The sequence below is a fragment of the Microbacterium sp. AR7-10 genome, from assembly GCF_001878835.1.
In the GTDB taxonomy this organism is placed as follows: domain Bacteria; phylum Actinomycetota; class Actinomycetes; order Actinomycetales; family Microbacteriaceae; genus Microbacterium; species Microbacterium commune.
This window is the reverse complement of the sequence record NZ_MJIR01000045.1, coordinates 1-57,355: the sequence shown is the minus strand read 5'-3', so window position 1 is coordinate 57,355 and position 57,355 is coordinate 1. Positions and strand designations below refer to the sequence as shown.

54 protein-coding genes and 2 pseudogenes are annotated in these 57,355 nt (G+C 66.9%); 28 read left to right on the top strand and 28 right to left on the bottom strand.

The window, feature by feature from the left end; genetic code table 11:
• Positions 1-134 precede the first annotated feature (134 nt).
• The gene (locus tag BFN01_RS05965; protein ID WP_071642519.1) at positions 135-521 is read right to left on the bottom strand and encodes a DUF3040 domain-containing protein; all 387 of its coding nucleotides are present in this window, start codon (positions 519-521) and stop codon (positions 135-137) included.
• Positions 522-617: 96 nt separating this feature from the next.
• Here BFN01_RS05965 and BFN01_RS05960 point away from each other — a divergent pair, with 96 nt between their 5' ends.
• A complete protein-coding gene (locus tag BFN01_RS05960; protein WP_313478192.1) occupies positions 618-1,694 on the top strand; it encodes a polyprenyl synthetase family protein in 1,077 nt (358 codons plus the stop codon).
• Positions 1,695-1,762: 68 nt separating this feature from the next.
• Here BFN01_RS05960 and BFN01_RS05955 read toward each other — a convergent pair whose 3' ends face one another.
• Positions 1,763-2,107 (bottom strand): Rv2175c family DNA-binding protein, encoded by a 345-nt coding sequence (locus BFN01_RS05955; protein ID WP_071642517.1) that lies wholly within the window; start codon positions 2,105-2,107, stop codon positions 1,763-1,765.
• A 168-nt stretch (positions 2,108-2,275) separates the two neighbouring features.
• Here BFN01_RS05955 and BFN01_RS05950 point away from each other — a divergent pair, with 168 nt between their 5' ends.
• Entirely contained in the window at positions 2,276-3,472 is a 1,197-nt protein-coding gene (locus BFN01_RS05950; RefSeq protein ID WP_256221044.1) for a LysM peptidoglycan-binding domain-containing protein, read from the top strand.
• 82 nt (positions 3,473-3,554) lie between these two features.
• Positions 3,555-5,504 carry a Stk1 family PASTA domain-containing Ser/Thr kinase gene (gene pknB, locus BFN01_RS05945; protein WP_071642515.1) on the top strand — a complete coding sequence of 650 codons (1,950 nt, stop codon included), beginning with the start codon at positions 3,555-3,557 and terminating at the stop codon, positions 5,502-5,504.
• A 68-nt stretch (positions 5,505-5,572) separates the two neighbouring features.
• Here the strand turns inward: pknB and BFN01_RS05940 are convergent, their stop codons facing one another.
• Positions 5,573-6,910 carry a class II 3-deoxy-7-phosphoheptulonate synthase gene (locus BFN01_RS05940; protein ID WP_071642514.1) on the bottom strand — a complete coding sequence of 446 codons (1,338 nt, stop codon included), beginning with the start codon at positions 6,908-6,910 and terminating at the stop codon, positions 5,573-5,575.
• 71 nt (positions 6,911-6,981) lie between these two features.
• Positions 6,982-7,680 (bottom strand): 1-acyl-sn-glycerol-3-phosphate acyltransferase, encoded by a 699-nt coding sequence (locus BFN01_RS05935; protein ID WP_071642512.1) that lies wholly within the window; start codon positions 7,678-7,680, stop codon positions 6,982-6,984.
• A gap of 115 nt (positions 7,681-7,795) precedes the next feature.
• On the opposite strand from BFN01_RS05935, the gene BFN01_RS05930 reads away from it, so the two are divergent.
• On the top strand, positions 7,796-9,622 hold the full coding sequence (locus tag BFN01_RS05930; RefSeq protein WP_071642510.1) for a long-chain fatty acid--CoA ligase: 1,827 nt from the start codon (positions 7,796-7,798) through the stop codon (positions 9,620-9,622).
• Positions 9,623-9,715: 93 nt separating this feature from the next.
• On the opposite strand, the gene def is transcribed toward BFN01_RS05930, so the two are convergent.
• Together def and BFN01_RS14970 are read right to left on the bottom strand one after the other, a co-directional pair.
• On the bottom strand, positions 9,716-10,207 hold the full coding sequence (gene def / locus BFN01_RS05925) for a peptide deformylase (protein ID WP_071642508.1): 492 nt from the start codon (positions 10,205-10,207) through the stop codon (positions 9,716-9,718).
• A complete protein-coding gene (locus tag BFN01_RS14970; protein WP_256221043.1) occupies positions 10,207-12,111 on the bottom strand; it encodes a MinD/ParA family protein in 1,905 nt (634 codons plus the stop codon). The genes def and BFN01_RS14970 overlap by 1 nt, the downstream gene beginning before the upstream one ends.
• Before the next feature lie 140 nt (positions 12,112-12,251).
• Between BFN01_RS14970 and BFN01_RS05915 the strand changes: the two genes are divergently transcribed.
• On the top strand, positions 12,252-13,064 hold the full coding sequence (locus BFN01_RS05915; RefSeq protein WP_071642505.1) for a ParA family protein: 813 nt from the start codon (positions 12,252-12,254) through the stop codon (positions 13,062-13,064).
• An 82-nt stretch (positions 13,065-13,146) separates the two neighbouring features.
• On the opposite strand, the gene BFN01_RS05910 is transcribed toward BFN01_RS05915, so the two are convergent.
• The 3 genes from BFN01_RS05910 to BFN01_RS05900 form a co-directional block, all read right to left on the bottom strand.
• Positions 13,147-13,692 carry a MerR family transcriptional regulator gene (locus tag BFN01_RS05910; protein WP_071642503.1) on the bottom strand — a complete coding sequence of 182 codons (546 nt, stop codon included), beginning with the start codon at positions 13,690-13,692 and terminating at the stop codon, positions 13,147-13,149.
• A 100-nt stretch (positions 13,693-13,792) separates the two neighbouring features.
• Positions 13,793-14,482: a MerR family transcriptional regulator gene (locus BFN01_RS05905; protein ID WP_071642501.1), complete on the bottom strand. Its 690-nt coding sequence runs from the start codon at positions 14,480-14,482 to the stop codon at positions 13,793-13,795.
• Positions 14,482-14,964 (bottom strand): FHA domain-containing protein, encoded by a 483-nt coding sequence (locus BFN01_RS05900; protein ID WP_071642499.1) that lies wholly within the window; start codon positions 14,962-14,964, stop codon positions 14,482-14,484. Before BFN01_RS05900 ends, BFN01_RS05905 begins: the two co-directional genes overlap by 1 nt.
• A 132-nt stretch (positions 14,965-15,096) precedes the next feature.
• Between BFN01_RS05900 and lpdA the strand changes: the two genes are divergently transcribed.
• Complete coding sequence (lpdA, locus tag BFN01_RS05895) at positions 15,097-16,494, top strand: dihydrolipoyl dehydrogenase (protein WP_071642497.1); 1,398 nt, start codon at positions 15,097-15,099, stop codon at positions 16,492-16,494.
• Between the two features lie 69 nt (positions 16,495-16,563).
• Here the strand turns inward: lpdA and BFN01_RS05890 are convergent, their stop codons facing one another.
• The 6 genes and pseudogenes from BFN01_RS05890 to BFN01_RS05870 form a co-directional block, all read right to left on the bottom strand.
• Positions 16,564-16,989, bottom strand: a complete 426-nt coding sequence (locus BFN01_RS05890) for a methyltransferase domain-containing protein (protein WP_371260995.1) — start codon at positions 16,987-16,989, stop codon at positions 16,564-16,566.
• 27 nt (positions 16,990-17,016) lie between these two features.
• A pseudogene (locus BFN01_RS15770) lies at positions 17,017-17,297 on the bottom strand (hypothetical protein); the annotation flags it as partial.
• Entirely contained in the window at positions 17,287-18,450 is a 1,164-nt protein-coding gene (locus BFN01_RS05885) for a type III polyketide synthase (RefSeq protein ID WP_071642495.1), read from the bottom strand. The pseudogene BFN01_RS15770 and the gene BFN01_RS05885, both read right to left, overlap by 11 nt.
• A gap of 63 nt (positions 18,451-18,513) precedes the next feature.
• Positions 18,514-19,131: a CYTH domain-containing protein gene (locus BFN01_RS05880; protein WP_071642493.1), complete on the bottom strand. Its 618-nt coding sequence runs from the start codon at positions 19,129-19,131 to the stop codon at positions 18,514-18,516.
• Positions 19,132-19,146: 15 nt separating this feature from the next.
• On the bottom strand, positions 19,147-19,362 hold the full coding sequence (locus BFN01_RS05875) for a response regulator (RefSeq protein ID WP_071642491.1): 216 nt from the start codon (positions 19,360-19,362) through the stop codon (positions 19,147-19,149).
• Positions 19,363-19,405: 43 nt separating this feature from the next.
• A complete protein-coding gene (locus tag BFN01_RS05870) occupies positions 19,406-19,876 on the bottom strand; it encodes an A24 family peptidase (protein WP_071642489.1) in 471 nt (156 codons plus the stop codon).
• A gap of 164 nt (positions 19,877-20,040) precedes the next feature.
• On the opposite strand from BFN01_RS05870, the gene BFN01_RS05865 reads away from it, so the two are divergent.
• From BFN01_RS05865 to BFN01_RS05855, 3 genes are read left to right on the top strand one after another with little or no spacing between them, the layout of a single operon-like run.
• Positions 20,041-20,769 carry a hypothetical protein gene (locus tag BFN01_RS05865; RefSeq protein ID WP_071642487.1) on the top strand — a complete coding sequence of 243 codons (729 nt, stop codon included), beginning with the start codon at positions 20,041-20,043 and terminating at the stop codon, positions 20,767-20,769.
• Positions 20,766-22,337 (top strand): DNA polymerase Y family protein, encoded by a 1,572-nt coding sequence (locus tag BFN01_RS05860; protein ID WP_071642485.1) that lies wholly within the window; start codon positions 20,766-20,768, stop codon positions 22,335-22,337. Before BFN01_RS05865 ends, BFN01_RS05860 begins: the two co-directional genes overlap by 4 nt.
• Entirely contained in the window at positions 22,337-25,831 is a 3,495-nt protein-coding gene (locus BFN01_RS05855) for an error-prone DNA polymerase (protein WP_071642483.1), read from the top strand. The genes BFN01_RS05860 and BFN01_RS05855 overlap by 1 nt, the downstream gene beginning before the upstream one ends.
• 18 nt (positions 25,832-25,849) lie before the next feature.
• Here BFN01_RS05855 and BFN01_RS05850 read toward each other — a convergent pair whose 3' ends face one another.
• Positions 25,850-26,215, bottom strand: coding sequence for a hypothetical protein (locus BFN01_RS05850; protein WP_071642481.1), 366 nt, complete (start codon positions 26,213-26,215; stop codon positions 25,850-25,852).
• A gap of 77 nt (positions 26,216-26,292) precedes the next feature.
• Here BFN01_RS05850 and BFN01_RS05845 point away from each other — a divergent pair, with 77 nt between their 5' ends.
• The 7 genes and pseudogenes from BFN01_RS05845 (at position 26,293) to BFN01_RS05815 (ending at position 31,199) form a co-directional block, all read left to right on the top strand.
• Entirely contained in the window at positions 26,293-28,536 is a 2,244-nt protein-coding gene (locus BFN01_RS05845) for an MMPL family transporter (RefSeq protein ID WP_071642479.1), read from the top strand.
• The gene (locus BFN01_RS05840; RefSeq protein ID WP_071642476.1) at positions 28,533-28,964 is read left to right on the top strand and encodes a pyrimidine dimer DNA glycosylase/endonuclease V; all 432 of its coding nucleotides are present in this window, start codon (positions 28,533-28,535) and stop codon (positions 28,962-28,964) included. Before BFN01_RS05845 ends, BFN01_RS05840 begins: the two co-directional genes overlap by 4 nt.
• Positions 28,965-29,019: 55 nt before the next feature.
• Positions 29,020-29,445 carry a pyridoxamine 5'-phosphate oxidase family protein gene (locus tag BFN01_RS05835; RefSeq protein WP_071642474.1) on the top strand — a complete coding sequence of 142 codons (426 nt, stop codon included), beginning with the start codon at positions 29,020-29,022 and terminating at the stop codon, positions 29,443-29,445.
• 110 nt (positions 29,446-29,555) lie between these two features.
• Positions 29,556-29,816 carry a Rho termination factor N-terminal domain-containing protein gene (locus BFN01_RS05830; RefSeq protein WP_071642472.1) on the top strand — a complete coding sequence of 87 codons (261 nt, stop codon included), beginning with the start codon at positions 29,556-29,558 and terminating at the stop codon, positions 29,814-29,816.
• A gap of 42 nt (positions 29,817-29,858) precedes the next feature.
• A pseudogene (locus tag BFN01_RS15765) lies at positions 29,859-30,134 on the top strand (NAD(P)-binding domain-containing protein); the annotation flags it as partial.
• A gap of 627 nt (positions 30,135-30,761) precedes the next feature.
• The gene (locus BFN01_RS05820; protein ID WP_071642470.1) at positions 30,762-30,986 is read left to right on the top strand and encodes a hypothetical protein; all 225 of its coding nucleotides are present in this window, start codon (positions 30,762-30,764) and stop codon (positions 30,984-30,986) included.
• A gap of 6 nt (positions 30,987-30,992) precedes the next feature.
• Positions 30,993-31,199 carry a hypothetical protein gene (locus BFN01_RS05815; protein WP_071642468.1) on the top strand — a complete coding sequence of 69 codons (207 nt, stop codon included), beginning with the start codon at positions 30,993-30,995 and terminating at the stop codon, positions 31,197-31,199.
• A 379-nt stretch (positions 31,200-31,578) separates the two neighbouring features.
• Here the strand turns inward: BFN01_RS05815 and BFN01_RS05810 are convergent, their stop codons facing one another.
• On the bottom strand, positions 31,579-32,085 hold the full coding sequence (locus BFN01_RS05810) for a metallophosphoesterase (protein ID WP_071642466.1): 507 nt from the start codon (positions 32,083-32,085) through the stop codon (positions 31,579-31,581).
• Between the two features lie 239 nt (positions 32,086-32,324).
• Between BFN01_RS05810 and BFN01_RS05805 the strand changes: the two genes are divergently transcribed.
• Both BFN01_RS05805 and BFN01_RS05800 read left to right on the top strand, forming a co-directional pair.
• Complete coding sequence (locus BFN01_RS05805) at positions 32,325-33,314, top strand: TerC family protein (RefSeq protein ID WP_071642464.1); 990 nt, start codon at positions 32,325-32,327, stop codon at positions 33,312-33,314.
• Between the two features lie 62 nt (positions 33,315-33,376).
• A complete protein-coding gene (locus BFN01_RS05800; protein ID WP_177243811.1) occupies positions 33,377-34,621 on the top strand; it encodes a DUF2254 domain-containing protein in 1,245 nt (414 codons plus the stop codon).
• Positions 34,622-34,896: 275 nt separating this feature from the next.
• Here the strand turns inward: BFN01_RS05800 and BFN01_RS05795 are convergent, their stop codons facing one another.
• From BFN01_RS05795 to BFN01_RS05785, 3 genes are all read right to left on the bottom strand, one after another.
• Positions 34,897-35,391: a hypothetical protein gene (locus BFN01_RS05795; RefSeq protein WP_071642462.1), complete on the bottom strand. Its 495-nt coding sequence runs from the start codon at positions 35,389-35,391 to the stop codon at positions 34,897-34,899.
• Positions 35,388-35,876: a hypothetical protein gene (locus BFN01_RS05790; RefSeq protein WP_071642460.1), complete on the bottom strand. Its 489-nt coding sequence runs from the start codon at positions 35,874-35,876 to the stop codon at positions 35,388-35,390. The genes BFN01_RS05795 and BFN01_RS05790 overlap by 4 nt, the downstream gene beginning before the upstream one ends.
• Before the next feature lie 830 nt (positions 35,877-36,706).
• Entirely contained in the window at positions 36,707-37,894 is a 1,188-nt protein-coding gene (locus tag BFN01_RS05785) for a hypothetical protein (protein WP_143187173.1), read from the bottom strand.
• A gap of 610 nt (positions 37,895-38,504) precedes the next feature.
• On the opposite strand from BFN01_RS05785, the gene BFN01_RS05780 reads away from it, so the two are divergent.
• The 3 genes from BFN01_RS05780 (at position 38,505) to BFN01_RS05770 (ending at position 41,474) form a co-directional block, all read left to right on the top strand.
• Positions 38,505-39,842 (top strand): hypothetical protein, encoded by a 1,338-nt coding sequence (locus BFN01_RS05780; protein ID WP_143187172.1) that lies wholly within the window; start codon positions 38,505-38,507, stop codon positions 39,840-39,842.
• 177 nt (positions 39,843-40,019) lie between these two features.
• Positions 40,020-40,523: a hypothetical protein gene (locus tag BFN01_RS05775; protein WP_143187171.1), complete on the top strand. Its 504-nt coding sequence runs from the start codon at positions 40,020-40,022 to the stop codon at positions 40,521-40,523.
• A gap of 198 nt (positions 40,524-40,721) precedes the next feature.
• A complete protein-coding gene (locus BFN01_RS05770) occupies positions 40,722-41,474 on the top strand; it encodes a hypothetical protein (RefSeq protein WP_143187170.1) in 753 nt (250 codons plus the stop codon).
• Between the two features lies 1 nt (position 41,475).
• On the opposite strand, the gene BFN01_RS16005 is transcribed toward BFN01_RS05770, so the two are convergent.
• On the bottom strand, positions 41,476-42,048 hold the full coding sequence (locus tag BFN01_RS16005) for a GIY-YIG nuclease family protein (protein WP_071642573.1): 573 nt from the start codon (positions 42,046-42,048) through the stop codon (positions 41,476-41,478).
• Between the two features lie 169 nt (positions 42,049-42,217).
• Here BFN01_RS16005 and BFN01_RS15760 point away from each other — a divergent pair, with 169 nt between their 5' ends.
• Entirely contained in the window at positions 42,218-42,490 is a 273-nt protein-coding gene (locus BFN01_RS15760) for a hypothetical protein (RefSeq protein WP_071642449.1), read from the top strand.
• Between the two features lie 4 nt (positions 42,491-42,494).
• Positions 42,495-42,653 (top strand): hypothetical protein, encoded by a 159-nt coding sequence (locus tag BFN01_RS16000; RefSeq protein ID WP_371260993.1) that lies wholly within the window; start codon positions 42,495-42,497, stop codon positions 42,651-42,653.
• A 336-nt stretch (positions 42,654-42,989) separates the two neighbouring features.
• On the opposite strand, the gene BFN01_RS05755 is transcribed toward BFN01_RS16000, so the two are convergent.
• Both BFN01_RS05755 and BFN01_RS15160 read right to left on the bottom strand, forming a co-directional pair.
• Complete coding sequence (locus BFN01_RS05755; RefSeq protein ID WP_071642447.1) at positions 42,990-44,423, bottom strand: hypothetical protein; 1,434 nt, start codon at positions 44,421-44,423, stop codon at positions 42,990-42,992.
• A 399-nt stretch (positions 44,424-44,822) separates the two neighbouring features.
• Complete coding sequence (locus tag BFN01_RS15160) at positions 44,823-45,293, bottom strand: hypothetical protein (RefSeq protein WP_143187169.1); 471 nt, start codon at positions 45,291-45,293, stop codon at positions 44,823-44,825.
• An 807-nt stretch (positions 45,294-46,100) separates the two neighbouring features.
• Here BFN01_RS15160 and BFN01_RS05745 point away from each other — a divergent pair.
• On the top strand, positions 46,101-46,853 hold the full coding sequence (locus BFN01_RS05745) for a CFI-box-CTERM domain-containing protein (RefSeq protein WP_143187168.1): 753 nt from the start codon (positions 46,101-46,103) through the stop codon (positions 46,851-46,853).
• 258 nt (positions 46,854-47,111) lie between these two features.
• Here the strand turns inward: BFN01_RS05745 and BFN01_RS05735 are convergent, their stop codons facing one another.
• The 4 genes from BFN01_RS05735 to BFN01_RS05720 are packed head-to-tail and all read right to left on the bottom strand — an operon-like array spanning position 47,112 to position 53,846.
• Complete coding sequence (locus BFN01_RS05735) at positions 47,112-50,141, bottom strand: type I restriction endonuclease subunit R (protein WP_071642439.1); 3,030 nt, start codon at positions 50,139-50,141, stop codon at positions 47,112-47,114.
• The gene (locus tag BFN01_RS05730) at positions 50,138-51,028 is read right to left on the bottom strand and encodes a GIY-YIG nuclease family protein (RefSeq protein ID WP_071642437.1); all 891 of its coding nucleotides are present in this window, start codon (positions 51,026-51,028) and stop codon (positions 50,138-50,140) included. The genes BFN01_RS05735 and BFN01_RS05730 overlap by 4 nt, the downstream gene beginning before the upstream one ends.
• On the bottom strand, positions 51,025-52,284 hold the full coding sequence (locus BFN01_RS05725; RefSeq protein WP_071642435.1) for a restriction endonuclease subunit S: 1,260 nt from the start codon (positions 52,282-52,284) through the stop codon (positions 51,025-51,027). Before BFN01_RS05725 ends, BFN01_RS05730 begins: the two co-directional genes overlap by 4 nt.
• Positions 52,281-53,846 carry a type I restriction-modification system subunit M gene (locus tag BFN01_RS05720; RefSeq protein ID WP_071642433.1) on the bottom strand — a complete coding sequence of 522 codons (1,566 nt, stop codon included), beginning with the start codon at positions 53,844-53,846 and terminating at the stop codon, positions 52,281-52,283. Before BFN01_RS05720 ends, BFN01_RS05725 begins: the two co-directional genes overlap by 4 nt.
• A gap of 431 nt (positions 53,847-54,277) precedes the next feature.
• Between BFN01_RS05720 and BFN01_RS05715 the strand changes: the two genes are divergently transcribed.
• On the top strand, positions 54,278-54,661 hold the full coding sequence (locus BFN01_RS05715; RefSeq protein WP_071642431.1) for a hypothetical protein: 384 nt from the start codon (positions 54,278-54,280) through the stop codon (positions 54,659-54,661).
• 162 nt (positions 54,662-54,823) lie between these two features.
• On the opposite strand, the gene BFN01_RS15155 is transcribed toward BFN01_RS05715, so the two are convergent.
• The gene (locus tag BFN01_RS15155) at positions 54,824-55,288 is read right to left on the bottom strand and encodes a hypothetical protein (RefSeq protein ID WP_143187167.1); all 465 of its coding nucleotides are present in this window, start codon (positions 55,286-55,288) and stop codon (positions 54,824-54,826) included.
• Between the two features lie 257 nt (positions 55,289-55,545).
• On the opposite strand from BFN01_RS15155, the gene BFN01_RS05710 reads away from it, so the two are divergent.
• The 3 genes from BFN01_RS05710 to BFN01_RS05700 form a co-directional block, all read left to right on the top strand.
• A complete protein-coding gene (locus BFN01_RS05710; protein WP_071642429.1) occupies positions 55,546-55,884 on the top strand; it encodes a hypothetical protein in 339 nt (112 codons plus the stop codon).
• The gene (locus tag BFN01_RS05705; protein WP_071642427.1) at positions 55,881-56,801 is read left to right on the top strand and encodes a hypothetical protein; all 921 of its coding nucleotides are present in this window, start codon (positions 55,881-55,883) and stop codon (positions 56,799-56,801) included. The genes BFN01_RS05710 and BFN01_RS05705 overlap by 4 nt, the downstream gene beginning before the upstream one ends.
• Before the next feature lie 74 nt (positions 56,802-56,875).
• Positions 56,876-57,355: hypothetical protein (locus tag BFN01_RS05700; RefSeq protein WP_218161801.1), on the top strand; the 480-nt coding region annotated here is incomplete at its 3' end.

Genomic DNA, 57,355 nt, shown 5'->3' with positions numbered 1-57,355 from the left:
GAGCGGGTGGAGCGCGGTGGAGGCTGAGTGGAGGGGTCGGGGCGGGCGGTGGACCGGACGCCGTCACGAAGGCATGAAAAAACCCGGATGCTCGGCATCCGGGTCTCTCGGGGGGTCAGGGTCGACGGTGCGACTCAGCGGTCGTCCTGCCGCCGATCCCAGCGGTCGTTCATGCGATCCATGAACGAGGAGTCGCGCGGCTTCGCACTGCGAGTGCTCGTCGGCGCGGGGGCCTGCGCGGTGCGGCGCACCGGCGTGAACGCGAGGATCGCACCGCCCAGCATGGCGAGGAAGGCGACGACGCCGAGGATGATGCTGCCGACGACACCGAGCTGTTCACCTGCGGCGACTGCGGCGACGAGACCGCCGATGCCCGCGAGCAGCAGCAGAGCGCCGTAGACCAGATTCCGGTAGCTGAGAGCCCGGTCGCCGGACGGCGCGGTGACGACATCGGCATCGTGCTGGAGGAGATGGCGTTCCATCTCATCGAGCATGCGCTGCTCTTGTTCGGAAAGAGGCATGTCCAACCCCCTCGGTTCGGTCATCCCAGTCTACCCGCGCGCGACGCGGTCGGCTAGCCGAGCGGCGCCCGATTGTCTGCATCTAGGCTGGGAATCGTGTCTTCCTCCCTCGTCATCGACGCCGTCACAGCGAGACTCGACCGATTCGTGCAGAGCATCCGCTCGCAGAGCGCGGAGTACGGACCCGACGCCGAGCTGTTCCTGGACGCCGCCGTCGCCACGCTGCAGGGCGGAAAGCGTCTCCGCGCGCGCTTCGCGCATGCCGGCTGGCTCGCAGCCGCCGGCGAGAGCACGACGGCGGACCCCGCGCTGTGGGGTCTCGGCGCGGCGCTGGAGGTCTTCCAGTCCGCGGCCCTCGTGCACGATGACCTGATCGACAACTCCGACACGCGCCGTGGGCGCCCTGCCTCGCATCGCGCGCTGGAAGCCGCGCATCGCGAAGCCGGCTGGCACGGCGACGCCGAGACCTTCGGCCGCGCGACGGCGGTGCTGCTCGGCGACCTCCTCGTCGCCTGGAGCGACGATCTGCTCGAGGAGTGCCTCGCCGGGCATCCGCACGCCGCGCCCACCCGCGCCGAGTACGCCCGCATGCGGCGCGACGTCACCGTCGGCCAGATGCTGGACGTGACCGAGGAGTCGGCCTGGGGCGTCAACCCGCCGGCCTCGCTCATCGAACGGGCGCTGCGCGTGGCAGCGCTCAAGTCCGCGCGCTACAGCGTCGAGCAGCCGATCCTCCTCGGCGCGACCCTCGGCGGCGCGGACGGGCGGCTGCTCACGCAGCTGCGCGCGTTCGGGCATCCGGTCGGCATGGCCTTCCAGCTGCGGGACGACGTGCTCGGCGTCTTCGGCGATCCCGCCGTCACGGGCAAGCCCGCGGGCGACGATCTTCGCGAGGGCAAGCGCACCGCGCTCATCGCGATCGCGCGCGAGGCGCTGACTGCGGATGCCCGCGCTCATCTCGATGCGCGCATCGGCGATCCCGACCTCAGCGCCGACGAGGTCGCTCGTCTGCAGGAGCTGATCCACGAGACGGGCGCGGCAGCGCGCGTCGAGCAGATGATCTCCGACTACAGCGATGCGGCCGTGCGAGCGCTCCGCGACGCGGATCTGAACGAGACCGCGGCGCGGACGCTGCAGGGTCTGGCCGAGGCCGCGATCACCCGGTCTGCCTGAGCCGCTCCGGCAGCCCGGTCGGGCTGCACGCAGCCGTCATGCGGGCACGCCGCCGGATGGACGGGCCCTCAGGCGAGGGTTCGGGCCACGCGGCGGACCTCGCTCTTGTGCCCGGCGAGAAGCGCGGCGATCGGCGAGCGACCGAGCGTCTCCTCCTCCGCGAGCAGCCAGTCGATGATCTCGTCGTCCGAGAACGAGGCGTCCTGCAGTGCCATGATCGTGCCGCGCAGCGACGGCAGCGGCCGGCCCTCGACGACGAACACGGCGGGCACCGCGAACGAGCCGTGCCGACGCGAGCCGATCAGGTAGTGCTCGTCGAGCAGACGGCGGACGCGGCCAGGCGTCTCGTGAAGCGCCTCGGCGAGCTCGGGAATCGTCAGCCAGGCGGAGGGATCAGCAGCGTTCTCAGACACCCTCCCACTATCTCATCCGCAGCCGACCGCGGCGTCTCAGATCACATGAACCACGCGAGTCACACTGTTCCCATCTGTTGACATCCGTTTACATGCGTGTCAGCGTTTCTGTGGATCGAAGCGCCTCTGGGAACCGGGCGCACCTGGGGACCACGGGAGAGAGACGACATGAACATGACCAACCCGCGCACCGCGGCCGTGCGGATCGCGGCACCGGCCGTCGTCGTCGGCACCCTGGCGGCCGCCCTCACCGCCGCGCCCGCCGGCGCCGCGGAGGTCCGCTCCGCCGCGGCGGCGAGCCACGCGCCGAGCGTGCGCACCGTGCCGACCGCCGCCAGCGCACCGCGCACCGTCGTCCGCCCTGTCGTCGCGCGGCCGTCCGACTACACGATCCGACCGGGTGACACCGTCTCGTCGGTGGCCGCGAGACACGGTGTCGCCACAGCCGACCTGCTCGCCTGGAACGGCCTGGGCTGGCGATCGGTGATCTTCCCCGGCCAGAAGCTGCGCCTCTCCCCCGCATCAGCACCGTCGACCACCGCACCGCCGGCTGCCGCGCCGGCCGCCACGCACACGGTCGTGCCCGGAGACACCGTGTTCGCCATCGCGAAGCGATACGGCACGACGGTCTCGGCGATCATGTCGATCAACGGCATCGCCGGCTCGGCCATCATCACCCCGGGCCAGACGCTGCGCGTCGCCGCCGGCTCGACACCGGCCCCCGCGCCCGTCTCCGCCGTGGCGCCCGCCGCTCCGCCCGCTGCCGCGGCGCCCGCCTCGCACACCGTCGCCTCGGGCGACACCCTCTTCGCGATCGCCCGGAAGTACGCCACGAGCGTCTCTCACCTGCTGCAGGTGAACGGCCTCGGCGAGGGCAGCATCATCTACCCGGGACAGGCGCTTCGGCTCACCGCCCCGGCGCCGGCCGCGGCGGCGACGGCACCGCAGCGCTCGGCTGCGCTGGATGCCACCCAGACCGCGCATGCGGCGCACATCGTCCGCATCGGACGCGAGCTCGGCGTGCCCGATCGCGGCATCGCGATCGCGCTGGCCACGGCGATGGTCGAGTCGTCGATGCGCAACCTCGACCACGGCGACCGCGACTCCCTCGGCCTGTTCCAGCAGCGCCCGAGTCAGGGGTGGGGCACGACGGCGCAGGCGCTGGATGCCGACCGCAGCATCCGCGTGTTCTACGGCGGCGCCGCCGACCCCAACGGCTCCGCGACCCGGGGGCTGCTCGACATCCCGGGGTGGCAGGACATGCCGTTCACCGCTGCCGCCCAGGCCGTGCAGGTGTCGGCGTACCCGGATCGCTACCGAATGTGGGAGCGGCAGGCGAATCAGTGGCTCGCCGCGCTGCGATGACGCGCCCATCGTCACCGGATCGAAACCCGCCTGCGGTGCGCCGTTGCCTGTTCACCCAGCCTGTTCTTCATAGACTCGACCTGTGAACACTCCGCAGGCCGACCCGCTCATCGGGCGGCTTGTCGACGGCAGGTATCGTGTTCGCGCGCGGATCGCCCGTGGTGGCATGGCGACCGTCTACGTGGCCACCGACATGCGTCTCGAGCGGCGCATCGCGCTCAAGGTGATGCACGCGCATCTCAGCGACGACTCGGCGTTCCAGAGCCGTTTCATCCAAGAGGCCAGAGCCGCCGCGCGGCTGGCCGATCCGCACGTCGTGAACGTGTTCGACCAGGGTCAGGACGGCGAGCTCGCCTACCTGGTGATGGAGTACCTGCCCGGCATCACCCTGCGCGAGCTGATGCGCGAGCAGAAGCGGCTCACGATCACGCAGACGATCACCATCATGGACGCGATCCTCTCTGGTCTCGCCGCCGCCCACGCCGCCGGGATCGTGCACCGCGATGTGAAGCCCGAGAATGTCCTGCTGGCCGAGGACGGCCGCATCAAGATCGGCGACTTCGGACTGGCCAGGGCGACGACGGCGAACACGGCCACCGGCGCCCAGCTGCTCGGCACGATCGCCTACCTCGCCCCCGAGCTCGTGACCCGCGGCACGGCGGACGCGCGCAGCGACATCTACGCCCTCGGCATCATGCTGTACGAGATGCTCGTCGGCGAGCAGCCGTACAAGGGCGAGCAGCCGATGCAGATCGCCTTCCAGCACGCCACCGAGCAGGTACCGCGACCGAGCGCGCGCAACCCGTCGGTTCCCGAGCCGCTCGACGAGCTGGTGCTCTGGGCCACGGAGAAGTCCCCCGATGATCGTCCCCTCGACGCGAAGGCGATGCTCACGCGACTGCGCGAGATCGAGCGCGAGATCGGCGTCGCCCCCGCCCCCACCGCGACCGATGCGCCGGCACGCGAATACGACTCCGGATCGGTCACGAAGATCCTGCCGGGCACCGCGCTGCTGCCGACCCCCGTCGAGGAGACGGAGGAGTCGGTCGACAACGCCACCCGGCTGCGTCGCCGGACCGCACGTCGCCGCTCCACCGGCGCGGCGCTGCTCACCGTCGTGCTGCTGCTCGCGGTGCTCGCGGGAGGTGTCGGATGGTGGTTCGGATCCGGCCCCGGCTCGCTCATCGCCGTTCCGACTGTCGCGGGGATGACCTACGAGGACGCCGCTGCCGCGGTCACCTCCGAGGGGCTCGTTCCCGAGCGGGCCGAGAAGTCGTCGATCGACGTCGACGCGGGGCTCATCATCGAATCCGCGCCCGGCGAAGGCGAGCGGGTCGAGAAGGACAGCACGGTGACGCTGGTCGTCTCGACCGGCCCCGCCAGGCACGACCTGCCGGCTCTGCGCGGCAAGAGCGCCGACGAGGTGCGCGCCATCCTCACCGAGAACGGCGTGAACGTCGCGGATGACGTCGAGGAGTACTTCGACGAGCTCGGGAAGGACCTGGTCCTCAATGTGCGCGTCACTCCGCGCGACCAGGGCGAGGCGTACGCCTGCGCCGACGGCTGCGAGGTGTTCGAGGACGACACGGCGCTCATCCAGCTCTCGCTCGGCCCGGTTCCCGACGTCACCGGGCGACCCGTCGACGAGGCGGTGCGCCAGCTCGAGGACGCCCGCCTGCAGGTCGCAGACGAGCGCCCGGAGGACTGGAGCGACTCGGTCGCCAGGGGGTCGGTCATCGCCCAGAGCGCCGAGCGTGCAGACGGAGGCCCCTGGCGCCCCGGCGACACCGTGACGCTGACCGTCTCGAAGGGACCGCAGCCGCTGCCGATCCCCGATGTGAAGGGCAAGACCGTGCGGCAGGCGGTCGACGCGCTGCAGAGCGCCGGGTTCAAGGTGAATCCCACGATCGAGGACATCGAGCTGCCCCTCGGCGGCAAGTACTGGGACGTCTACAAGGTGTGCAGCTACGACCCGAACGGCAGCGCCGCGCGCGGCACGACGGTGACGCTCACGCCCGGGTTCTTCTGCTGACCGGACGTCTCCCGACATGACGAGAGCGGCCGCCCGNNCGGGCGGCCGCTCTCGTCATGCTCGCGGGCTCAGCGCTTCTCGAGCTCCTCCGCGACGAGGAAGGCCAGCTCGAGACTCTGCATGTGGTTCAGACGAGGGTCGCACAGGCTCTCGTAGCGGGTCGCGAGGCCGGCCTCATCGATCTGCTCCGAGCCGCCGAGGCACTCGGTGACGTCATCGCCGGTGAGTTCGACGTGGATGCCACCGGGGAACGTGCCCACCGCGCGGTGCGCCTCGAAGAAGCCGCGGACCTCGTCGACGACGTCGTCGAAGCGCCGCGTCTTGTAGCCGCTGGGCGTGGTGATGCCGTTGCCGTGCATGGGGTCGGTGACCCAGAGCGGCACGGCTCCGGAGTCCTTGACCGCCTCGAGCAGCGGCGGAAGGGCATCCCGGATCTTTCCCGCACCCATCCGCGTGATGAAGGTGAGCCGGCCCGGCTCGCGATTCGGGTCGAGCTTGTCGATCAGCGCGAGCGCGGTGTCGGGAGTCGTCGTCGGGCCGAGCTTCACGCCGATGGGGTTGCGGATGCGCGAGAAGTAGTCGACATGCGCGCCGTCGAGCTCACGCGTGCGCTCCCCCACCCAGAGGAAGTGCGCCGACGTGTTGTACGGAGTGCCCGTGCGCGAGTCGATGCGGGTCATCGGGCTCTCGTAGTCCATCAGCAGACCCTCATGGCCCGTGAAGAACTCGACGCGCCTGAGCTCCTCGAAGTCGGCGCCGGCCGCCTCCATGAACTTGATCGCCCGGTCGATCTCGGCGGCCATCCGCTCGTAGCGCTGGTTCGCCGGGTTCTGCGCGAAGCCCTTGTTCCACGAGTGCACCTCGCGGAGGTCGGCGAAACCACCCTGCGTGAACGCACGGATCAGGTTCAGGGTCGACGCCGCCATGTGGTAGCCCTGCAGCAGCCGACCGGGGTCGGCCTGGCGCGAGTTCTCGGTGAAGTCGTAGCCGTTGACGATGTCACCGCGGTACGCGGGCAGCGTGACCTCGCCCCGGGTCTCGGTGTCGCTGGAGCGCGGCTTGGCGAACTGACCGGCCATGCGGCCCATCTTCACGACCGGCATCGACGCACCGTAGGTGAGCACGACCGCCATCTGCAGCACGGTCTTGATCCGGTTGCGGATCTGGTCTGCGGTGGCACCGGCGAACGTCTCGGCGCAGTCGCCTCCCTGCAGCAGGAAGGCGTTTCCGGATGCGGCGCGGGCGAGCCGCGCGCGCAGGTTGTCGACCTCACCCGCGAACACCAGCGGCGGGAGCGACGCGAGCTGGGTCGACACCTCGGCGACTCGCTCGGCGTCGGGCCACTGCGGCTGCTGCTTGATGGGAAGGGATCGCCACGCGTCGAGTTCGGGGTGCGAGGGAAGCATGTCCTCAAGCTTAGTGTCCGCTGACAGCGCCGATCGGCCCTGTGACGAGCGGGCGGCTGAACCGCCGGAGGTCAGGGACGCCCGGGTGCGCCCGGTGGCAGACGATCCTTCACGGTGGAGGCGTACACGTCGTCGTAGCGCTGTGCACCCAGGCGCTGCAGCGCGATCATGATCTCGTCGGTCACGGACCTGAGGATGTAGCGGTCGTTCTCCATGCCCTCATAGCGCGAGAAGTCCAGCGGTTCGCCGATCACGATGCCGACGCGCATGATGTTGGGGATCCGCTGGCCGATCGGCATGGCCGTGTCGGTGTCGACCATGACCACCGGGATCACCGGGACCTTCGCCTCCAGCGCCATGCGCGCGATCCCGGTCCGCCCGCGGTAGAGGCGCCCGTCAGGACTGCGGGTTCCCTCGGGATAGATCCCGAGCAGATCGCCGCGGCCGAGGATCTGCAGGCCGGTGTTGAGCGAGGCCTCGGATGCCTTGCCTCCGGAGCGGTCGATCGGGATCTGGCCCGTGCCCTTCATGAAGAGCCTGGTCGCCCAGCCCTTCGGACCGCGGCCGGTGAAGTAGTCGCTCTTGGCCAGGAACGACATGGGCCGGTCGATGAGCAGCGGCAGGAAGATCGAGTCGGCGAAGGACAGATGATTGCTCGCCAGAATGGCCGCGCCGCTGGTGGGGACGTTGTCACGCCCCACGATCCAGGGTCGGAAGATCGCCTTGACCAGCGGACCGATCGCGATGTACTTCATCAGCCAGTAGAACATCGTGGGAAGTCTAGCGCCGAGGCGACATCGGCGACCGAGTTTCTCTCAATCTGCGACTGAGTCTCATGGCATAGACTTCAGGGACACCCGTCCGATCGGTGCCGAAGGAGCTGCCGTGGCCCAGTTCGAAGTCCCCGCAATCGTCCCTGCCGACCCGGAGGGGAACGTCAGCGATCTGCTCGCCGAGCGGGTGAAGAAGACCCCCGATCTCGCGCTGTTCAGCGTGCCCGAGGGCGACGGATGGCGCGACATCTCCGCGAAGGATTTCGAGACCGCGGTGATCGCTCTGGCCAAGGGGTTCGTCGCCGCCGGCATCCAGCCAGGCGAGAAGATCGGCTTCATCGCGAAGACGACCTACGACTGGACCCTCATCGACTTCGCGCTGTTCTACGCCGGCGCCGTGATGGTCCCCATCTACGAGACGAGCTCCCCCGCGCAGATCCAGTGGATCATGGAGGACTCCGGAGCGACCGCGCTGATCGTCGAGTCCGCCGAGCACTTCACGCGTGCAGACGAGGTGCGCGGCGATCTGCCGCTCGTGCGCGAGATCTGGCAGCTGCACCTCGGCGCGATCGACACCCTCACCGCACGCGGGGCCGAGGTCGATGACGCCGAGATCGAGCGCCGTCGCGGCATCGCCGTGGGCTCCGACATCGCCACGCTGATCTACACGTCGGGCTCGACCGGGCGCCCGAAGGGCTGCGTGCTGACGCACAGCAACTTCGTCGAGCTCTCGCGCAACTCCGCGAAGGCCCTCGACGAGGTCGTCTCGGCACCGGGCGCCTCGACGCTGCTGTTCATCACGACCGCGCACGTGTTCGCGCGGTTCATCTCGATTCTCGCCGTGCACTCCGGTGTGCGCACCGGGCACCAGCCCGACACGAAGCAGCTGCTCCCCGCGCTGGGCTCGTTCAAGCCGACCTTCCTGCTCGCGGTGCCCCGCGTGTTCGAGAAGGTCTACAACTCCGCCGAGCAGAAGGCGGAGGCCGGAGGCAAGGGCAAGATCTTCCGTGCCGCGGCTGCAGCGGCCATCGAGCACTCCACCCTGCTCGAGGAGGGCAAGCCGATCCCGTTCGGCCTGCGGATGAAGTTCGCCCTCTTCAACAAGCTCGTCTACAGCAAGCTGCGCGAGGCGATGGGCGGCAACGTGTCCTACGCCGTGTCCGGCTCGGCTCCTCTCGGCGCCCGACTCGGTCACTTCTTCCACAGCCTCGGTGTGGTGATCCTCGAGGGCTACGGCCTGACCGAGACGACCGCGCCCGCGACGGTGAACCTCGCTCACAAGTCGAAGATCGGCACGGTGGGCCCGGCCCTTCCCGGTGTGGGCGTGCGCCTCGCCGACGACGGTGAGATCGAGGTCAGGGGCATCAACGTCTTCAAGGAGTACTGGAACAACCCCGAGGCGACCGCGGCCGCGTTCGACGACGGCTGGTTCCGCACCGGCGATCTCGGCAGCTTCGACTCCGAGGGCTTCCTGACCATCACCGGCCGCAAGAAGGAGATCATCGTCACGGCCGGCGGCAAGAACGTCGCGCCGGCCATGCTCGAGGACCCCATCCGCTCGAACCCGATCGTCGGTCAGGTCGTCGTGCTCGGCGATCAGAAGCCGTTCATCTCAGCCCTGGTCACGCTCGACAGCGAGATGCTGCCCACCTGGCTGGCGAACAACGGGCTCCCGGCAGACATGTCGCTGAGCGAGGCGAGCCGCCACCCCGCCGTCCGCGACGAGGTGCAGCGAGCGGTCGACCGCGCCAACAAGACGGTCTCCCGCGCCGAGTCGATCCGCAAGTTCATCATCCTCCCCGTGGAGTGGACCGAGGCGAGCGGGCATCTGACCCCGAAGATGTCGATCAAGCGCAACGTCATCCTCGACGACTTCGCCGACGCGGTCACCGAAATCTACGACGCTCCGGTGCAGACGACCACCACTCCGCTCGGCTGAGCACACGACGAAGGGCCCGCGCACCGCGCGGGCCCTTCGTGTTCGTGGAGATGCCCGTCGAGAACGGGGTGCACCCGCCGGAGGCGTGCGGGGTCAGAACCAGTCGCTCTCGCGCACCTGACGCATGGCCAGCTTGCGGGTCTCCCCCTCCAGCCGGCTCAGGTAGACGCGCCCGTCGAGGTGGTCCGTCTCGTGCTGCAGCGCCTGCGCGAGCAGGCCATCCCCCTCGAGCACCACCGGTTCGCCGTCGAGGTCGATTCCCTCGACACGGGCCCACGGATGGCGCGGGGTGTCGTGCCACAGACCGGGTACCGACAGGCATCCCTCGCCCGTCGGCACGGCCTCGCCGCGCACCTCGGTGAGCACGGGATTGATGACGTAGCCGATCTCACCGTCGACGTTGTAGCTGAAGGCGCGCAGGGCGAAGCCGATCTGATTCGCCGCCACGCCGGCGCGACCGGGGAGCTCGACGGTGTCGATCAGGTCGGCGATCAGCGCGCGCACCCCGTCGTCGATGTCGCCGATCGGCTCGCAGACGGTGCGCAGCACGGGGTCGCCGTACAGCCGGATCTCGCGGACGGTCATCAGGCCGCCTTCTCCCGCAGGCCCTCGACGAGGACAGCGGCGATCTCGCGAGCCGCCCGCCGGGTGGCCGGCTGCAGGCTGCCGAAGTCGATCGCGCCTCCCCCGGCGATCTGCGGGTCGTACGGGATGCGCAGCACGTGCGCGGCGCGGGAGGAGAAGTGCGCCTCGAGCTCGTCGAGGCGCACCAGCGGCGCACCGGGGTTCGACTGGTTCAGCACGACGATCGCCTCGCGGGCGAGTGCGGCGTGGCCGTTCGCCTCGAGCCAGGTGATGGTCTCGGATGCCAGTCGCGCCTCGTCGACGCTCAGCCCCGACACGATGACCAGCTGGTCGGCGAGGTCGAGGGTGGCGTTCATCACGGAGTGCACGATGCCGGTGCCGGAGTCGGTGAGCACCAGCGAGTAGTACTGCGCGGCGACAGCGGCGACATCGCGGTAGTCGACGTCGCCGAATGCCTCGGAGACATGCGGGTCGGCGTCGGATGCGAGCACGTCGAGGCGGGTCTCGTCGCGCGCGACGAGGGCCGAGACGTCGTGGAACCCGCGGATGTCGCGCTGCGCGCGCACGAGGTCGCGGACGGACCTGGTGTGCGAGCCCACCACGCGCTCGGCGAGGGTGCCGCGATCGGGATTGGCGTCGACGGCGATGACGCGGTCATCGCGCGCGTCTGCCAGCGCCATGCCGAGCAGCGCGGTGACGGTCGTCTTGCCCACGCCGCCCTTGCGGGAGAGGACGGGCACGAAGCGCGCGGTGCCGGCGAGCGGCGCGGCGATCCGAGCGCTCAGCTGCTTGCGCTCGCGTGCCGTGCGGCTGTCGCCGACGTTGATGCGGCCGCCGGAGAGGGAGTAGAGCAGGTGGCTCCAGGTGCCCTCGGGCTCGGGCTTGGCGACGCGCGCGGGGTCGAGCAGCCGGTCTGCGGTGAGCAGGTCGGCGCTCTCGCTGGTGGCCGCGGCACCGAGGTCGTCGAGACGCTTCGAGGTCAGTGCGACCTCGGCCGGCTGTGGCGCAGCCGACCGCGGCGCAGGTGCAGGTGCAGGGACAGCCACGGGATCGGCCTCCGCGGCGGGTTCGGGGAGTCGGGGCGGTTCGACCCGGGCGGGCGGGCTCGCCGGCGCCGGAGCGGGGAGGCCGGAATCCGCACTCTCCTGTTCGACGTCGATGATGTCCGCACTCAGGTCGATGAGGCCGTCGTCGGCGTCGTCATCGTCATCGTCGTGGACGTGGTCGGCATCGTCGACGTCTTCGTCTTCTTCGTCGTCATCGTCGTCGACGTTGTCATCGTCATCATCGTCGTCGTCATCGTCATCATCGTCGTCGTCATCGTCATCATCGTCGTCGTGATCGTCATCATCATCGTCATCGTCGTCATCGTCGTCGTCATCGTCGTCGTCGTCATCGTCATCGTCGACGTCGTCGCTCCCGACGGCGATGACGCTCACATCAGGCTCAAGAGCCTCGGACGCGGCCTCGGCCTCCGCATCCGCCTCGGTCTCGGAGACCTGCTCGTCGATGATCTCCGCGACGATCGCGGCCTCATCCGCTGCAGGCGACTCCGACTCGGCGCCGCCTGGCGCCTCCGGAGCTGCGGCCGGGAGGTCTTCGGCCGGCAGCTCGATGATCACGTCCGGCGCGTCCTGCTGGATCCGCGCGAGCACCTCGGCGTCGGCGACGGCCGACGTGTCGATGATCAGGTCGGCGACCACCGCGGCCACCTCGCCGCCGACGACCTCGTCATCCACGGCCTCGTCGTCGGCGGCGTCGTCGTACCCGCCGGTGGGGAGGATGACGTCGACGTGCGCGGTGCTGCCGATCAGGCCGATTCCCGTGGTGTCCGATGACGGGGTGTCGTCGAGGACACCCAGCGAGTCGTCATCCTCGGAATCGACGTTGTTCTTCGGGTTCACGGTTCACTCCCAGCTCGCGCCCCTGTGGGCGCCCGACAAGGTTAGTGCTCCCGCATGATCGCGAGCAAAAGGGCGCCCGGTGCGAACGCACCGCCCGATGCTGAGCGCCGCCCGAAGGAGCGCACGGTAACGTGTAGGACGTGCACGTACTCAGCGTCAGCTCCCTCAAGGGAGGCGTCGGCAAGACGACCGTGACTCTCGGTCTCGCCTCCGCCGCCTTCGCCCGTGGCATCCGGACCCTCGTCGTCGACCTCGACCCGCAGTCCGATGTGTCCACCGGCATGGACCTCCAGATCGCCGGACGGCTGAACATCGCCGACGTCCTCGGCAACCCCAAGGAGAAGGTGGTGCGCCAGGCGATCACCACCAGCGGGTGGGCGAAGGTGCACCCCGGCACGATCGACGTGCTCATCGGCAGCCCCTCCGCCATCAACTTCGACGGCCCGCACCCGAGCGTGCGGGACGTCTGGAAGCTGGAAGAGGCGCTCGCGACCGTCGAGAGCGAGTACGACCTCGTGCTCATCGACTGCGCCCCGTCGCTGAACGCACTCACGCGCACCGCATGGGCCGCCAGCGACCGCGTGATGGTCGTGACCGAGCCGGGTCTCTTCTCGGTCGCCGCGGCCGACCGCGCCCTGCGCGCCATCGAGGAGATCCGTCGCGGCCTCTCACCCCGCCTGCAGCCGCTCGGGATCGTCGTGAACCGCGTGCGTCCGCAGTCGATCGAGCACCAGTTCCGCATCAAGGAGCTGCGCGACATGTTCGGTCCGCTCGTGCTCTCGCCCCAGCTGCCCGAGCGCACGTCGCTGCAGCAGGCGCAGGGTGCCGCGAAGCCGCTGCACATCTGGCCAGGAGACTCCGCGCAGGAGCTCGCGGCCGACTTCGACGCGCTGCTCGACCGCGTCATCCGCACCGGCCGCGTGCCTGTGCCCGAAGGCGGCGCGACGGCCTGAGCACCGCACCTGCGCACAAGAGAGAAGCCGCCCCTCGGGGCGGCTTTCTTCGTCTGTGCCCGGGATCTTCCGGGGCTGGTGCTCAGGCGGTGCGCTTGGAACGGCGGGCCGCGAGCTCGTCGACGGGGTCGGGAGCCGTCGGGTCGAATTCGACGAGCGTCGACTCGACCTCGCGCAGCACCTTGCCGACCGCGATGCCGAACACGCCCTGCCCGCGGCTGACGAGGTCGATGACCTCATCGTTCGACGTGCACAGGTAGACCGAGGCGCCGTCGCTCATCAGCGTGGTTCCGGCGAGATCCCGGATGCCCGCTGCGCGGAGCTGCTCGACCGCGGTGCGGATCTGCTGCAGGGAGATCCCGGTGTCGAGAAGTCGCTTGACGAGCTTGAGGACGAGGATGTCGCGGAAGCCGTACAGCCGCTGCGAACCGGAGCCGGAGGCGCCGCGCACGGTCGGGACGACCAGCTCGGTGCGCGCCCAGTAGTCGAGCTGGCGGTACGTGATGCCCGCAGCTCGAGCGGCGACCGCACCGCGGTAGCCGACCTCGTCGTCCATCGCCGGCAGACCGTCGGTGAACAGAAGCTCGGTCACGAACCGCGGGTCGCCTGCACGCCCATCCGCACTCATATTCTGTCCCTCCTGAACGGCTTATTCCCCACGGTAGAGCAGGACCCCTGCCCCGGCAATGACATCCGACCCGCGGGGGAGGTGTGTCGCAACCCGTTCGTTACGTAAGCACACGCTCGAGCGATTGCGCGACGAGCTGACGTCGCACCTCGTCGATGTGCGAGGCGAGTTCGGGGGCGAGCTCTGCCGCTCTGCCGCGCGATGCGGCATCGGTGCGGCGCAGCAGCGTCGACAGCGCCGACTCGATCAGCGCCGCCTCGCGCTCGGCGTTCTGACGCATGCTGCGCAGGTGACGCGGTTCGATGCCGTGCCGCGCGAGCGCCACCAGCCCGGACAGCATCGTGGCCGCCTGGTCGGTGTAGTGCTCGGCTCCCACGATCAGTCCCGCGCTGATGGCGTCGTTGAGCAGCTGCGGCGTCGCGCCGGTGTGCAGCAACAGCTCGTCGCGTCGACGGCGTCGGGCCGCCGGGGAGATCGACGGAGGGGCGATGCTGCCCCACCCTTCGCCCTTCGCCTCGGCTTCGTCGAGCTGCTCGCGGATCACGCTGAGCGGCAGGTAGTGGTCGCGCTGCAGGGTGAGCCCGGCTCGCAGACGCTCGACGTCGGAGGCCGAGAACTTCCGGTAGCCGGACTCCGTGCGCGACGGGGTGACGATGCCCTGCACCTCGAGGAAGCGGAGCTTGCTGGAGGTGAGCTGCGGGAACTCGGGGGTGAGGCGGGCGAGAACCTGACCGATGCTCAGGAGACCCGGCGATGCGGAGCGGTCCCTGGCGGCGCCGGCCGCCGCCATCAGTCGGTCGCCGTCGCGAGATCGATCGGCGACGCGAAGAAGTTCATCCGGAACTTGCCGATGCGCAGTTCGTAGCCGTTGGCCAGCTCGCTGCGATCGACCCGCTCCCCGTTGACATAGGTGCCGTTCAGCGAGCGCTGATCGACGATCTCGAACGCCGTTCCCGAGCGGGTGATCTCGGCGTGACGGCGCGAGACGGTGACGTCGTCGAAGAAGATGTCCGCCTCGGGGTGTCGCCCGACGGTGGTCACATCGGAGTCGAGCAGGTAGCGCGCACCCGCCAGCGCACCGGCGCGCACGAGCAGCAGCGCGGACCCGGAAGGCAGTGCGGAGATCGCTGCCGCCTCGGGCTCGGTGAGGTCGGCGCCGAAGGGCACGAAGGAGAGATCGGAGTCATGTCCGAACGTCTGTGTCACGTCGTGGCGCTTCTCGCCGCTGCTGCGGTGGATCGCGCCTCCGGCGCCGATGCTGTCGTCTGTCACGGTTCTCCCTCCTCCGGCATTCCAGACTATCTGATGAGCGGGTGCGGGAGGAGGCCCGATACAGGCTCGCCCGCCGCTTTCTGTCGGATCCCGCGCCCGCGCCCACCGTCGCCCAGGGATTAGGCTGTGGGCATGCCACACTACGATGTCGTCATCCTCGGCGCGGGCCCGGGCGGATACGTCGCCGCCGTCCGCAGCTCCCAGCTCGGCCTGTCCACCGCGATCATCGAGGAGAAGTACTGGGGCGGTGTGTGTCTGAACGTCGGATGCATCCCCTCCAAGTCGCTCCTCAAGAACGCCGAGGTCGCCCACACATTCACGCACAAGGCCGAGTTCTTCGGCATCTCCGGTGACGTGAGCTTCGACTTCGGAGCGGCGTTCGACCGCAGCCGCAAGGTGGCGGAGACGCACGTCAAGGGCATCCACTTCCTGATGAAGAAGAACAAGGTGACCGAGTACGAGGGTCGCGGCACCTTCACCGGCCCGAAGGCGATCACCGTCGCGAAGAGCGACGGATCGTCCGAGGAGATCACCTTCGACAACGCGATCATCGCCACCGGTTCGACGGTGCGTCTGCTGCCGGGCGTCGAGCTCAGCGACAACGTCGTCACCTACGAGGAGCAGATCCTCTCGCGTGAGCTTCCCGAGTCGATCGTCATCGTCGGCGCCGGCGCCATCGGCATGGAGTTCGGCTACGTCATGACGAACTACGGCGTCAAGGTCACCATCATCGAGTTCCTCGACCGCGCCCTCCCCAACGAGGACCCCGAGGTCTCGAAGGAGATCCAGAAGCAGTACAAGAAGCTCGGCGTCGACATCCTCACCTCCACCGCGGTGAAGACCGTCACCGACAACGGCTCGTCCGTGCGCGTCACGTACGAGACCCGTGACGGCCAGCCGGGCGAGATCACCGCGGGCAAGGTGCTCATGTCGGTCGGCTTCGCACCGAACATCGAGGGCTTCGGCCTCGACAAGACCGGCGTGAAGCTCACCGAGCGCGGGGCGATCGACATCGACGACCACATGCGCACCAACGTCGAGGGCATCTACGCGATCGGCGATGTCACGGCGAAGCTGCAGCTGGCCCACGTGGCCGAGGCCCAGGGCGTCGTCGCGGCGGAGACCATCGGCAAGGCCGAGACCCAGACGCTGGGCGACTACCGGATGATGCCGCGCGCCACGTTCTGCCAGCCGCAGGTCGCGAGCTTCGGGCTCACCGAGGAGCAGGCCAAGGCCGAGGGCCGCGAGATCAAGGTCGCGAAGTTCCCGTTCAGCGCGAACGGCAAGGCCAATGGGCTGGGCGAGCCGGTCGGCTTCGTCAAGCTGATCGCCGACGCCGAGCACCTGGAGCTCATCGGCGGTCACCTGATCGGACCGGACGTGTCGGAGCTGCTGCCCGAGCTGACCCTGGCGCAGAAGTGGGACCTCACCGCCCTCGAGGCCGCACGTAACGTGCACACCCACCCGACGCTGTCGGAGGCGCTGCAGGAGGCCTTCCACGGTCTCACCGGTCACATGATCAACATGTGACATCCCGTCTCGAGAAGGGGGCCCGGTCCGCATGGACCGAGCCCCCTTCCGCGTTCGGCGGCGGCGCTGTCAGATCACGTGGCCCTCGTGCACCAGCAGCAGACGCGACGGGAAGCCGCGCTGAACCCGCCACTGCGACGGCGGCGCCTCGGCAGCCAGCTCGGCTGCGGTGTACGAGCGGCGGATGCTGATCAGCCCGTCCTCGCGGATGAACGAGTTCTTCAGCAGGGTGCCGGCGATCGGCCGGGTGAGCGCATCGAAGAGCGCGTACGCGGTGCGGCTTCGGGCGATGTCGCTGTGCACCGCGATCCCCCCGGGTGCGGTCAGACGCGCGGAGTCGTCGAGCAGGCCGGCCAGCTGGGCGGAGGTGAGATGGTGCAGCACGTGGTTGGAGAGCACGACGTCGAACTGCTCCCCCTCCGAGACGAGCTGGGCGCTCGACGCGCGGCGCCACCGCACGAGGCCGTCGTCATCGGCATCCGACGCCCAGCGCACCGCCCTCGGGTCGATGTCCGCGCCGNNTCGGCGCGGATGCCGTCTCTGCGCAGTCGCCGGGCCACGTATCTGGCGATGTCTCCCCCGCCGCAGCCGATGTCGAGCACCCGGATCCGGCCGTGCCTGGCGCGCGGGTCGATCTCTCGGCGGTGCACGCCGCTGCGCCCAGACAGGATCGCGTTGACCTGTTCGAAGCGGGCGTAGGTGCGCGCGAGCATCTCGGGGTCGGCGTCGTCGGCATCCATCCGCTCGGGCAGATCGACGGCGCGCCGACGCAGATCCACCCCGCGGCGGCGCTCAGCGCTCATCGTCGCGACCGGCGACGGTGAGCAGCGCGCTCTCTGCCGTGAGGCCGGGTCCGAACGCCATCGCGGCGACGCGCTCTCCCGACCGCGGTCCCTCGTGCTCGAGGATGCGCTGCAGCACGAACAGCACGGTGGCGCTGGACATGTTGCCGTGGGTGCGCAGGACCTCGCGGGCCGGCCGCAGCTGCGCGTCATCGAGCGCGAGACGCTCCTGCACCCGATCGAGGATGCTGCGCCCGCCGGGGTGGATCGCCCAGTGCTGGACGATCTCGCCGATGGACTGCCCGTCCAGCCGGTCGGCGATGTCGTCGTCCCCCTGCCACAGAGCGCCCAGCGCATCGTGGATGTGCATGCCGATCAGCTGCGGCACGCGCGTGGAGAGCACCATCTCGAAACCGGTGTCGCCCACCGTCCACGCCATATCGCCCTCCCCGTCCGGGATGAGTGCGGTGTGGAACGCGTCGATGACGAGACCGGGGACGGCGGTGGGCAGGCGACGAGCGGTGACGAGAGCCGCGGCAGCGCCGTCGGCGAACAGCGAGGACGCGATGATCGCGTCCGGGTCGTCCGACGAGCGCAGGTGCAGGGTGCACAGCTCCACGCTCGCGACCAGGACGACCGCGTCGGGGTCGGCCCGGCAGAACTGGGCGGCGGCGCGCAGCGCAGGCAGCGCGGCGTAGCAGCCCATGAAGCCGAGATGGTAGCGCTGCACGGCGGCGGGGAGTCCCAGCCCCCGCACGACGGCGTAGTCGGGCCCCGGGGCGTGGAAGCCGGTGCAGGACACGGTGACGACGTGCGTGATGTCGGATGCCGAGATGTCGGGGTCGGCGTCGAGGCTGCGCCGGGCGACCTCGACGAAGAGCCGGTCGGCCTCTCTGGCGTAGATGTCGTTGCGGGCGGCGGTGCCGGGCTCGAGCAGTGCTCCGGTGGTGCGATCGAGGAACTGCGGCGCGTCGATCTCCGCCGTCGGGTCGAGCTCGTCGAGCACCGTGTGTCGCGTCTCGACCCCGGCGCCGTCGAACGACGTGGCGATGAGCCGTCGAGCGAGCCGGGAGAGGCCGGGCTGCGCGGCGAACATGTCGCGGACCGTGTGCTGCTCGATTGTCGCGTCGGGTACGAGCGTCTGGATGGATCGCAGCTGCACGGCGGGGTTCATGGTGCGACCCAATCATGTCCGGCGCAGCGGATGAAAGGGGTTGCGCCGTCGACGGTGTTCGGGTCAGAGACCGAGGGCCCTGGCGAGCTTCGACCCCGACGAGGGCTCACGACCCCCGGCCGCGAACACGGCCGTCTCGACGGCGGTGAAGAAGGCCGCACGCTGAGCGGCGTCGGCCGGCGCGGCGGGTCCGAGCTCCATCTCCCACTCGCGCCATTCGCGGCGCGTGCCGGTGCGCAGGTCCGTCGCCCGCACGTGGTCGTCCACGAACTCGGCGATCACGCCGTCCGCACCCTGCAGGTAGAAGGCCGTGCGGGAGTTCTCGATGCGCGCGAGCGGGTGCAGCTCGGCATCCGTCCACTGCGCGACGGTCTCGGCGACCGCCTCGGGCATCCGGTCGGTCTCGCCGAGCGGCCAGCCCAGTTCGAGGCGTCCGTCACCCTGCCGCGGTCCTTTGATGTGCCAGCCGGCGTCGGGGCCGCCGGTGCGCCGGCGCAGGGCGACACCGTGGCGTGCGAGCGCGGCATCCGCCGTGTCGAAGTAGCGCGCGTCGAGCTCTCTCGGATCGCCGTCGCTCACCGCGACGACGCCGGGGATCCTCGACCAGTCGGGGAGGCGCGTGTCGGCATCCGCGTCGTACTTGCGCTCGACCTCGAAGGAGCGCTGCGGTTCTGCACTCACGTGCGTCGCGCGCGGTCAGTCGTCGCCGGGGCTGATGTCGTCGCCCGACTCGACGAACGAGAAGACGGCCTCGGTGGGCCCGTCGTGCTCGCCGGTATGGGACGGCTCTCCCTCGCGCCGGTAGGTGAGCTGGGTCTCGCTGTAGGGCAGGATCAGCGAATCCTGATCCGCGTCGTCGAGCGGGATGATCTGCCCGTCGAGCGGGCCGCCGTGAAGTCGTGCGATTGCCATGTGCTCACCCTATCCCCACCCGCCGACCGCACGTCCGACGCGCTCAGGCGAGCCCGATCGCCAGGACGGCCCCGATGATCATCCACGGCCCGAACGCGATGCGCGTGTGCCTGGTGGCCCGCCGGAGCGCCATCAGCACCAGGGCGTGCAGAGCACCGAGCAGGAAGGCCGCGGCGGCGCCGAGCAGGAGGTGCGACCAGCCGTGCCAGGCCAGCACCAGCCCGATCGCCGCGGCGAGCTTCACGTCGCCCCCGCCCATCCCTCGTCGCGACGAGAGCCGCAGCACGGCGAAGAACGCCCCGAGCGCGAGACCGCCCAGCAGGGAACGGGTCAGCCGCTCCCCGCTGCCCGTCGCCAGGGCCTCGATGATCAGGATCACGATCAGGGCGCCCAGCGCGGGCAGCACGATGCGGTTCGGCAGCCGGTGCGTGCGCGCATCGATCGCGATGAGCCACACGCCGACCACGGCGAGCGCGAGGTGCGCGATCAGCACGGCGACGGAGTGGGGTGTCACGCTCGCAGGCTAGGCGAAAAGCGCTGCGCGCCGTCGGGGCCTGTGGAGAACCTCGCTCACCGGGCACGACGCGGTCGAACAGGACGAGACCGGCGATGTCGGATGTCCGAATTAGCATCGCAGGACGACTTGAAGTGTTCGAAGATCTATTCGAGGATGGATGCATGGGGATCAGAACGACCGCGGCACTCTCCCCCGCCGACGAACGGGCAGGGGACATTCTGCGCCTGCGCCGCGAGATCGGCCGCATGCAGCGCCGTCGCAGCGACGACGCGCATCTGCCGATGCCGGCCGCGCTGCAGGATCTGCTGCCCCAGGGCGGGCTGCAGACGGGCGCCGTGTACTCGGTGTCGCCTTCGCCGAGCCTGGTCTTCGCGCTGATGAGTGCGCTCTCGCAGCGCGGCGGCTGGTGCGCCGCCGTCGGCATGCCCACCCTCGGCCTCGAGGCGGCGACCGCCTTCGGCATCGATCTGTCGAGGTTGATCCTCGTGCCCGAGCCCGGCGAGCGCTGGCTCGCCGTCGTCTCGGCGCTGGCCGAGGTGGTGCCGCTGATCGCGATGAATCCCGGTTCCCGCGTGCGGGATGCCGATGCCGCACGCCTCGCGGCCCGATTGCGCGACCGCGGCTGCACGCTGCTCACCACCTCGCCCTGGCCGCAGGGCGAGGGGCTGATCACCCTGCACGACCCGCACTGGGAGGGGCTCGGCGAGGGGTGGGGGCTGCTGTCGGATCGCACGGTGACGGTGACCGCGCAGACCCGCTCCACGCCGGTGCCGAAGAGCCTGCGGGTGCGGCTGCCCGACGATCTCGGGCGCATCGACACCGCAGCCGAGCCCGCGCTCGATCCGCGTGAGGCGCTGCCCAGCCACCCGAGCTGGGCGGTGGCGTCATGAGTGCGTCCGAGCCCACCCCGAGCGAGGCGATGCGCGTGCACGTGCTGTGGTTCCCCGACTGGCCGCTGCGGGCCGCGCTGGGCACCGCTCCCCCGCATCCGCCCACCGCTCTCGTGCGCGCCGGCGTCGTCTCGGCGTGCACCGACTCCGCCCGGGCGCACGGCGTGCGGGTCGGGCAGCGCAAGCGGCAGGCGCAGAGCAGCCTGCCGTCGCTGCGGATCCTGCCGCACGACGAGACGGCGGACGAGCGCGCCTTCCTGCCCGTGCTGCGGCTGATCGAGGCGCACGCACCCGGCGTGCATCTGCTGCGCCCAGGGCTCGCCGCGCTGCGCTCCCGGGGCATCTCCCGCTACCACGACGGCGAGGTGGGCGCGGCAGCAGCTCTCGTGCGGATGCTCGCGGATGCCGGATTCGGCGACGTGCGCATCGGCGTGGGCGACGGCATGTTCACCGCCGAGCTCGCCGCGCGTGCGGCTCGGCCCGGTGGCGACGGGGCCGAGCCATGGGCGGTGATCCCGCCGGGGTCGTCCCGCGAGTTCCTCGCCCCGCTCCCCCTGCACGTGCTCGGCGAGCCCGACCTCGCCGACCTGCTGCGGCGGCTGGGGGTGTCGACCCTCGGCGAGTTCGCCGCACTCGACGCCCTGTCGGTGCGCTCGCGGTTCGGCGAGCACGGGGCGCGGCTGCACGACCTGGCATCCGGAGCCGACTCCCGGCCGCTCACGCCCCGCCCGCCCGACCCGCAGCTGGCGCGCGAGATGCAGTTCGAGACCCCGCTCGGGCAGTCCGACCAGATCGCGTTCGCCGTGCGGCAGACGGCGGATGCCGTGCTGCTCGCGCTGGCCGACGTCTCGGCCGTGTGCACCGAGGTGCGCATCGACCTCACCGACGACGACGGGGCGGTCTTCTCACGCAGCTGGCTGCATCCGACCTGCTTCGACGCCGGCGACCTGGTCGACCGGGTGCGCTGGCAGCTCGAGACGATCGTCGACGACGCGCCAGACGATGCCGCGCACGCCTTCCGCGGCATCGTCGGGGTGCGGCTCGCTCCGGTCGCCGTCGACGACGCCGCCCATCATCAGCCCGGTCTGTTCGGCTCGGGCACCGACGAGCGGCTGCACCATGCCGTCTCGCGTGTGCAGACGCTGCTCGGGCACCGCGGGGTGAGCACGGCGGCGATGGCGGGCGGGCGGATGCTGGCCGACCGTCAGGTGCTCACGCCGTGGGGCGAGCGGCCTCTCGTGCAGCGCGATCCCTCGCAGCCGTGGCCGGGCAGCCTGCCGGATCCGCTGCCGACCGAGGTGTACACGCCCATGCGCCCGGTGCGGGTGAGCGGTGCGATGGGCGCCGAGATCCGCATCGACGAGCGCGGTGCCCTGTCGACACCGCCCGCGCTGATCGAAGACAGCGAGGTGGTCGGCTGGGCGGGCCCGTGGCCGGTGCACGAGCACCGGTGGGATGCCGAGCGCGCCCGCTCGGGGCATCGCTTCCAGCTGCTCGATGCTGGGCACCGCGCCTGGCTGGTGTTCCATTCCTCAGGCGGCTGGTGGGCCGAGGGGCGGTACCGCTGATGGGCTTCAGCAACCCGCCGCAGACCTGGAAGGACCTCGAGCGCACCCTCAACATCGACGGCCCTGCTCCGGTGCAGGGCGAGCCGGTGCGTCCTCGTGCCGATCCGGGTCCGGTGAGCCGACGTCGCCGCACGTCGGCTCTTCTCGGGGTGCAGCGGCCGACCGATGCCGTGCCCTACGCCGAGCTGCACGCGCACTCGTGGTACTCGTTCCTCGACGGCGCCTCCTCATCCGAAGACCTGCTGGCCGAGGCCGAGCGGCTGGGCCTCAGTGCCCTCGCGATCACCGATCACGACGGCTTCTACGGGGCATCGCGCTTCGCCGAGGTGGCCGAGGCGATGGATGCCGGGGTGCAGACCGTGTACGGCGCCGAGCTCTCGCTCGGCATCGCCGATGACCCGCCTGGTGCCCGATCCCGCGTCCGGGCCGGCACCCCCGACCCGGAGGGCGATCATCTGCTCGTGCTGGCCCGCGGCGCCGAGGGCTATCACCGCCTCTCCGGAGCCATCTCCGCCGCGCAGCTGCGCGGTGGCGAGAAGGGCCGTCCGGTGTACGACCTCGATGAGCTGGCCGCGCGGGCGGACGGGCACTGGACGGTGCTGAGCGGATGCCGCAAGGGAGCCGTGCGCCGCGGCCTGGAGGCCGGAGACGCCCGGGCCCCGCTGCAGCGGCTCGTCGACCTGTTCGGGCACGACCGGGTGGCGGTGGAGCTGTTCGATCACGGCGATCCGCTCGACACCCGCCGCAACGACGCCCTCGCCGATCTCGCCGCGCGCATGCGACTGCCGGTGGTGGCGACGAGCAACGCGCACTACGCCTCACCCCAGACCGCCCGTCTGGCCGAGGCGGTGGCCGCCGTGCGGGCGGTGCGCAGCATGGACGACCTCGATGGCTGGCTGCCCGCGCACGGCGGGGCGCATCTGCGCAGCGGCGCCGAGATGGCGGCGCGGTTCCGCCGCTACCCCGGCGCGATCGAGCACGGACTGCGGCTGGCATCCGAGTGCGCCTTCCCGCTGCGATCCGCCCGCCCCGCGCTGCCGAAGCAGGAGGTGCCCGACGGGCACACGCCGATGACGTGGCTGCGCCACCTCGTGTGGCACGCGGTTCCCGAACGGTATCCGCGTCTCGACGCGGCAGGACGCGCCAGGATCGAGCGCGAGCTCGATGTCATCGACGAGAAGGACTTCCCCGGCTACTTCCTCATCGTGCACGGCATCGTGCAGGAGGCCAGGCGCCGGGGCATCCTGTGCCAGGGGCGGGGGTCGGCCGCGGCGAGCGCGGTCTGCTATCTGCTGGGCATCACCGCGGTCGATCCGATCCTGTACGGGCTGCCGTTCGAGCGCTTCCTCGCGACCACCCGCACCGAGGAGCCCGACATCGACGTGGATTTCGACTCCGACCGCCGTGAGGAGATCATCCAGTGGGTGTACGAGACCTACGGCCGCGAGCGCGCCGCCCAGGTCGCGAACGTGATCCAGTATCGACCGAAGAACGCCGTGCGCGACATGGCGCGGGCGCTGGGATACTCCCCCGGTCAGCAGGATGCCTGGTCGAAGCAGGTCGACGGGTGGAGCTCGGGACTGCAGCCGGTGGAGGGCCACGACATCCCCGACGACGTGCTGGGCTACGCCGATGACCTGCTGCGAGCGCCGCGGCATCTCGGCATCCACTCCGGCGGGATGGTGCTCACCGACCGCCCGGTCGGCGAGGTGGTGCCGGTCGAGCACGCCCGGATGGAGAAGCGCACGGTGATCCAGTGGGACAAGGACGACGCGGCGTCGATGGGGCTGGTGAAGTTCGACCTGCTGGGGCTCGGGATGCTCGCAGCTCTCCAGCACTGCTTCGACCTCATCCGGGCATCCACCGGTGAGCACTGGACGCTCGAGACGATCCCTAAGGAGGAGCCGGGGGTGTACGACATGCTCTGCCGGGCCGATTCGATCGGGGTGTTCCAGGTCGAGTCGCGCGCGCAGATGGGGCTGCTGCCCCGGCTGCAGCCGCGCTGCTTCTACGATCTCGCCATCCAGATCGCTCTCATCCGCCCCGGTCCCATCCAGGGCGGGGCGGTGCATCCGTTCGTGCGCCGCAAGCTCGAGAAGGACAGGGTGGATGCCGAGAACCGCGAGCGGCTGCGTCGGGGCGAGCAGCCGGTGCCGTTCGATATCCCCTATCCGCACCGCGACCTGGAGCCGATCCTGAAGCGCACGCTGGGGGTGCCGATCTTCCAGGAGCAGCTGATCCAGATGGCCACCGCGATCGGCGACTGCACCGCCGACGAGGCGGACCTGCTGCGCCGGGCGATGGGATCGAAGCGCGGGCTGGAGAAGATCGAGAAGGTCAGAGCGAAGCTGTACGCGGGGATGAGCAGGCGAGGTCTGAGCGCGGAGGTCTCGGATCGCATCTACGCGCAGATCCAGGCGTTCTCGAACTTCGGCTTCGCCGAATCGCATTCGCTGTCGTTCGCACTGCTGGTCTACGCCAGCTCGTGGATCAAGCTGCACTACCCGGCGGCGTTCCTGGCAGGGCTCCTTCGGGCGCAGCCCATGGGGTTCTACTCTGCGGCCTCCCTCACCGCGGATGCCCGCCACCACGGCGTGCAGGTGCGCCGACCCGACCTGCATGCCTCCGGGGTGATGGACGGGCTCGAGCCGATCGATGCGGACGCGGGTTCAGACGGCGACGCGGGGCCGACCGGCAGGGAGTCCTGTGCGGCGTTCGACCAGCCGGCCCCTCTGCGGTTCGACATCTCCGCCCCGGATGAGTCGGCCGAGCACCGCCGCGACGGCCGGTTCGCCGTGCGACTCGGCCTCTCCGGGGTGCGCGGGATCGGGGTGAAGCTGGCAGAGCGGATCGTGGCGTCGCGCGCCGAGCACGGCCCCTTCCGCGACCTGCACGATCTGGTGCGTCGCACCGACGCGACGACGGCGCAGATCGAGGCGCTGGCGACGGCCGGGGCCGTCGAGTGCCTGGGGCTGAGCAGACGCGAGGCCATCTGGCTGGCGGGCGCCGCAGCCGAAGACCGGGCGCGCTTCCTGCCCGGCACTGCCCTGTCGGTGCAGCCTCCGCTGTTCTCCGATCAGTCCGGCTACGAGCGGCTGGCAGCCGACCTGTGGGCGACGGGCGTCTCGATCGACGATCACCCGATGTCGCACCTGCGGGCCGCACTCGACGAACGGGGTGTGCTGACCTCCGCCCGGCTGCGCACCCACGAGACGGGACGGCGCATCGAGGTCGCCGGAGTGGTCACGCATCGCCAGCGCCCGGCGACGGCCAGCGGCGTCACCTTCCTGAACCTGGAGGACGAGCACGGGCTGGTGAACATCATCTGCACGACGGGCGTCTGGGCCCGCTACCGTCGGGTGGCCCGCGACTCCCCCGCGCTCATCGTCCGAGGGCTCCTGGAGCGCTCCCCGGAAGGCGTCACGAACGTGCTCGCCGATGCGTTCGAAGACCTGCGCACCGGCCTCGCGCACCGCTCGCGGGACTTCCGCTGAGCGTGCGCTCCATGCCCATCACCAGAACCGCTCGGGAGCCTCGGCGGGCTGTCTGTCGGCACCGCCCCAGCGATCGGACTCCGCCTTGGCCGCGGCAGCTGCGGCATCCGCCTCACTGAGCGCCTCCTCGGCCGCCGAGGCCGCATCCGAGAACCCGACGACGAGTACCGTGCGCGGCTCACGCGCCGTCTCGGTCACGCGGCAGTCGCGTACGACCGCTCGCCAGATGTCGAGCTGTTCGCGCGTCGTGTCTCGCACCTCGTACTGGATGCCCCGGTCGAGGTCGCGCACGGCGATGACCGTCCCGTCGGCGGCCTGAGCGATCTCGACGTGATTGCCTCTCGGCACCGGAGCGGATGCCGCGATGACGAGTGTTCTCTGCATGCCCTCATGCTAGGCCTGTCAAGTCCTCGGTCGACCTTTCTCCTGCCCGGTACCGTTGTTCTGACGAGAGGACCCCGATGAACACGCGAGCGCAGCTCCGCCAGCAGCAGCAGCAGAAGAAGAAGCCGAAGACGCTGTTGCGCGTACTGATCTCGTCCGCGCTCATCCTCCTCTGGCTCACCGGCGCGGGGCTCGGCGGACCGCTGTTCGGCAAGATCGACGAGGTCTCCTCGAACGACCGCACGGCCTACCTGCCCGACTCGGCCGACGCGACCGAGGTGCAGTCCGCGCTCGACGATTTCCTCGGCTCCGATTCGATCCCGGCGGTGGTGGTCTTCGACTCCGACGACGAGATCGACGACGCACTGCGGGACGACCTGGCATCCGCGCTCGAGGATGCGACGACCGCCGAGGGTGTGAAAGACGGCTCCTCCCCCGTGATCGTCTCCGACGATGGCCTCGCCGCACAGGCGTTCGTGCCGATCGACGCCGACGCCGACATCGGCGAGATCTCGACCGCGCTGTCGACCGACCTGCGCGAGAGCGTGCCCGACGGCGTCGACGTGTACATCACCGGGCCCGCCGGCTTCACCGCCGATCTCGTCGCCGGATTCGCCGGCATCGACGGCATCCTCCTGCTCGTCGCCCTCGCAGCCGTGCTCGTCATCCTCGTGATCGTGTACCGCTCGCTGCTGCTGCCCGTGGTCGTGCTCAGCACCAGCCTGTTCGCGCTGTGCGTGGCGCTGCTGGTCGTGTGGTGGGCGGCGAAGCTCGGCATCCTGCTGCTGAGCGGTCAGACCCAGGGCATCCTGTTCATCCTCGTCATCGGCGCCGCGACGGATTATTCGCTGCTGATGGTCGCGCGCTTCCGGGAAGAGCTGCAGATCACCGAGAACCGGTGGACGGCTGTGGCTTCGGCCTGGCGCGGTTCGTTCGAGCCGATCCTCGCCTCGGGCGGCACCGTGATCGCTGGCCTGCTGTGCCTGCTGCTGAGCGACCTGAAGTCGAACAGCACGCTGGGCCCGGTGGCGGCGATCGGCATCGTCTTCGCGATGCTCGCCGCGCTCACGCTGCTTCCCGCCCTGCTCGGTCTGTTCGGCCGGGCGGCGTTCTGGCCCAGGCGTCCGAAGTACGAGCCCCGGCGGGTCGCCGACGCGAGCCCGCTGGAGGGACGCGGCCTGTGGCCGCGACTCGCGCGCAGCATCCGGCGGCGCCCTCGCCTGATCTGGATCTCCACGGCCATCGTGCTGGCGATCGCCGCGGTGGGCCTCGTGCAGCTGGATGCCAAGGGTGTGCCGCAGTCCGATCTCGTGCTCGGCGCCTCGGAGGCGCGCGACGGCCAGAAGGTGCTCGGCGAGCACTTCCCCGGCGGGTCGGGCAGCCCCGCGTACGTGCTCGTCGACGAGAGCCGGCTGCAGGATGCCGCCGACGTGCTGCTCGCCGATGACGGCGTCGACGGCGTCAGCGTGACCGCCGAGGACTCCCCGTCGGGCAGCGCTCCGGTCACCGAGGACGGCATCACCGCGTTCGGCCCTCCCGGCACCCCCGCACCCGAGCCGACGGTCGTCGACGGGCGCGTGCTGCTGCAGGGCACGCTCACCGACGCCGCCGACTCGGCGGATGCCGAGGCGACGGTCGACCGCCTGCGCGGTGAGCTCGACGGGACCGGCGCCAAGGTCGGCGGCGTGACGGCCACCGCGGTCGACACGAACACGGCGTCGATCCACGACCGCAACCTGATCATCCCGGTGATCCTCGTCGTGATCCTCGTGATCCTCATGCTGCTGCTGCGGTCGATCCTCGCCCCCGTGCTGCTGATCCTGACCACCGTTCTGTCGTTCGGCTCGGCGATGGGCGTGGCCGCACTGCTGTTCAACGGCGTCTTCCAGTTCCCGGGCGCCGACCCGGCGGTGCCGCTGTTCGGCTTCGTGTTCCTCGTGGCGCTGGGCATTGACTACAACATCTTCCTGATGACCCGGGTGCGCGAGGAGTCGACGCGTCACGGCACACGCGAGGGCATCCTGCGCGGGCTCGCGGTGACCGGGGGCGTGATCACCTCCGCCGGGCTCGTGCTGGCGGCGACGTTCGCGGCGCTGTCGGTGATCCCCATCCTGTTCCTCGTGCAGCTGGCGTTCATCGTCGCCTTCGGCGTGCTGCTCGACACGTTCGTCGTGCGCTCGCTGCTCGTGCCGGCACTCAGCTACGACATCGGGCGGGCGATCTGGTGGCCGTCGAAGCTCAGCAGGAGGGATGCCGAGCCGACGGCGGCGCCCGTGGCCGTGCCGGCCGCCGCGAGCTCGGAGGACTCGGGCCGCGGGTGAGGATCTGGTCGCTGCACCCCGCGCACCTCGATCGGGCAGCTCTCGTCGCCTGCTGGCGCGAGACGCTGCTCGCGCAGGCGGTGCTCGCGGGGCGCACGAAGGGGTACACCAGGCATCCGCAGCTCGAGCGGTTCCGCGCGCAGGCCGACCCGCTCGCATCGATCGGGGCGTACCTGTCATCCGTCGCGGATGAGGCGGATGCGCGCGGCTACCGCTTCGATCGCACGCGAATCCTGCGTCCCGGCTCGGCCGTGCTCGTCATCCCGGTGACCGAAGGACAGCTGGCGCTGGAGTGGCAGCATCTGGGTGCGAAGCTCGAGCAGCGCAGCCCGTCCGACGCGACCCGCTGGCGTGCGGCGACGCCCACCCCGCATCCCCTCTTCACCGTCGTGGCCGGCGGTGTGGAGCCGTGGGAGCGGGCCGTCTGACGCCGCGGTCGAAGAACCCCTCGCCGTGGGGCGGCGACGAGCGTACCGTCGAGATATGACCATCGACGCATCGGATCGCGCGGCCGTCGCGCACTTCGTCCGTGTGTGCGGATCGGGCGTGGTGGCCACGGTCGGACGTGACGGTGCGCCCCAGGTCGCCCACATCGCGCTCACCGCCACAGACGAGGGCGTGCTCGTCTTCGATGCGGCGAGCGATTCACGGGAGGCGCGCAGCATCCGCGAGCGCCCGCACGTCGCCGTGGCGGTCACCGGAGCGGACACGTCGGTGCAGCTCGAAGGCCGCGCCCGCATCACCCGCGATGAGGAGCGGTGGCGGCTGGGTGAGGCGTGCAGCGAGCGCTTCCCCGGCTCACGGGCGCTGGATGCCGGGTTCGAGATCATCGCCGTCGACGTGCACGGGGTGCGAATCCACGACGCGAGCGAGCATCCGCCGCGCGTCATCGACGCAGCCTGGACCTGAGGCGACGAGCCCGGCCGGGTTCGTGTCAAGGCCGTTCGATCGGTCCAGCGCCGTGGGTATGGTCTCCTCGAGTCGCAGTGAGCGACGTCCGACGACCCGAGGAGGCGGCCATGCCGGGCCAACCAGAGCTCAAGGACGAAGAGCTGTACGAGAAGCTGCGCGACGACGGCGCATCGAAGGAGAAGGCGGCGCGCATCTCGAACGCCGCCGCCCGCGACGGCCGCTCGGCGGTCGGGCGCCGCGGGGGAAGGTCGGGTGACTACGACGACTGGACGGTGGCCGAGCTGCGCAAGCGCGCGAAGGAGCTCGGCCTCGAGGGGTACTCCCGCAAGCGCAAGGCCGAGCTCATCGCCATGCTGCGCGAGCACTGAGCGCTCGGCGCCGGCGCCGTCGGGCGGCCGTACGATGGCGGGGTGACTGTCACATCCCCCATCCGGACGCTCGGCATCATCGGCGCCGGTCGGCTGGGACGGGTGCTGGCGGCACTCGCGGTCGCTGCCGGCTACCGGGTGGTCGTCGCGCGATCAGGCGATCCCGCGCCCATCGCCCGCGCGATCACGGCGATCGGGGCGGAGGCGGTGACCGTCTCCGACCTCGTGGCCGTGTCGGATGCCGTCGTACTGGCGCTTCCGCTCGGCCGCTACCGAACGCTGCCGGCTGAGAAAATGCGCGGCACGCTGGTCATCGACGCGATGAACTACTGGTGGGGCGCCGACGGAGATCGGCCCGACCTCGACGACCCGCGCACCTCGACGAGCGAGCTCGTTCAGCGGCACCTGGCCGGTGCGCGCGTCGTGAAGGGGCTGGGGCACATGGGGTACCACGACGTGGAGGATGAGGCGCGCCCCGCCGGGGCGCCCGGGCGCAAGGCCATCGCGATCGCCGGGGACGCGGCCGCCGACCTGGATGCCGTGTCTCGACTGATCGATGATCTGGGCTTCGATCCCGTGATCGCCGGGCCGCTGGCATCCGGCATCATGCTCGAGCCCGGAGCCGACGCGTTCGGCGCAGACGTCGGCGCTGAGGAGCTGCGCGAGATTCTCGCCGGATTCGACACGTCCAGGCGCGGCCTCGTCGTCGCACGCGCGAGGCGCGCCGCGTCGTCCTGACGGGTCGCCGCGGCGACCGTGCCGGGCCGGGGCAGCGCGTCGACCGTGTCGGGCCGGGTCAGCGCGTCGACCGTGTCGGGCCGGGTCGCCGCCCGCCGGGCATCCGTCACCGCGCGCTCCCGGCGTGGCCACCGCAGGGAGGCGCCGACCTGCGACGGGGACCCGTGCCGGTGCGCGCTCTGCTCGAGAAGGTGCACCCACCACAGGATGATCGCGAACGCGATCGCCTCGAAGACCGTCAGCGAGATGACCTCGGCCTTCAACGCCGCGAGCGCGACGATCATCGTGACCGCGCTGATCATCGTCGCGCGGCGCAGCGCCCCCTCGAGCTGCCACAGCAGAACACGGTGCGAGAGCAGCAGGACGGCGAACGACAGCACGGCGCCGTTGGTGGCGCGCTCGTGGGCGATCGGATCCACCGACAGCGGGTAGGCGCCGATGGCGAGCAGGCTGATGCCGAGGCCGGCGATCGCCGGGGGCATCACGCGCATCGCGATGCGCGAGCGCAGGGCGAACGGCATCACGCCGGTCAGGCGGATCCTCAGCATCCACGATGAACCGGCGATGATCGCGCCGCTGGCGACGAGTCCGCCGTTGAAGGCGAAGCTGGAGAAGTCGCCCATCATGCCGAGTCGACTGAAGTAGAGGTGCCACCAGTCCGGATCGGTGGTGGTCGTCATCGAGACGAGGATGCAGCCGCACAGCAGCAGAGCAGCGCACAGCACCCAGGTGAGCCGAGGTACCCGGTCGACGATGTCCGCGTCGTCCTGTTCGCGCACCGGTGCGCCGCCCAGCACGATCACCGGTTCTGCTCGCAGTGTCTGCGCAGTCATGCATCCGCCCCATCCCCGCGCGTATGGGTCGGACAAGGCAGTTGCCGCCGGGGGCGCGGACTCGCACGCGGCGCCGCTGAGGCTATCCGCTCCTCGAAGCCTATTGGGCGCAGCGGAAAATCGTGCATCGATTCATCCGTATATGACTGCTCGAGCGGAACGACGCGATCGCGGACCGATCGTCGGGAAGGTCAGCGGGAGCGATCCACCGGAACCAGGCTGACCTCGAGCACGCCGGCGTGGGCCCGGGCCGTCATCATCGTGCACACGGGCTGACGGCGACGATCGGTGGGCGAGCCGGGGTTGAGCAGCCGCATACCGGCGGGTGTCTCGGTGTCCCACGGGATGTGCGAATGGCCGAAGACCAGCACATCGGTGTCGGGGAAGAGCTCGTCCATGCGCTCCTCGCGCCGCCGTGCTGGGCCGGTCTCGTGGATGACCGCGAACCGGAGGCCGTCGACGGTGAACCGGGCGGCCTCGGGCAGCCGTCGGCGCAGCTCCGGCCCGTCGTTGTTGCCGTACACGCCGTGGAATCTGCGGGATCGCGATGCGACGAGGTCGAGCGTCGGCGCATCGACCCAGTCCCCCGCGTGCACGACCACGTCGGCGGCCTCGATCGCCTCCAGGACGGCCGTGGGAAGACGCCTGGCGCGAGCCGGGATGTGCGTGTCGGCGAGCAGCAGGAGAGAGGTCGACATAGGGCTGCCAGTATCGCATCCACCGGCTCAGCACGTCAGATGCACCGTTTCGTGCGCAGCGGAGCCACCGGGCGACGCGAAGCCATTGCGACAGCGGTTACACTTGTCACCGCAAGGGGAGTACTCCCGCGCGGTGGCTCGTCACCACGGATGCACTCGCATCCCGGACCACCGGTTCCCGATTCGGGCATGGAGAAGACCTTGGCGTCGATACGTTCGCCTCAGGTCAGGAGACCCCTTTGGAAGTCACGCCCCTCGTCTGGATCATCACGGTCGCGGTGACCGTCGCCTTCTTCGTCTACGAGTTCTTCACGCATGTGCGAAAGCCCCACGAGCCGACGATCGCGGAATCCGCGCGCTGGTCGGCGTTCTACATCGCTCTCGCACTGATCTTCGGCGTCGGAGTCGGCGTCGTCTCGGGCTGGACCTTCGGCGGTGAGTACTTCGCCGGCTACCTGACCGAGAAGGCGCTGTCGATCGACAACCTGTTCGTCTTCCTCATCGTCATGTCGAGCTTCGCCGTGCCGAAGATCTACCAGCAGAAGGTGCTGATGATCGGCATCGTCATCGCGCTCATCCTGCGGGGCGTCTTCATCGCCGTCGGTGCAGCGCTGATCGAGAACTTCACCTGGGTCTTCTACCTCTTCGGCGCGCTGCTGCTGGTGCTCGCCTGGCACCAGGCGTTCTCGCACGGCGACTCGAACGTCGTCGACGGCAAGTTCATGCGCTTCGTCCGCCGGCATCTGCCGGTGACCGATGAGTACCACGAGGACAAGCTCACCGTGCGGAAGGACGGCCGACGCTGGGTCACGCCGATGATGCTGACCATCGTCGCCATCGGCTTCGTCGACGTCATCTTCGCCGTCGACTCCATCCCCGCGATCTACGGGCTGACCGAGGAGGCGTACCTCGTCTTCACCGCCAACGTGTTCGCGCTGATGGGGCTGCGGCAGCTCTTCTTCCTGATCGGCGGACTGCTCGAGCGCCTGGTGTACCTCGCCCAGGGGCTGGCCGTGATCCTCGCCTTCATCGGAGTGAAGCTGCTCATCCACGCGCTGCACAAGAACGAGCTGCCGTTCATCAACGGCGGCGAGCCGATCACGGTGATACCCGAGATCCCGATCTGGCTGTCGCTGCTGTTCATCGCCGGGACGATCGCGGTGGCGACGGTCGCGAGCCTCCGCAAGACGCGTGACCGGGCACTGCACTCGGCGGGCGATCGACGCTGAGACGACCACGTCGCGGTGCGGCGCCCCGACCGCGCCACATTCGACGGTGTTAGATGAAGCGCATGACGAACACGTCCGGCGGGAGTCTTCTGGTACACGTGCAGCGCGCGCTGCGCACAGTCTGGGCCAGAGCGATCGCGTTCACCGTGGTCGCGATGCTGTTCGCGTTGACGGCCGGGGTCGTCGGCGCCTGGATCCCGTTCGAGTTGACGGTGGAGCTCGGCCAGAACTCCGTCGACGCGATTCTGCAGATCATCGCGACCGCGATGCTCACCGCGACGACCTTCTCGATCACCGCGATGGTGACCGCGTACTCGTCGGCGACCACGATCGCCACGCCACGGTCGACCAAGCTGCTCATCGCCGACCCGACCTCGCAGACCGCGCTGTCGACGTTCACCGGCGCGTTCGTGTTCGCTCTCGTCGGTATCATCGCGCTGTCCACGGGGTACTACACCGAACAGGGCCGCACGATCCTGTTCTTCGGCACGCTGGTGGTCATCGGCGTCATCGTGATCACCCTGCTGCGCTGGATCGGTCACCTCGCCCGATTCGGGCGGATGGCCGACGTCATCGACCGGGTCGAGGATGCGGCCACTGCGGCGCTGGTCTCGTATGTCCGTCGACCGACCCTCGGCGCCCGCGAGCTCACGCGACTGCCTGAGCCCAGCTTCCCCGTCGCCGTCGATGACGCTCGGTACGTCCTCGCCGTCGACGTTGCGCGACTCGATGCTCTGGCGCACGAGCACGACTGCGAGGTCTACGTCGGAGCGATGCCCGGTTCGATCGCCGACGTCCTGCATCCGCTGGTGCACGTGAGCACCCCGCCCACGGAGTCGATGCGCGATCGGATCCGGGCCGCGTTCACCCTGGAACGCCACCGCGACTACGACCAGGACCCTCGTCTGGGCGTCATCGCGCTCGCAGAGATCGGAAGCCGCGCGCTCTCTCCCGGCACGAACGATCCGGGCACCGCCATCGAGGTGACGGCAGCGCTGCAGCGCGTGTTCACCAGCGCGTTCCGAGTCGACGACGGTGAGATCGCTCCCCTCGAACACGACCGAGTGTGGGTGCCGCGCACGCACATGCACGACCTCCTCGTCGACGCCTTCCGGCCTCTGACCCGAGACGGCGCCGGATTCGTCGAGGTACTCATCCGCCTGCAGAAGTGCCTCGGCGCGCTCGCCGCGACCGCACCCGAGCATCGAGCGCTCCTGCGCCGTCTGAGCGCCGAGGTGGAGGCACGTGCTCGCGGCGCCCTGCCTCGGCGGGAGCGCGCCGCCGTGCGCGACGCCTGGCCATCATGACGGTCAGCCGCTGAGCGAGAGCCACCGTCAGGGCGACCTCACCGACGGTCGCTGCGAACATACGAAGAGGGCCCCGATCTTCGCGGATCGAGGCCCTCTTCGTACGTCTACTGTGTGGGCTGTTGGCCCAACCTGACCTGGCGGTGATCGCTGTGGCGCCTCGAACCGACGTTTCGTGTGGCCGGCGCTCGATTTTCCTGTAGCGGCTGTCGGGCATCCGCGGTTGCCGTCTGCGCCCGTACTGCAGGCGCTGTGCTGAAAGCAGATCCGAGGAGCTACTGAACGTCAGTGACGTCGTTCGGATCGTCAACCGTATCAACGTCATCCCGCAGCAACGCCTCCAGGCGTTCGCGGAGGATGATGGGGCGGGCGTGCCGCTCACACAGCCATGAGTTGTCCCACTGCCCGATGGCAATCTCACCGCAGGCCTTCCCCAGCTCAACCTGGCGGCAGCGGTGCGTGTATTTCGGTCGAAGGTGCAGTGGAGCCTGGTCGAGCCAAGGCGATGGCCTGCCGTCGAACGGGTGATTCGGGCAACGCCAGGAGTACCATCCGCCGGAATCTTGTGCTCCGCGGTCCGGCCAGTACACGCTCGATGCGGTCCACCGCCGGATGACCGTGATGTCTTCGACCGGGTACCAGGTCAAATTCCCCTGGCCCTTGCAATACGAGCAACGATTCTCCGTGGGATGCCCCGGTTTGAGCGTGCGGTTCTCCACCTCGGAAAGCTTGTACGGGGTGTCGATGAGCATGTCCTCATATCGGATCATTTCGACTCCTTCAGTTGATCCTGCACCCGAGCCCATTGCTCTGCGCAGGCAGCCGACACGCGGTAATGCACCTCGCGGCCACGAGGCGGAAGAAGCTTGTCTCCCCGTTTCGCCGTGAACGGAGCCTTCGTCCCCATAGGGAGGTGTGCGCCAACCCACCGGTACAGCTGGGTACGGAAGTTGGCGACGACCGTGGGCCGCTCCCCCACCCACTCGGCCAACTCAGGAATCGACACCCACGAGCCGACAGCTTGGCGCTCGACCACGGCGTCCATGATCTTGCGGTAGTTGCGCGAGGTCGCCGTTCCCGCGTTGGCAAGCGATACGACGTCCTCATCCCGCCAGAGCGGGTAGTCAGGGATTCCGTCGTACATCAGTGCTGTGCGCTCACCATCGGTGGCACGATCAGCAAGCAGGAACGCGGCAAACCGCCGCACCTCGTCAGCAATCTCGGTCGGAACCGGCACATTCACTATCTCACTCATAAGAACACTCTCACATAGCGCGATGCTCCACGCATTGCTTCATGCATTGCTTCACTGACTGGTAAGCTCCACCCCAACGAACTCTGGATCCGCCGCATGGTGCCGTACCTGCATCCCGAGCTAGCTCACCGGCTCGCCCCCGAGGACGCGTCGACGGCGGGAAGGCAAGAGCGACTTGCCGTGCCACCCACAATGAAGAAGGGGCCCTCAGCATAAGCCCGGTTCGTCTCGTCAACCATGAACGCGTGCAGGCGCCCATCCTGATAGAGCCTGTGGACAAGCGGAGGCCTTTTTGAGGCCCTCAGCGCTCGCAGGCGTGCACGAGGGCCGGAAACTCTTGCGAGATTCGGCCCTAAACGGGCGGGCTGCATCCCCACGGTGCCCTCCACGCGCCGCTCGTCATCGAGATCGGCATGGGTTGGGCGGTACGGCGGCGCGCGGAGCCTCTCGGCGCCGCGTGGCCCCGCTTTACGAGCGCGAGTAGACGCAAAGAGGAGGGTGTCTCGATCCTCGCGGATCGACACAACCTCCTCTTGCGTCTACGTGGGCTGTTGGCACAACTACACCTGGCACCGGTCGGGACGCGACCCCGCTCCTGTCTTTCCTGTTGACCTGTTGCGATTTCCCGTGGCGCCGCTACGCAACGCGCAATCGGCGCCGATGGATGCGCACTTCGCAGCAAGAGGTAAGCCTCAGGTGCCACAGACACGACGCATATTCCTTCGTGTCCAGCCCTCCGCGCCGGGCTTCCGAGGGCGAGACGCCGACGTGCAGAAATCGTTGATCCTCGTGCCTGGCAACGCGCTTCGGCACCACGAGCGCGCCCTTCTTCACGCCTCATCGGTAGATGAGGGAACTGGTTGGGTGTGCTTCAAACGCCGGCGGCCGAGTGCTCCTCGCCCGTTAAGGCTCGGATCAAACGCGGCGATGTCCATCCTGACGCCGTTACGGGGGTCCCCTCCTTGCAGCTCATCCCTCACGCGCTGAGCGACGTCGCTAAGCACGTAGGCTCGCGGGAAGGTCTCCCAGTCCAGCGGATCGTAACGAGGCGTGGAAGACCAGAGACCCCAGAACACGTCTCCCTCGATCATCTGAACGGGTCCATCATTGAACCTGTAAAGCGGAATAAGTTCCTTGTTCACCGCCTGGATCACAAGGTTCACAGTGCGAGTGAGCTCGGTGATCAGAACGCTAGTAACAGCATCGTCCACCCCGAACTGCGAGATCGCCTCGGTGTACTTGCGCTCGCCGTCACTTCCTCCGAACCAGCGCTCCTTATGCCGTCGTCTAATCCTGTGCTCTTTCCCATCAGACACGAAGACGTCCGTAAGGTGTTGAACTAGGACGCAGAGCACTGCGCCGTGCGTCTCGAACGCCGCTGCGAGCTTCGGATACTCATGGGGCCAGTCCAGGCCCGCTAGCCAAGCTGATGTCTGCGAAAGTGCGAACCACTGCTCAGTAGTCACGTATGGGACGACATAGTTCAACCGGCGGGAGAGCTCCTCCCATCCGGCAAGATGGATGCTGGCCTCCCATCTGTCGATTCGGGCTGCGAGTGCGACCTCCAGTTCCAGTCTGCTCTTCGCGGGAGAACCCATCGCTGCGTCTACGTGCGCTTCATGCGCTTGCTTCATCTCCAGCACGTTCGCCGTCGGCCATGCTCTTCCCTTGTCCTTATCGATGACGGTGTGATGCGTGGGGCAAAGAAGCACGAGGTTCTCGTACTCGTTGAGTTGTTCCGCGGGATATGTGGCGTCGTAGCGGGGACCGGTTACCTTCGAGGAGCGGATGTGTGCTTCTTCGCCGAGCACCGCGGTCTGCTGACTAGAGAACTGATTGGGGTCACCGGCATCGCTGACGAGGCGTTGACCACACGCGGGAAAGGCGCATCGGTTGCCAGCGTTGCCCCAGAGCTTCTTGCGAACCTCTACACGAAGACTGACCATCACTACCCTCTTTGCTCTCGTCGCGATGCCGGCACCTAAATGGCCGTTGCGTGGTTTCAGCGTATCGAGCACCGATTCCGCTGCCCTTGACGTCGGAACCTCATGGCGAGCTGCTCGTGCAGGGTGAGCGACTGGCATTGTGGAAGCGGTGCTCGCGGGTCCTTCACCTTCGCTGTGGGCGACATGATCGCACGCGCCGCAACTGGAACCGCGGCTCAGACCGGTCACCTCTCGCAGTTGCAGCTCGTTGTCCGCACGCACAACTGGTCACTCGCTCGCCGGCCTGTTCACGGTCGGCCCCTAGCTAGTGTCTAAACTCTCTTGGCCGATTGTCACCCTCGGTCAACGAACGACGTGTCCCCGAGCCGGCTTCCATCTTGGTGATGTGACCCTCCCAGCGGCCAGCATCCCGCGACCGAGGTTTCGACCAGGTTCCGCGACCGACCAGAACGGGTTCCTGATCGCACCTGTTCTCGGCTCGCCAACAAGTCGTTGGCGTTCGAGCGACTCTTTCGTGCGATGCTTGCGGTCCAACAGGGTCAATGGGAGGTGAGCGCATTCGGTGGACGGGCTGTTTCGGTTTCGAGCACATCACGAAGATCGCCAGCCGCTGCTGCGAGAAGGACGCGCTGCCCGACCGTTGCGCGTGCTTGTCGATGCACCGATTTGGGAGCGGCTTCAGGTGACCGAGAGCATTGACGAGGTTGTGCTTCGCGAGCTTCTGGGAAGCCATCAGATCAGCATGAGCCTCTATGCCGATGAGGGCCCGCCGCCGGCGGTTTCTCGGCGTCCTTCGGATGCACTCTGGGGTGGCGACGAAGCAATCGGCTGGACGGTGGTCAAGGAGAACGACGACGTGATGGTGTCACATAAAATCACCACCGCCACGAATGACTCAGTCGCATCCTACGGGCTCTTACATGACCAGACTTTCCTCGCGAAGACGGTACTCGAACAAGAACACGGATCGGCGAACGATGCGGAGGCGCTGCTCATCTCCGTAGCGCAAGAAGTCCAGGCCGACCTGCTCATCACCGAACGTGAGGCGCTCCTGGGTACGCGGCTACTCGACGCCGGTAACTGCCAGGTGTCGCTACCAGGCGACGCGCTCGCGCTCGTCGCGCTCTATCTCCGGAGTGATGGTCAGTTCATCTTGGCGAAAGTGCCCAACGTGACCGTCACCGCGTCGTCGACGCAGTTTCACCGGCAGGTCGCTGAAGTGCACCTTCCGTCGCTCACAGAGTTCGTGAACCGGGCGGAAGGTCGTGTCTCGGCAGCGCGGCTCCTCACGGTACTGAGTCGCGCTCGCAACCTGTTCAAGGCGCGGGACCGTATCGCCCTTCTGACAAGTCAGGCCGCGACCGATGATATCGCTAACGAGATCTCGCTCACGTTCACGCACTCGCTGGTAGACATGGTCGCGTTCCATGACGTGCTTGCGCGGATCATCAACGAGTTCCTAAAGCCGCCGGAGTCAAATCCTCCGCGAATCAAGTGGCAGAATCCTCGTTGGCGCGCACGCGTCATCGAGGAGTTCCCCGACCTCGAGGACCCCTGGTCAGACGGAGGACATGCGAAACACTTGAACGATGCCCTGCGTGTCGTTCGGAACGAAATCCACGATGTAGCGCCTGTCATCACACCGTTCCGCGCAGAGCGGGGAGCCGCCCAGGTGGGCTTGGCTTTTCACGTCGAAGTCGGAGCGCGAGTTGTCACGTCGCTGGGCGCTCTCGCCGACGACAGCCGATTAGGCATACGACAGGCGTTTGCTGACGGCCACCTCATGGATCCACATCTCTTCTACGAGTTCGTGATGCCATGGATGATCCGCTCAGTTGACGACGTCTTGGGAGCGCTGCTCCCACGCTTGCAGGGGCGGCCCCCAGCGCAAGAATCATCCTTGCTGCTGTGCAGGGAAGTCGTCGACGAGTCCGTCCGCGCCATCGCTCGGGTGCACCGAGGTAGCCGCACGCGGAGCTTCGACGGCATCGCTGTCGCAGATGGAACACTCGGCCTGTGACCGGCAGGGCGCATCACCGCATCCAGCCGCCCATCAACGTTCCAGGCCACTACGTCCCGCGCTTGCGTCGGCAAGCACCTCACCCCGCTCGAGCCCGCTGCGTAGAACACGTGATAGTTCGAAAAACGGATCCTCGCCGGTAGTGTCCAACTAGAACGCTACTGTCATCATGTGACCTTGACTCGCACCGACGTACGGTTCATCGTGTTCGACGCGGCCAAGGATGCTGAGGGTGTCGTGTCGACGTGGCCGGCCGCGATGGGAACGGAGCCAGACGTGGTATCCGATGCGCCCTCGTTCACCCGCGCGCTCAGCACAGGTCGGCCGGAAGACGCGCTCGCTGTGATGACTCATGGCAACATCAACAGGGTGCCACGATTCTCCAGCGGTGGCCGGCGCCCTGAGATTGCACTGTTCGATGACCTGCCCATCACTCGATGCCACACTCTGTATCTGTTCGCCTGCTATCAGAAGTCACTTCCGCCGCGGTTCACCGCAGAGAGAGCGCTGCACTGCAACGGGCTCGCCCGGACGAAGACGATTGAGCGAATCATCACGGCGATGGCTGATGCCCCTGACGTGCATGACCCGGAAGGAGTTCGCGGGCTTGTGAAGTGGATGACCGAGCACTGGGGGGTGAAGGGCGGATCCCCGTGGCACGGCAGCGAGGGTCGGCCCTAGTTTCGCGCTCGTCGCAACCTGCGCAAGCGCCCAGATCTGTGAGCTGATGACCCGACTCTCCGCAGCGCCGGCGACCCGTGGCTGCGCATCGGTACCTCGCTGGCTATGGTCGCTTGTCAGATGAGGTTTTGGCACTTCATCAGCGCAGCCACTTCTCGCGAATCTAGCGGTAATGGTGCAGACCGCTATCTTCGAGGCATGAGCGGACGACGAGCTGAGGCAGACCGACGAGCCGCGCGGCTGACCCCATTGCAGGAACAAGCAGCGCGCATCATCGCGACTGCTGACCGGATGCTCGCTCTGGACCTGTCGTACATCCCCGCGGCGTATGACTCGCCGTTCCTTATCGGCTGGATGCGTGCGGCCTACGCGCAGTCGAAAGTGATTGCCACGCTGACGGCGCAGGGTCTGGCGCACGCGGCTGCACCGAACCGTCGGGCTTTCGTGGAAATTGCGTTCAGGTTGCTGTGGCTCCGCACGTTGGATATGGACAAGCGCGGCCCGGTACTCGAAGGTTTCATAGTCAGGGAGAAGAGTCTGACGACAGGTTTCTACGACACTCTGAAGGAGATGGGCTACGAGCACGACATCGACCTCAGCGCGATGGATGAGGTCGTTGCCGAGATGCTGGCGGACAAGGAGCTGCGCCAGCAGGTGAAGGCCGTCACATACGCTGCGAAGGCCGCACCCATCACGCTCGGCTTGTTCTCGGCCTGGCGCGAGGAGACGCAGTACACGCATGCGACCGGCCATTTGGCGGTCGCGTACGCACCGAAGACAGAGAATGACCGTGTTGGTCAGGATGTGCCGCCGACTCAGCACGGTGACCTCAACAGACATCGCATGGTGACCTTCCTCGTGGGAACGCTGGTCGTCGAGTTGCTGAAGGATGCGGGCCTATCGCAGAAGGCGGTCGAGCCAATTCTCTTCGCGGCCTGGAACGCCGCTTGATTCAGAACGTGTCTGCGCGAGCTGCGGCCAGCGCGGCCCTTCTCCGGTCCGAGATGGAACGCGCGAAAGCATCCGAACGCCCGTCGAGGTTGAGGGCCAGCGTCGCGTCTTCGAGTAGTTCATCCTCGGCTACCCAGGGTCGTGGGTCTACAGCCCACGCAACACGAGCGTTCTCAATGAGCCAACGGCTGATGAGAGCTTCGCCCTTGGGACCGTAGTGCTCACGACCGCTGTGCACGCCGAGGGTGAGTCCGAGCTCTTCCGTGAGGAGAATACCGAGGGTGCGCCGAAGCGTGGAACGCGAAGCGTCCTTGGTCGCGTGCGTTACTAGGCGTTCGCGCAGCGTGCTCTTTGAGACCCGCCCAGCGGCACTCGGCTTCCGGGGCGAGATGCCGACATACAAGAGCTGGTGCCCGTCCTGTTCCTGGTACGGCGCGTCTGGAACGTATAGAGCATCCTTCCTCATCCACCATCCGTAAACGCCGGGACTTGCCGGGGCGGTTCGCACGTCGGAAGCCGAGTGGAGTGTGAGGGGATAGAGGATGCGCTCAGCGGCGAGCGAAGGGCCGGACATAAGGCCCACCATATCGAGCAGACCACGCGAACCTCAGACGTTATCGACTCAGATCCTGAGCGTCCATGACGCCGCTTTCGATATCGGTCGATGATGGTGAACGCGTCCGACTTCGAGGGTGTAGTCATCACCCGCCGATAGGCTCTTGCCGACTCAGGGACGGGAACGCATGAATCAGGACCAGCTGATAGTCATCGACAGCTACCGCGACGTGGATGAGGCCATTCGAGCGCTTGCGGTCTTCGACAGTCAGTCGCTCCTCTCGGAGTTCGTCGCTGGGTTGACCCAGGGACTGCATGGATCTGTCAGCACCTTCGATGTCGTCACCGTGCTCCGCGCCGGCGCCCCCATCAACGGGTTGCGCCGCATCGACTACGGCGAAGGGCGGGATCACTGGGAGACTGCTCGGAACGACGCCCCTGTTCCTGGCAGCGTCCGATGACAACGTGGATATGGTGCGTCTACTGATGCAGCACCAAGCCGACCCCGGGATCACTGACTTCGCGGGGACGTTCCCAAGGGATGGGGCGGGTGAACGTACCCGCCACCTTTCTCAGATGATTGAGGCGCCCTCCAGACTGGGCCCTGAGTGCTCGGATCTGTAACCCGCCGCGGGGGTGCGGTAGTTTGCTCGGCGTGGAGACGCTGGTTCTCCGGCGGTGACAGCGATCCTCGGGCGGGGAGCCCGACCTTCTAGATGGCGCGCCAGGGCCTTGAAGGCGTAGGAGTTCGGTCTGAAGGTTCAGAACCTGTGCCGGTCGGCGTTCACTCGCGAGTTCGCGCTGAGGTAGCGGGACAGGCGGGTGTCGAGGCTGTGCGCAACCGGCACGGTGCTACGAGCGCTGATAGAGGGGATCCGGCCGCCGTCTACCGCAGAACGACGCGTGGCCTCTATCTGTTCGCGAACCTCAGGTGCCATGGCAACTCCTCCTCGACTCAGTCTAGACGCCCGGTCCGACAATTGACGGAGTCTCTAACAACTCTCGCAGACGTCCCACAAGGAGAAACACGAAAACAGCGCCGTTGACCCCGACAACTGTCCACCACAGCCCGTGGATCCAGCCATCTTCGAGACCTCCGACTATGCTCGCTGCCACCAGCAGCAAGCTGATCCCAGCGAACGCAATGGCGAATCGCAGAGTCATGAGCGGACGATGGAGAAGCGCACTTTCACGTCGCACAGCAATGAAAGTGAAGAACACCGCCGGAGCGACTAGCAGCACGGTGGCTGGCCCTTCTGGGTCCGCGCGCCACACGCCCATGGCGTCGTCGAGCACCAGCGCCAGAAGGACTGTCAAGCAACTAAAGATCGCTACGATCATCGTAAGACCGCGAAGCCCCCAAACTGGGGTGCGAAAGATCGCGACAGCGTCATCCGTCGGGTCGGCATCGAACTTCATGTAAACGTGTGCGACCGGCATGCCGGAGACGTCGACACCGGGCCCGTCGTCGTCTGCACCCGGAAGCTGAACCAAGACGCAATCTGCCTCCCTAGGTGTGCGAACCTCGAGATGGTAGGAACTTGTCGCGCTGGCGGCGTCCGGCCGAAGTCGAAGACGTCTGGTCTTGAAGCCTGCCGCGATGAGAACTGCGCTCCCCCAGCTCTGCGCGGTGGAAGGAATGTGCCAGTGGTACGAGAGCTTTACTACCTGGCGGTAGCCAGTCGTATCCGCGGGAAGGAGGCCAACGAGAAGAAACGCGCTGGCTAGCGTCTCCACTAGATTGCGTGCGTCCGAGTCGGGTTTCGAGAAGATGCCGGGGTCAACGACCTGCCGCCCATTCCAGACCCCGTGATGCACTAGCTCCCGGACGACCTCCGACTCGATGCTTGCGACGTTGGGCCCGACGATTTCCTCGAGTGCCTCGACGAGCCCATGATCGTAGCCCACCCCGTCAACGTGGAGCATCCATAAGACCATCGCGACTCCGCATTGGGTAGTCTCCCGCGTCCCGAGAACGGGCATTACGGCGCCGCTCCCTGTGTAGGCATCGAAGTCACGCAAAGGGCCCTTAGGGATGTACATGAGCGGAACCATCAGCGGCCCGTTGACCTCGGAGACGACTGCGAAGCCGCGATTGGCCCGGTCGTACGCCAGTCGCGGGTCATCAAGCGGCGTGCAGTCGACAGAGTGACGTCGACGACCGTTCTCGCCCTCGAGAACCTCGACGCTGTCCACACGGCGATGCACCCACGTAGGCCAAAACAGCGTCGCCTCAACGAGGGCTGCACCGAGACGCAAGTCGACGACGTCTGATGAGCCGATCTCCCGCGGAGCCAGGCGGTGGACGTCGCAGTCCCGCCGCTTCTGAGAGGAGCCAACGCCAAACCAGACGAGGATTTCGCGAAGCACCTCGCTGAGTCGCCACTTCAACATCGTCTACCCCTAGGCCGTGTCTGCGAAGGCGCCGAGTGCCCCCAGACCATAAGACCATGAGCGCGCTTCACCATGCCACAAGCCGTGCGACGCAAGATCTACGATGCGGTTCGGCCGGGGCACAGGCGCGAGCAGCCCTTGAGGCGGCAATGGTCGCGGGGGACATCGAGTCAGGTCGTCGGCTCGTGCGCCTGCCGGAACGGGCGACCTCCCGCCGCCCGTTAGTAGCTTGCATCAAGTTCCTGCGCCACTGCTTCCAGGAGGCGCTCGAGTGCGAGGTGTAGCTCGTCATAGCCGTGCATGTAGAACCGCATATCCATTTGGGGCCACGGAACGTCGTCGAGGTGGCGCAGCAGTTGGCGAGTCTCCGCGACGATCTCTACCAGGGATGGCGCTGGCTCATCTCGAACCATGAGTCCCGCCTTCATCGTCACGGCGCGTTTGCGTTCCCGGGTCGCCGCGTCCGTGTCGTACGAGGACCGTCAAGACCTCGATGAAGTCTTCGTCCAGTTCGGACGCGGCCTGCGCTGCGCTCAGCCGGTGGACCAGTTCCTCGGTGTCCGTGCTGTCCGCTGAGCGCGACCTCGTCTCTTCCGTTGGGCGGTGTGCACGCAAGAGGAGCAAGACCGGGCTGGTGGTGCGCACCGTTCCGGCATAGTGCTCGTCGGGGCGATCACCATCCGCGCGGTTCTCTTTCCACCAGACGATGTGGCCAAGCCCTGACCTGGGGTCGAAATGGAAGCTGCGCACTCCGGTGAGAGGTTCCCCGTCCAGTAGAAGAGAACGTGTCCGCGGGTAGCGAGTGACGGTGGCGGATGCGTCACCGGCTACTAGTTCGATCAGATAGATGGTGCGTGACGCGGTGATCACGAGGTAGGAGCCTGCTGGGGAGTGCTCCGTCAGCGGCAGCTCCAATGGGTCATCGCATGCCCGCTCAGACCCGCTGCTCACTATCGCCCCTCCCGTGCCGCGCAGTGTTGCTCTAACGAGCGGGTTGAAGTTTGGTTCACTCGCTTTGGGGACCTGCGCAGTTGCATCGTTGGCTTTCCATCTCTCACCCAGCGACTCACGGTTCGGAGCAGCTGTTCGCTGGTCCCGAGGGTTTCGCCTATCGGCGCCGCGAACTACCGATCCTCCGACAGCACGCCGCTGGTCGACGCGTTCGGTCGCTGTCCATGCGCCAACGCTCGCGGGTCACGGCCGGCGGAAAAGGTTCACCGGGTAGTGCGTTGAGCACCGCAGGCGATGCAAAGCTGAGCCCGGCAGAGCCCTCGTTCCTCTCCGCAGGCCGAAGCTTGGGGTGCGCCTCATGGATGCTCCGTTCGCCGTCGAGCATGTCAACGATCATCACGATTCCGTGATCAGCGGCAACGAACTACCGATCCCACGACATTCGGGCATCTGGCCCCACGGGAGAGGGCAGATTACCTTCGGGACGGTGAGAGCTGACAGGTCGACTGGACGTCGACTAATTGGAGGGAGGCAGACCCGGTCGATGTCCGTCGAGTACGAGACCGCCAGCCGACCACCGGCGGACCTGGCCACGTGACTAACCCGCCACCGTTTCCTGCATCACACCATGCTCATCTGCCGTCGAGCAGGACGCCCTGCGCCGGTTTCGCCAACGCTGACCGATAGTCTGACGCTGCACATAGGTGTGCGAGGGATGAGGGCAGATTGAAGAAAATCGATGTGATGCGAAACGAGATCAGTCTGGCAACACGCTCGGCCGACTCGCTGGAAGAGTTCGGCCGTCAGCTTGTTGTTCAGCACCCGGAGTATCGTCAGCACGTCCAGAACGGTATGGAGCTCGAAGACATCGCGCAGAGCTATATCGAAGAGCAAATGCGGATCTACTTCGCCTACACGCTGGATCAGGTCTACTGGGAGACCCTTGTCGGCAAGACGCTCGCTTTCTCCAGGCTCGACCGCAATGCGATGGCGCCCATGTTCTCTCCTTGGGGATATCTGCACAGCGATCTCGAGGAAAACATCGGTGCTGGTTTCGGCTGGACGTACGGATCGCAGAGCCGGAACCTCGACGCGATGGAGTTCCCAACCCGCATGCGTCTAATCACCAGCACGATGGAAGCCTTATCGGACGCAGAGCTCACCTATCTCGGGACGTCGCTCGGCCTAGAGGAAGGCGTCGCACCAAAGAAACAAGGTGGCTGTTACGTCGCGACCGCTATCTACGGCAGCTACGACGCACCAGAAGTGCTCGTTCTCCGCCGTTGGCGCGATGACAAGCTCAGAGCATCCGCTCTCGGTCGACAATTCATTCGCTTCTACTACGCGACCTCGCCGAAGCTCGTGAAGACGCTGGGATCGCAGAAGTGGTTCGTTGCGCCGTCTCGTGTCGGTCTTGATCGTCTAGTAGCCCGACTGGAGCGTTCCGGCTACTCTGCATCACCCTACGAAGGAGAATGAGCATGGCCAAGAACGCCCTACCGTCATCGCTCCCTTCAGAGCTGTAGAGACTGCAGCGTCTCGACGAAAAGGACGCAACCAAAGCCCACGCCGATTGGGCGCTCTGGCGTGTCCTGCAGAGGCCGTTGGCCGTCAGCCAGAACATTGTCACGGGTGTCGCCAGTCCAATCGATGAGGACGCGCGATCTCGGAAGCGTGGCGCGATGCGTGAAGCTAGCCCTGAGCCGAAACGCCCGCGCAAGCGCCTGCGCCGCGTCCCTAGTCGCCACTCCCGCGAGCCAAGTCGAAGAACCGCTCGAAGAACATCCCGAGCTTGGCGATCACACGCTGCTTCTTCTCCCCATGCCCGCCGTCGGCAGCGAAGCGGCTCACCGGCGGGAGGACATCCGTGATCGCGGTACCTGTCGTGCGGAGGGCGCCGTCGCGGAAAGCGGTGCCAATGAACTCCCGCGTCGCTTCCGCACGGAGCCGCTCTTCCTCAATGATCGCTTCGAGCTCCGCCTCCCGTTTGGCGGCGATGAACGCCTGCCACTCCTCGTCAATGGCTCCATCGACGGAGACAGAGTCGACGAACGCTTCGATGAGGTCCTTCTTGTTGCGCAGCGTCGGGCTGGCATCGACGGCGCGGGAGATCTCAGAGCGGATCTCCTTGTCCTCCCCGTCGCCGTGCTCGGCCCGGTACTTCTGCACAAGCATCAGGATGTAGTCGACGTTAATCTCGACCTGTTTGATCAGCTCGATCTCGAACACGACATCGTCGTTGATGAGTTCCTTCTCCGCCTCCCTGCCCCTGCGGAACTCGGCATACAGATTCAGGTAGACGCTGCGGTAATCCTGCCCCTGCCGGTCGGTGAGCTTCTCTTGGCCGGCGAAGTCATCGAACGCTGTGAGGATGTTCTCCAGCCTCAGGATCTGCCCGAACAGCTGGATGAACGCCTTCTGCGCTTCCTCCCCCACGATCTGGTGCTCCAGCGGGAACGACGCCAGTAGCTCCTGGACCTTGTCCGCATACTCGCCGTAGTACTCCCTGTACGGTTTGAGAAGCACGACACCACGGGCGTCCTTGTTGCCGAATAACTCCAGTGCGGCGTTGGTCTCCTCCTCCAGGTCACGGAACGCGACGATGTTGCCGTAGGTCTTGACGGAGTTCAGGATGCGATTGGTGCGCGAGTACGCCTGGATCAGGCCGTGCGCACGGAGATTCTTGTCCACAAACAACGTGTTCAGCGTCGTCGCATCGAACCCGGTGAGGAACATGTTCACCACGATCACCAGATCCAGGTCCCGGTTCTTCAGCCGCAGCGAGAGGTCCTTGTAGTAGTTCTGGAATCTATCCGACGTGGTGTCGAAGCTGGTACCGAAGATGCCGTTGTAATCCTGGATGGCGTCCTCGAGGAAGCCTCGGGCATCCGCGCTCAACGCGTCCGTGTCGAACGCCTCATCATCGAGGATCCCGTCATCACTGGCATCGTTCGCGCCGTACGAGTAGATCAGCCCGATCTTCAGGCGACGATCCGGCGGGAGCTCCGCCTGCTGGATCTGAAAGTGGTTGTAGTACCGGCGTGCGGCGTCAATCGATGCGGTGGCGAAGATGGCGTTGAATCCCCGCACGCGTTTGCCGCCGAGGGTGTACCCGGCGGTGCGTTTGGTCTTCTGGTCGAAGTGCTCCAGCGTGTACTCGACGATCTGGCTGATGCGCTCCGGCGCCAGTAGCGCCTTCTCTGTGTCGATGGCCGACACCTGCTTGTCGACCACCGCGCCGACCTTGACGGTGTTGACGTAGTCGATCCGGAACGGCAGCACGTTCTTGTCGGAGATCGCATCAACAATCGTGTACGTGTGCAGCTTCTCCCCGAACGCCTGCTCGGTGGTCTTCAGCCCCGGGTTACCGCCACTGCCCGCATTGGCGGCGAAGATCGGAGTCCCAGTGAAGCCGAACAGGTTGTACCGCTTGAACGCCCGGGTGATGTCGGTATGCATGTCACCGAACTGCGAACGGTGACACTCATCGAAAATGACCACCACATGGCCGGAGTAGATCTCGTGGCCCTTGTTCGCGCGGACGAAGTTCGACAGCTTCTGGATCGTCGTGATGATGATCCGCGCACCCGGATCCTCGAGCTGCTTCTTCAGCACCGCCGTGGACGTGTTCGAGTTCGCCGCACCCTTCTCGAACCGGTCGTACTCGCGCATCGTCTGATAATCGAGATCCTTACGGTCCACGACGAACAGCACCTTGTCCACGCTCGGAAGCTTCGACGCCAACTGCGCGGACTTGAAGCTCGTCAGCGTCTTCCCAGACCCCGTCGTGTGCCACACATACCCGCCCGCAGCGACCGTGCCGAGGCGCTTGTAGTTCGTGGCGATGTCGATGCGCTGCAGAATCCGCTCGGTAGCGACGATCTGGTACGGGCGCATAACAAGCAGCAGCCGGTCAGCGGTGAGCACGCAGTACCGGGTCAGGATGTTCAGCAGCGTGTGCTTGGCGAAGAACGTCTTCGCGAACGAGGTCAGGTCCTGAATCGGCTTGTTCTGCGCATCCGCCCACCACGACGTGAACTCGAACGAGTTCGACGTCTTGCGCCCCTTGGCGGGCTTCTTCGCCTCACTGAGGTGCTGGCTGCGCGTGGTGTTCGAGTAGTACTTCGTCAGAGTGCCGTTGCTGATCACGAACAGTTGCACATACTGAAACAGGCCCGATCCCGCCCAGAAGCTATCCCGCTGGTACCGGTCGATCTGATTGAACGCCTCCCGGATGTCCAGACCACGCCGCTTCAGCTCGACGTGCACCATCGGCAGCCCGTTGACCAGCACCGTCACGTCGTAACGGTTTGCGTAGTTCGCACCACCCTCGCCCTGACCGATCTCATACTGATTGATCAGCTGCAGACGATTGTTGTGAATGTTCTGCTTATCCAGCAATGTGATGTTCTTCGTAGACCCGTCATCACGCTTCAGAAGCTGGACGTGATCCTCCTGGACTCGCACCGTCTTCTCCACGATGCCATCGTTCTTGCCTGCGATCTTCGTCTCGAAGAACTCGACCCATTCGCCGTCGGAGAACGTGATCTGGTTCAGTGCCTCCAGCTGAGTCCGCAGATTCGCTACCAGCTGCGCCTCGGACGTGATCGGAAGATATTCATAGGCCTGCGACTTCAGCACCTGGATCAGCTCTTGCTCAAGCGCAGACTCCGACTGGTACGCGGATGCTGCCGCCGGGTCGACCTCGTAGGCGGCGACGACCGTCGACTCGGACGAGACCGCAATGGGGTCGAAATGCGTCGTCACGCGTCACCCCCGACCCCACGGTCCCTTACGCGCGGTTCCCGTCGAGCTCTGGATCTCACGTATTCCTGGTCCTGTTGTTCCAGCCACTGGCGGCGTAGGACATCGAGCGTGACTCCGGCCAGGCTTCCAACGTGCCACGTTATCCACCCGTTCGATGATTGGAGATGGAGCGCGTTAGCCGCAGCCGCACTAGGCGACTTATAAGCGACTCCACGCACCACGATCTCACCATCAGCAGTGACGGTGCCCGTCTCCTCAACAGCACCTTGGCGCAGATACAGCGTCTCACCACCCCGCAGGAGGCCACTGGACACCAAATCGGCGAACTTGGCGTTGAAGGTCATTCGGCCCCCAGACGCATTAGATGGAGCCTCGTCTTCCGGATCCTGCTCAGGATTACTGCGCGTCGTATCGATGCCCGCCAGTCGCAGTGCCGCGAGGATGCTCTTCACGAACGAGTCGAGCGAGAGCATCATGTGCTTCGGCAACGTCTCATCGCCGCTGACCTGCCCTTGAATGACGGTGAGACTGTCGAGAACAGAGACCTCGGCCGAGACACGACCTTCGAGATACCCGATCTCAGCGGTATTGAACCCGTCAGTCGTATCGCGCTTGATCGCGACCGCGCGTCGCCATGGCAGCTTCTCCTTGGAGTTGTGCTGACTCAGCCGACTGCGCAACCGACGAGCCTGCCCCACGTACACGCGCCCCGAGCCGTCACCGGTCAGAAGAATATAGACACCCGGCACATCCCACTCTGTGATCGGCAATGAGCCCAGGTGCGCACGATCCACATACGCAGCCCGTAGCGCATGCTCCACAAAATCCGCGATCACCGGCGCCTGGGAATCCGACGGAATCTGCACGTTGACAGGAGTCGTACTCACGCCGCAGCCTCCTCGAATGTCAGCAGCTTGTCCCGGTAGTACTCGTACTGCTGGCGACGAGCGGCAAGCTCCGCTGGGAGACCCTCTGACAAGCTGTTGACCAGCGCCTCGAAGTCGTCGAGGACTCCTGCGATACGGGCCTGCTCGTCCTTGCTGGGAACGGGGAACTCAACCTTTCCGAGACGGGCCTTCGAAACGTTGAAGCGCGTCACTCCACTGGCCGTCTTGATGATCTGCTGACGCATGCCCGTCGACCGGAACAGATGTTTCGCGAACTCGGGGTCGAGCAGGTCGGGGTTGTCAAGCCGAAAGCCGATGCTGAAGCTGTTCAGATACGTCGGCTCTGCCAGACCCTGGGTCACGACCGAGGACATGCCGACCTCATCCGGAGTTTCAGATGATCCGGTGAAGATGATGTCGCCACGCGTAAGCGTACGCTGCCGCTCGCCAGGGTCAACGCGCACGAAGTCATCGCGAGCGAGATCGACGGCGATGTTGTTGAACACGTTGATGTACGACACGAAGCGCGCATTGCCGTCGGTGAAATCGGCTTTCGACTTTCCGCTGAGGCCACCGAAGAAGGAACCCGCGTCACCCATCGATACCCTCCGTACCCCCCCCGCTTCGGGGAAAGCCAGAAGCTCGTCCCGGTAGAAGACATACTGCTGTCGACGGGCCTCCAGCTCCGCCTCCAGCTCCGCCTCCAGCTCCGCCTCCAGCTGAGTGAACTGATCCAATATTCTCACGATCTCGCGCTGAACCTCGAGAGGCGGCACGGGAATTCGTACCTTTGCGAGTTGGCGAGCTGAGACATCAATGACTTTTGTGCCAGTCGCCAGAGCCCTTTTTTGCTTGCGGAATGACTCCGATTGAAACCAGTACGCCAAGTACTTCGGATCTTGATCGTGGCGTATTACCGTTGCGTGACCACCCGTCACGATTGGCAAATCGCCCAGCCAGGCGACCGCCTTACACACATCCTCAACATTCTCGCTGGTGTTGGTGATGATGATGTCCCGCGGGTTCGCTTTTACGAGCTTCGCTGCAGTTTCTGGGGCAACATACGAAAGAGTGCTGGTGGTCCATGCACCGTAGCGCGTGTAGATCTGCCCGTAGTGTATTGCACCAACGCCAGCGTCGGTGAGGTCGGTCTTCGGCATGCCATTTCCGCGCACGAGTACTGCCATGTCACCGAGCGCCCTAAACTCGATGCCCTGTGGAGCAACGGAAGCAACGAGTTCATCGATTCGGCTCACTTCTTGCCTTCCAGGTCGACGACTATTTGATCAATCGAGACGCGCAGTTCGGCCTGTCGCGCAACGATGCGTGCAATCTCGGCGTTCAATGCCTCGATATCAACGATTTCGCGGATGTCTTTCTGTTCGACGTAAGACGACACGGAGATGTTGTATTCGTTCGCGGCGATGTCCTCGTTCGACACGACCTTAGCGACGTAGTCCAGGTCCTCGCGCAGGATAAAGCGTTCTAGGATGTGTTCCTGGTTAGTCCGCAGCAGCTTGTTCTTGTTGCCGATGCGTTTGAACTCTGCGGAGGCGTCAATGAACAGCACCGAGTTGTCGGTCTTGGACTTCTTGAGGACGATGATGCAGGTCGCGATGGTGGTGCCGAAGAACAGGTCCGGAGGCAGCTGGATCACGGTGTCGACGTAGTTGTTGTCGATGAGGTACTTGCGGATCTTCTGCTCCGCTCCGCCGCGGTAGAGCACGCCGGGGAATTCGACGATGGCGGCGGTGCCATTGACGGCGAGCCAGCTCAGGATGTGCATGGTAAAGGCCAGATCGGCCTTGGACTTCGGCGCCAGGACGCCCGCCGGCGCGAACCGTTCGTCGTTGATCAGCAGCGGGTTGGCATCGCCTTCCCATTTGATGGAGTAGGGCGGGTTGGAGACGATGGCTTCGAATGGTTCATCGTCCCAGTGGTGCGGGTCGAGGAGCGTGTCGCCGTGCGCGATATCGAACTTCTCGTAGTTGACGTCGTGCAGGAACATGTTGATCCTGGCGAGGTTGTAGGTGGTCAGGTTGATCTCCTGACCGTAGAACCCGCCGACGTTGTCACGGCCGAGTACCTTCGCGAACTTCAGCAGCAGTGACCCGGAGCCGGCTGCGGGGTCGTAGACCTTATTGACGCGCGTCTTGCCCATCACGGTGATGCGTGCGAGGACTTCGGACACTTCCTGCGGGGTGTAGTATTCGCCACCGGACTTTCCGGCCTGGGAGGCGTACATCTGCATGAGGTACTCGTAGGCGTCGCCGAAGAGGTCAATGGCGTTGTCTTCGAAGTTCCCCAGCGGCAGGTCACCGATGGCATCGAGGAGTTTGACGAGTTTCTCGTTGCGTCGGGCGACGGTGTTGCCGAGCTTCGAGCTGTTCACATCGAGGTCGTCGAACAGGCCCTTCAGGTCGTCCTCGCTGTCGGTGCCAACTGCTGATCCTTCGATGTTCTTGAACACCCGCTCGAGCGTTTCGTTGAGGTTCTCATCGCTCGAAGCGCGGCGGCGCACGTTCTGGAACAGCTCGGACGGGAGTACGTAGAAGCCCTTTTCCGCCACCGTCTCGTGGCGCCCGAATTCAGCCTGTTCGTCCGGAAGGCGCGGGTAGTCGAAGTCGGCGTCGCCGGCATCGTGTTCACCCTTGTTGATGTAGGCGGCGAGGTTCTCGGAAATGAATCGGTAGAACAGCATGCCGAGCACGTAGCTCTTGAAGTCCCACCCGTCGACCGACCCTCTCAGGTCGTTCGCGATCCGCCAGATCGTCTTATGCAGCTCGGCGCGCTGGGCTTCTTTCGTGGTCGGTGTCATGGCGTTGTGCTTCTCCTTGCGCCCGTGACGGCGCGCACCGAGTGAAGGTGGCGGCGGGCACTCCCCAATGTAGCGGCGCACGCCGACGTCGCTGGCTGACGGCGCCGCATGACAAGGCTTGGCGACGCGCGAGGCTGTCAGCGAACGTCACTGAAGAGCCGACGCTTTCGGTGGGGTCGTGTGTTCGAGCAGTCGAGGGAGCCGATTCGCCGACTCGGAGACAAGTCCCCCATGCGATGTGATGTTCCACGCCCCTCAGATGCAAGGCTGGCCGCTAAGCTCCCGCGCCCGCACAAATGGGGCACACCGCGAACGGCTCAAGCCTCCTCGGTGCTCCCTGCCGTCGGGGAGCATGCCGATGATCCCCGATCTTCAACTGACCGCGTTGAACCCGTTGTTCGCCGCAACACACCTCGTCTGGAGGGCAAGACGTGACCGATGGGATGAAGCCGAACCCGTGGGCTGAGATCGTCGGCCCGTGTTACACGGTGCCGAGCATGGCGCGTGCTCTCGGTTGGACGGAGGCCGAGGTCATCGAGGCTGGGGAGCATACGCGCCTGCTGATGATGCGGACTATAGACGATGTACTGCTCTTCCCCAGCTTCCAGCTCGTAAACGGGAAGGTGGTGAAGGGGCTCACAAGGGTGCTCCGTGTACTGGAGACGGGTGTATCTGACCCGTGGACGTGGGCGCAGTGGCTGAACACTGAGCTGCCTGATGCTGACCCGCCCCGCAACATTCAGCTTCTCTACGACGGACGCATCGAAGAAGCCATTCGTGACGCCAAGCACGATGCGTGGGCGTGGCAGTCCTGAACAGGTAGCCCGCAGCGGTCCTATGGCCTTGCTAGCTGCTATCGGCATAGTGGCTTTCATCCCAGTGCCCCTGTAAATCGTCACAGGCCAGGATGGAAGTCAGAGGTCGTAACCGGTGACCGACGTGACGGATGCAGCGGACCGAGGATCGAGGTTGTCGACTTAGACTCGTCGCGCCTTCCTGAGCAGCCGGTGCAGTTCGACTGCACGTTTAGTCTCGAGCCGACCGCACTGCAGACGGAACAGCTGGCGCCCCAGCCAGCGAGCGAGAATGAACTCGGACGGTTCTGCGGCGTGCAGACGCGGCAACCTACCGGCCGTCGAAAGAAATGTCGCGCATTCTTCGAGCCTTTGGTTCCAGGCGCGCTCCAGAATGTCCCACTCGAAGGCGGGCGAGACGTCCAGTCGCGCACGCTGGTAGGCGTTGAGCCCGCCCTCGAATCGACGTTGGTACCGAGCCCATTCGCCGAGGTGCCTTGCGTCATTCGGCAGTGTCGTCTTCGCTCGGGTGTTCTCACGCGGCGTGCGTCCTACGCGTCGCCAGTGCTCCTCGTACGCGTGAAGGGAGGTGATCCAGTTCAGGGCGCGGCGCTGCCGAACGACGTCCCCGTCGAGCACCGCGGTCACCGACGTTGCGAAGCGTTCGGAGATGGGATCGACCAGTCCCGCTGCTCGTAGGCGTCGTTCGGCTCGAGCGTGGAGTTCTTCAGGGGTCGGCGCGGGCACATGGTCCTTTCACGGGGCGGAACTGCTCCGCCCCATGCACCTATGCGCGGTGACCTCGTGATGCGAGAACGCGCCGCGATCCGGCGGCGTTGTCGCTGAGTCGGCGGAGTCGCGTGCGCGAGGTTCGTAGGGTTGCTGGCACCTTGAACGGAGGCGTCATGGTGCAGACGGGCAGCGATTCGCAGGATCGAGTGCGCGACGAGATGCAGGGCGTGTTCGTCGTGAGCACTGAAGACGGTGTCACCCATCGCCTCGACCTGGATCAGCGACAGGTTATACGTATGGCGGAGATTCGCCCAGGTGTCCTCGTCGCCGTCGACTCGGCGCCGGCAGCGTTGGTCGCCGTGGCAACGTGCAGGGTCGGCGCGCCGATGGTGCTGCTCATCGACCGAGGAGCGCCGGATGTCTGGTTCACGCGACGTACGTGCGCGACCGTGTCAGCCATCACCCGGATGCCTTCTGTGCATCCGTCTTCCGCGGGGCCTCTCGTGCCGTGACGAACTCAGACGACCGCGAGAGTGTGGAGAGCGAGGGCTTCGCGCCTATCAAGGCGGCGCGCTACTGGGAGATTCTGGAGCCAGTGGTGGCCGCGGCGGTCACAGCGACGGCGCGCCGCACAGGTCGTGAGCCGCGCGCGCTTTACTCGGTCGCCACGGCGTTCGTGCTGTGGGCATGGCAGACCAAAGGGCTCGAACTGGATGCGGCGCGGATGTTCCGGCGTTGGGTGGTTGAGGAGTTCGTGCACCGCGGAATGGACTCGTTCACACGGGGAAGTCGCGCCACGTACCGGTCTGTTCTTCTCGCCATCGTAGACGCGGTCACACCGCCGTCCGAGCAGCCCTTTCCGATCCCGCGGTCCGATCCGACCCCGCCATACAGCGCTGCTGAGATCGCGACGCTGCGAAGCTGGGCACGCGCTCAGGGATCTGCGGTCCGACGCAGAGACGCGTCGGTGCTTCTCGCGATGGGGTTCGGGGCAGGGCTAGCAACCCGAGAGCTGTTGTCGGTACGTGCCGGCGATGTCGATGTGCGAGGCGACGACATGCACATTCTGGTGTGGTCCGGCAGACCACGCCTTGTTCCCGTCCTGCCGGCGTGGCAGCCCGGTCTTCGCGACGCGTTGAGCGAGAGGGATCCGGACCAGTGGGTGTTCCGAGTCGGGCGGACCGGTGTGCGATCAGCGCAGGTGACTGACTTCCTGCATCGCGGGCACACGACCGAGCTGGATGTCCGGCCGGCACGGATGCGGACCACCTGGTTGCTGACCCACTTACAGGCGGGGACGCCGCCTCGCGATCTGCTGCGCATCGCCGGTCTGGAGCACCTCGCAGCATTGGATCGGGTTCGCGGGGTTCTCCCCCTAAGAGCACCGCTTCCCGCGTTGCGGTCTTACGCTCCGGGTCGGTCGGAGTAGGTCGGTGCTGCGTGCTGCGGGTGGTGCGACACGCCGTGCGCGAGGTTCTGGATCGCGCCGTGTACATGCGGGTCATGAACGCAAACCACCGACTCACCGACATCACCGCCGAGCAGGCGAAGCTTCTTCGTTCCCACCCGCAACTACCCGCTTTGGCGGCGCCGATCATCCTCAGGTACCGGCCGAACAGTGCGGCAATGGCTGGCGCGTGGTCGGCCACCCGGTCCTTCACGGTCGAGACTGCGGCGGCGATGCTGCCGCATTCGTTCGACGTGACCCGACGCCTGATGACGATGTCCGCGTCGTTCCACATGTGGGTGTGGGCGCGGACAGGGACCGCGCTGACGGTCCGTCGCGTCTACACGCAGAACAACATCGACCGTTTCCTCGACGCGGTTCACAAGCATCGCTCTGCCGGGCACCGGTGGGGCGTCTCGCGCCAGCTGTGCATCGACGCCTGTCTCTTATACACATCTAAAAAAAAAAACTACTTGTCCATACAACACACCACCTACTATCAAACCTCGCGTTTTGCTTATACATGTTTACCACAC

Coding starts and splice junctions, on each gene's coding strand:
- BFN01_RS05965 (WP_071642519.1), bottom strand. CDS start 521: ATGCCTCTTTCCGAACAAGAGCAGCGCATGCTCGATGAGATGGAACGC.
- BFN01_RS05950 (WP_256221044.1), top strand. CDS start 2,276: ATGAACATGACCAACCCGCGCACCGCGGCCGTGCGGATCGCGGCACCG.
- BFN01_RS05940 (WP_071642514.1), bottom strand. CDS start 6,910: ATGCTTCCCTCGCACCCCGAACTCGACGCGTGGCGATCCCTTCCCATC.
- BFN01_RS05935 (WP_071642512.1), bottom strand. CDS start 7,680: ATGTTCTACTGGCTGATGAAGTACATCGCGATCGGTCCGCTGGTCAAG.
- def (WP_071642508.1), bottom strand. CDS start 10,207: ATGACCGTCCGCGAGATCCGGCTGTACGGCGACCCCGTGCTGCGCACC.
- BFN01_RS05910 (WP_071642503.1), bottom strand. CDS start 13,692: ATGAGTGCGGATGGGCGTGCAGGCGACCCGCGGTTCGTGACCGAGCTT.
- BFN01_RS05905 (WP_071642501.1), bottom strand. CDS start 14,482: ATGGCGGCGGCCGGCGCCGCCAGGGACCGCTCCGCATCGCCGGGTCTC.
- lpdA (WP_071642497.1), top strand. CDS start 15,097: ATGCCACACTACGATGTCGTCATCCTCGGCGCGGGCCCGGGCGGATAC.
- BFN01_RS05885 (WP_071642495.1), bottom strand. CDS start 18,450: ATGAACCCCGCCGTGCAGCTGCGATCCATCCAGACGCTCGTACCCGAC.
- BFN01_RS05875 (WP_071642491.1), bottom strand. CDS start 19,362: ATGGCAATCGCACGACTTCACGGCGGCCCGCTCGACGGGCAGATCATC.
- BFN01_RS05865 (WP_071642487.1), top strand. CDS start 20,041: ATGGGGATCAGAACGACCGCGGCACTCTCCCCCGCCGACGAACGGGCA.
- BFN01_RS05860 (WP_071642485.1), top strand. CDS start 20,766: ATGAGTGCGTCCGAGCCCACCCCGAGCGAGGCGATGCGCGTGCACGTG.
- BFN01_RS05855 (WP_071642483.1), top strand. CDS start 22,337: ATGGGCTTCAGCAACCCGCCGCAGACCTGGAAGGACCTCGAGCGCACC.
- BFN01_RS05850 (WP_071642481.1), bottom strand. CDS start 26,215: ATGCAGAGAACACTCGTCATCGCGGCATCCGCTCCGGTGCCGAGAGGC.
- BFN01_RS05845 (WP_071642479.1), top strand. CDS start 26,293: ATGAACACGCGAGCGCAGCTCCGCCAGCAGCAGCAGCAGAAGAAGAAG.
- BFN01_RS05835 (WP_071642474.1), top strand. CDS start 29,020: ATGACCATCGACGCATCGGATCGCGCGGCCGTCGCGCACTTCGTCCGT.
- BFN01_RS05830 (WP_071642472.1), top strand. CDS start 29,556: ATGCCGGGCCAACCAGAGCTCAAGGACGAAGAGCTGTACGAGAAGCTG.
- BFN01_RS05820 (WP_071642470.1), top strand. CDS start 30,762: ATGATCGCGAACGCGATCGCCTCGAAGACCGTCAGCGAGATGACCTCG.
- BFN01_RS05815 (WP_071642468.1), top strand. CDS start 30,993: ATGGCGAGCAGGCTGATGCCGAGGCCGGCGATCGCCGGGGGCATCACG.
- BFN01_RS05810 (WP_071642466.1), bottom strand. CDS start 32,085: ATGTCGACCTCTCTCCTGCTGCTCGCCGACACGCACATCCCGGCTCGC.
- BFN01_RS05800 (WP_177243811.1), top strand. CDS start 33,377: ATGACGAACACGTCCGGCGGGAGTCTTCTGGTACACGTGCAGCGCGCG.
- BFN01_RS05795 (WP_071642462.1), bottom strand. CDS start 35,391: ATGATCCGATATGAGGACATGCTCATCGACACCCCGTACAAGCTTTCC.
- BFN01_RS05790 (WP_071642460.1), bottom strand. CDS start 35,876: ATGAGTGAGATAGTGAATGTGCCGGTTCCGACCGAGATTGCTGACGAG.
- BFN01_RS05770 (WP_143187170.1), top strand. CDS start 40,722: ATGAGCGGACGACGAGCTGAGGCAGACCGACGAGCCGCGCGGCTGACC.
- BFN01_RS16005 (WP_071642573.1), bottom strand. CDS start 42,048: ATGTCCGGCCCTTCGCTCGCCGCTGAGCGCATCCTCTATCCCCTCACA.
- BFN01_RS15760 (WP_071642449.1), top strand. CDS start 42,218: ATGAATCAGGACCAGCTGATAGTCATCGACAGCTACCGCGACGTGGAT.
- BFN01_RS05755 (WP_071642447.1), bottom strand. CDS start 44,423: ATGTTGAAGTGGCGACTCAGCGAGGTGCTTCGCGAAATCCTCGTCTGG.
- BFN01_RS05720 (WP_071642433.1), bottom strand. CDS start 53,846: ATGACACCGACCACGAAAGAAGCCCAGCGCGCCGAGCTGCATAAGACG.
- BFN01_RS05710 (WP_071642429.1), top strand. CDS start 55,546: ATGGTGCAGACGGGCAGCGATTCGCAGGATCGAGTGCGCGACGAGATG.